Source organism: Azomonas macrocytogenes, assembly GCF_014191985.1.
Lineage (GTDB): Bacteria > Pseudomonadota > Gammaproteobacteria > Pseudomonadales > Pseudomonadaceae > Azomonas > Azomonas macrocytogenes.
The window spans coordinates 1-57,671 of the sequence record NZ_JACHXI010000003.1; the positions used below are offsets into that span (position 1 = coordinate 1).

Below are 57,671 nucleotides of genomic sequence, written 5' to 3' on the forward strand. Positions count from 1 at the left end.
GGCACCAGTGCGAACAGTCCGATGGCATAGCCGAACTGAGTTGCAGTGGGTACAAAGCCCGTTAGCTCCCCAGGTAGATCTTGCTCCAAAATACCCAGCATGGGTTGGTTGTAATAGATGTTCGCTACCGCAAGTCCCGCGGAAGCGGCCATCGCGAAGGTGAGCCCCGTGCTGATCTTCGACGAGACGCTTACTTCTTCCTGAAGCACAGAAATGTTGCTCATAATTTGCCCCTGCGCGAACACCCATTCCACCAGCGTCAGACATTGATGCTGTGAGGGAGCCGTGATTGCGGAGCTAATATGGAGCCATAACGAATTTTGCTGTAGACGTACAAATTGATACGGCAATCTAACGGAAAACGGGATAATGAAGCTTGAAGACATTGAGGTTTTCGTGGAAGCCGTGCGCGTCGGCAGCTTGGCCGGCGCCGCGCGTAGGCTGTCCCTCAGTTCAATGGCAGCATCCCGAAGCCTCAACCACCTCGAAACGGAGCTCGGCGTAAGGCTGGTCCATCGGACCACGCGAGCTCTCTCACCGACGAGTGACGGGGAGGTTTTCCTTCCTCATGCGCAAGCCTTGCTGGAAGGTAAGGCGAATGCTCTGGCAGACTTACGGCCAGACGGGAGCGGCCTTTCGGGTCATCTGCGTATCACCGCTTCCGCGGCCTTTGGCCGAAAAATCGTAGCGCCGATGCTGTCCTCCTTCATGCTCCAGCACCCAGCACTACATGTCGACTTGCTGACGACTGACGAACAGGTCGACATTGTTGGGCTCGGGATCGATGTGGCGATCCGTATTGCCCCACTTCGGGATAATCGATTAATCGCGCGACGTCTCTCTGACAACCCTCGTGCGCTTTGCGCAACACCGGCCTATCTCGCCGCACATGGACATCCCAAGACGCTTGGGGACCTCTCATCTCATAACTGTCTGCTCACGATGGGAACATCGCATTGGTCGTTCGTGCACGACGGAAAGAGTCTGAGGCAGAAAATCACCGGCCGCTTCTCCGCAAGCTCAATCGAAGCCCTCTATCAGGCTTGTCTTGGCGGCCTCGGCATCGTCAACCTTTCGCGGTGGTACGTTGATCCAGCCCTCAACGAAGGACGCATCGAACAGATCCTCCTGGAGGACGCTGAACCCGAACCACTGGGAATCTGGGCGGTTTACCCTACCTCCCGCATGGTACCCCCCAAGGTTCGTGTGTTTGTGGAAGCCTTGGAAGGCTACCTCAACAAGCAACCATTATGGCGTGTCATTAACTGAGGCAAACGGGTTCTACTCCGTTAGCACGGACACTTTCGAATAAGCTCATGCTGACCTGAAGGAGGGTTCATGTCCAAGTGCAAGAAATACAGTCCCGAGTACAAACGGGAAGCCATTGAACGGGTTCGTCGCTCAGGTACCACTTGCCAGCTCACCTTGAACATTGTCCAGATCGAACTCGATGCCTGAAGGCCGCAGTGCTATGTAGCGCACCAGGAAAACCACCGGCCCACCGGGGGGGCTTTTCAGCGTTCATGACGAGCTCGTACGGTGACCGGATACGCCAGTGGACTAGCGCTGCCGAAGCGTGCCGTCAGTTTTTGCACCTCGTGCAGCAATGGCTCATGAGCCGTACGGCACCCCATAAAGTCGGCGAAACCGAACAGGCCGGCGGAGCAATGACGATCATCGTCCCAGCCAGGGTAATCGAGCACGGGATACAGGCAAATCCCTTCGATTGGCACGTTTTGGGCCATAGCCTGCATGACCTGCTCGCTCACGTACGCCAGCCAGGGCACGCGCAAAGAACCTTCTGCACCGGTTTCGGATAACAAAATCGGCCGTCGATAACGCTGATAAATCTCACTGAGCATGCCCGCGAACGGCCGGTAGTAGGGATCCCCTAGCAGAATCCGTTCGCCGCCGTGGAACCACTGGTTATGGGGGTAATAATTGACCCCAATAATGTCCAGGAACTCGGGGCGTCCTCCTAGGCCGGGCCATTGCATTCCGGCCAGCAAGTCCCAGGCTTCGTACTGCGCAAGTCTATAGCGCTCGGCATTTTCGATTTGGTCGGCGCGCTTGTTGGGGGCGATGACATGAATGGCTGGATCGGCCTGGACGAACCGGGCCCGATTATCCACGGCACGGATCTCCTCGATAGCAGCGATGCTGGCGCGCACCAACTGATGCTTGAGCTCCATAGTCCTGCCGGTAGTCGTCGGGTTGAAATAGGCAACGTCACCACCCGCCCAGGCCCAAAAAGAGATTTCGTTAATAGGGGAATAGAACGGCACCGCCGGGCTTTCCGCGCGAACCAGCCGCGCCACGGCACCAGCGTAACGCGCAAAGCGCTCAACGAAGGCCGGACGCCAAATATCGATGTCATCCGGCAGGCCGTAGTGGCATAGATCCCAAATCACCTGCACCGACTGGGCATTGGCCGCCCGGAGCATGGGCAGGAAGCTGCTCCAGTCATAACGGCCCGGGCGCTGCTCAATCAGGTGCCAGCGTAACCCGTCGCGCACGCAACCCAGTCCGACACTGGCCATGTTTACGTAATCCTGCGCGACCCAACGGTCATGTCCTGTAGCGGCGATGAGGTCCAGGCGTCGTTGATCGTTGCGACGATGGGTCGAGCACTCGAAGCCGCCCATCATGAAGCTATCGAAGATGCTTGGAATATGCATTCACTCAGGCCCCGTCCGGTACAGCCGTATTGGATTGCTCTTCGCCCTGTGTTTGCTCAGCCTGCTCCAGGTGTTTATACAAGGCTAGCGCCTGCCCCACTACCTGATCCATGTTGTAGTACTTGTAAGTCCCCAACCGCCCCAGGAAGGTCACCTCTGGGATTTCATCGGCCAACGCCTTGTAACGGTGATACAGCTCAGCATTCTCCGCTCGGGGAATGGGGTAATAGGGATCGCCATCGGCACAGGGGTATTCGTAGGTCAGGCTGGTGCGCGGGTGTCGCTGGCCGGTCAGGTGCTTGTATTCGGTGATGCGTGTATAGGGCACTGCCTCGTTGGGGTAATTAACCACTGCGACTTCTTGGAATTGCTCTTTATCGACGGTGGTATGCTCGAAGCGCAGTGAACGGTAAGGTAAGCGGCCAAGGCGATGGCCGAAATATTCGTCGATCGGCCCGCAATAGACCAGGTGGGCATAGCGCAACTGCGGGTCCAGCTTGGCGAAATCAGTCTGCAACAAAATGTCGATGCCGGGTTGATCCAGCATCTTCTCGAACATTGCTGTGTATCCGTGCAAAGGCATCATCTGAAAGGTATCGGTGAAATAGCGATCGTCGCTGTTGGTACGGGTCGGCACTCTGGATGTCACCGACTTGTCCAGCTGCGAGGGGTCCAGCCCCCATTGTTTGCGGGTGTAGCCGCGGAAAAAAGTTTCATACAGCTCGCGGCCAATCTGATTGACCACCACGTCTTCGGAAGTACGGATGGATTCCACCGGTTCGGCTTTGCTCTTCAGGAAAGCCTCGGCCTGGGTCGGATCCATGTCCCGCCCGTACAACTTGTTGAGGGTAGTAAGGTTGATCGGGATCGGCAATTGCTGCTCGCCCACTTGGGCCAACACCCGATGCTCGTAGGGACGCCACTCAGTGAACCGCGATAAATAGTCGACGATGCGCTGGGCATTGGTGTGAAAGATGTGCGGACCGTAGCGGTGCACGAGCACGCCCGCCTCGTCCAGGTGATCGAAAGCATTACCGCCCACATGTTCGCGGCGGTCGATCAGCAGCACGCGCTTGCCCAGGCCGGTGGCCAGCCGCTCGGCCAGCACGCTGCCAGCGAAGCCAGCGCCAACAATCAGATAATCGTAGCCCTCAGCCCTGTCCTGGGAGCGTTCAATAGCCGTATTCAGTGTTACCTGAGGCATTCGATCAGATCCTTCATGGTCTTCCAGGTACCGTCCCAGGACATGCCTTGCAAAACAGTATCAGCGCGTTGGTGCAACACATCGAGGTCTTGGCGGTCGGCAAGCGCGGCCCGGATGGCTTCGGCAAATTCGAGGGTATCCTTGGCAATACGCACTACTCCCGTCTGTCCATACATGCGCACCACATCGGCAATGGGTGTAGAGACTACTGGGCAGCCACCAGCCAGGTATTCAGGGGTCTTGGTGGGACTGATAAAGCGAGTCGACTCGTTCATGGCAAAGGGTATTAGCGCGACGTCCCAGCCGGCCAGGTACTGTGGTAGTTGAGCGTAGCTCTTGCCACCCAGATAATGAATATTATCCAACTGTGGCAGAGTGGCCGGGTCGATCTTGACCACCGGGCCGATCAGCACGATATGCCACTGTGGATTGGCTTGGGCCAGTTCGGATAAAAGCTGGACGTCCAAACGTTCATCGATCACGCCGAAAAAGCCCAACCGCGGATGAGAGATGTCGCGCTGATCCTTTGGCTCGGCATCGGTCCGACGAGCAGCGGCAAAGTGGTCGATGTCAACACTGCTGGGTATGGCGTAGGCATTGCGGTGCTGCTTGCTTTTCGCCTCCCAGAGGCTGTAGCCGCCGGTAAAGACTACGTCGGCGCGCTTGAGTAGCTTTTTTTCCTTTTCCAGCAGATCGGACGGCGCGTCTTTAAAGGCTGACAGTTCATCCATACAGTCGAAGACCGTCACGGTGGCGCGCAAGTGCTCGGTGAAGTCTAAGCTCATGGGAGTGAAATACCAGGTCATCAGCTCCGCTGGTGGATGAGCCGCCAGGTAACCATCAAGCAAGACGCGCTGCTGCTGGCTGACCGCTTCGGGGGACAAGCCGGGGCTGACGTAGGGTACAAGCACAGTCACGCCGCTGGGCTGAGCGGTTTCCTCGAGCCAGGGCGCTCCCCTGTCCGACACCAGCGGCTCCTCGAAAAACAGCACTATATAGTCCCGGGCAAAGCGCGACATGATGTGCTGAGGCCGTTGGTAAACAAATCCCCATCGTAGATGAGATAGGCATAAGAGAGTGGGACGTTGGGCAAGCGATTCTGTGTAGTGGTGGATTTCGAAGGTGCCAATGGCAGCCTTATCGTTTTGCTGCTTCTCAACACGGGTCATACACGGTCCTTATTATAAAAATTTCCACGCGGCTACCCTTCGGGTTACATCATCCCATTCTGTCTAAACTTGAAGTCCTCCCACTCAGTCAAGTTCTATAACCTCGTTGAATGTATGAGCCAAGCACAACGTCGCTCGTTCCAGTTAGTTGCCTTTAAAGGCGACGGAATGCGCATATCGCAGATGAACCTGCCGGAACTTGGCCAGCGCCGGCGCTTTCCTTACTTCATGAGCCGTTATTTTTGCGACCCGACGCTACGCCTGGAAGAGCCTCGGATTACGGCTTCAGCTCGACCGAAGCCTTACGATCCGTAGGACTTCTGACACAGGCATTCTCTTTTCAGGACAACGGACATGATTCTAGTCACGGGGGGGGCAGGTTACATTGGCACTCATGCGGTCTTGGCGCTCATGCAAAGTGGGCATGACGTGCTGGTGCTGGACAATTTGTGCAACAGCACACGGTCGGCACTGGATCGGGTGGCCAGCCTGGCAGGGCGGCGACCGCGTTTCGTTTTGGGCGATATACGCAACCGTGCCTTGCTGGATAGCGTCTTCGCGCAATTTCCCATCGAAGCCGTAATGCACTTTGCCGGTCTCAAGGCGGTCGGTGAAAGTGTTCGGGAGCCGTTGCGATACTACGACACCAACGTCGGCGGCAGCGTCAACTTATGTCAGGCGATGGCTCAGGCCGGCGTCTTCCGCTTAGTCTTCAGTTCCTCCGCCACAGTCTACGGGCAGTCGAAGAAGATGCCCATCAACGAACACTGTGCCTTGGGCCAGCCCACCAATCCGTACGGACAGTCGAAACTAATGGCCGAACACGTCATGCATAGCGTGGCCGAGTCGGACCCGCGCTGGGCCATCGGTCTGCTGCGGTATTTCAACCCGATCGGGGCCCATGCTTCGGGCCTGCTGGGAGAGGCGCCGAAGAGCGTTCCTAACAATCTGTTGCCGTATCTGCTGCAGGTCGCCACCGGCCAGCGCCCGTCCCTGCCGGTCTACGGCACCGACTATCCGACCCCGGACGGCACGGCAGTTCGGGATTATATCCATGTAGTGGATCTGGCGGGGGCGCATCTCAAGGCACTGGACTACCTAATGAATCACACCGGCATCTCGGTGTGGAACGTAGGCACAGGGCTGGGCTATTCGGTGCTTGAGTTGGTGCATGCCTTCGAACATGTAAGCAAGGTCAAAATTTCCCTGAGCTTCGAACCCCGCCGTCCAGGCGATATCGCTCAATGCTGGTCTGACCCGACACGGGCGCGCCAGCAGTTGGATTGGGTGGCTACCCGCGACCTGAACTGCATGCTTGAAGATGCCTGGCGTTGGCAATGCAGAAATCCTGAAGGCTATGTGTTGGATACCCTGGAGCTAAAGATCAAGCTTGCGGACAAAGGCCACTTCTACAAAAGCAGCGCCTTCAAAAGGGCAGTTGGTTCTGCTCTGTTCCGATGACAGGCAATCACCTCTTACGTGAGGATCCATGGCTCAAGTTTTTATAAACGAACCACAACCACGTACGTCATCCGAGCAGAAATACAGTGATCGAAAGTTTCCATCAACGGCGCTGAGTGGGCGCTATAACCTCAAATTTTAAGATGTTACGCAAATAGCGCAGCCTTAGTTGCTTTCCATTTATCTGCTTTACTTGAACTATTTAAATAAAAAATTTCTCTATTTTTATATTCCATACGGAGAAAAGAAATGACTAATAAAAAAGATAATTTGCTGGATTGGCTGCGAGATGCACATGCCATGGAACAACAGGCAGAAAAAATGCTGCAAGGTCAGGCATCTCGTCTTGAACATTATCCTGATCTAAAATTGCGCATTGAACAACATATCCAAGAAACTAAAGGCCAGATACAGCTACTGGAAAATTGCCTCGATAGGCTCGGTAGCAAGCCCTCTATATTCAAAGACATGGCAGGTAAACTCACTGCATTTGGCCAAGCAGTAAGCGGTATGACGGTAAGCGATGAAGTAGTTAAAGGTGCAATGAGCGGCTATGTGTTCGAAAACATGGAAATAGCTGCATACACCGTTCTGATTGCCGCTGCAAAAACGATAGGTGATCAAGAAACGCAACGGACTTGCGAACAAATCCTACCGCAAGAAGAAGCCATGGCTGACTGGATTAAAGCTCATCTACCAGAACTGACAGAGGCCTTTCTCAATCGCTCTGCTTCTTCTGATCTCGAAGCTAAACGATGAACATACCTTTAAAATATTAACCGGGGCAGAAGGAGACAACCCATTACAATCTTCATGGTAATGGATTGCTAAAGTGGCGCGATGTTTGTTGAAGGGTGAAAGGGTCGCGCCGCCTTGATTTAAAGGTTTTTAATCAATAAGGAAGTTCATGCCTGATTGACTATCAGCTATCACTGATAAGTATTTATCTGGAGACAGATAATGAGGCATATGCAACCCAGCTATTTGAAGGAAAATGCTTAATTAAAAGGACACTCTGAGTAATATCAGATAGGAGACAATAATAATGTTTGTCCACAATAAGCAGCTTCAATATACCGTCCGTGTGGCTACTCCTAATCCAGGGTTGGCCAATCTCATGCTGGAACAGTTCGGCGGAGCACAAGGCGAACTAGCCGCAGCCATGCGTTACTTCACTCAAGGTCTGGCCGAAGACGACGCCGGCCGCAAAGACCTGCTGATGGATATCGCGACCGAAGAGCTCAGCCACCTAGAAATCATCGGTTCGATCATCGGTATGCTGAACAAAGGTGCCAAAGGCCAAATGGCAGAAGGCGTGGAAGAAGAGGCGGATTTATATCGATCGCTGACCGACAATGGTAACGATTCGCATATTACGTCTCTCTTATACGGCGGTGGTACTCCATTGATCAATTCAGGTGGAGTGCCCTGGACATCGGCTTATATCGATACTATCGGCGAACCGACTGCCGATCTGCGCTCCAATATCGCGGCCGAGGCTCGCGCTAAAATTGTCTATGAGCGTTTGATCAATGTGACCGATGATCCTGGAATCAAGGACGCGCTAATCTTTCTGATGACCCGTGAGATTGCGCACCAGAAATCTTTCGAGAAAGCCTTACACTCCATACAGCCGAATTTCCCGCAAGGTAAGCTGCCCGGTAAGGCTGAATACGCCAATATCTATTACGACCTGTCGCAAGGTGAAGAAAATATACGCGGTCCATGGAATGAGGGCGCGGAATGGCAATTCGTCGACCATCCCCAACCCGCCGTAGATGGCGGTGACGGTCGCGCAACGGTTCAACTGGCTGACCGGGATTTTCAAGTCGTACAGCAAATGGCTAGCCGCACCCTGTCGAATCCTTTGAGCAATCCTGTTACGGGTGCTGATCTTGGTTCAGATATAGCGAATCAACAACATCATTAATGATGACGGTAATTTAATTCAATTACCGATGCAGGATGCAGATAGTCGATTTATCTGCCTCGTGAAGTAAATACGAGGCAGTAAATTAAAAACTATAGCTACTCAATCGAGTAGCTACTTATATTGGCTATTGATTTAAAGTTTTTATCATGCAGAGGACTTCTATGCGAGCTCTGACTTATCACGGCATACGCGATGTTCGTGTAGATACCGTACCGGACCCCATCATTATTGATGCAGATGATATCGTGCTTCGAGTGACCGCCACCGCTATTTGTGGTTCGGATCTTCATCTCTACCGGGGTAAAATACCTACCGTTGAACAGGGTGATATTTTCGGTCATGAGTTCATGGGGATTGTCGAAGAGACCGGTCCAGATGTGACTGCCGTAAAGAAAGGTGACAGAGTGGTGATTCCCTTTGTCATTGCGTGCGGTAGCTGCTTTTTTTGCCAACAACATCTATATGCTGCCTGTGAGACAACCAATACTGGTCGCGGCGCCATTTTGAACAAAAAGACCATTCCACCTGGCGCAGCCCTGTTTGGCTTCAGCCATTTATATGGTGGAGTGCCGGGTGGCCAAGCTGAATATATCCGCGTACCTAAAGCCAATACCGGACCCTTTAAAGTGCCGGGTACCTTATCCGACGAGAAAGTTCTATTTCTATCCGATATCTTGCCTACGGCTTGGCAAGCCGTAACCAATGCAGAGCTTAAGCAAGGCTCGAGCGTTGCTATCTATGGTGCTGGCCCTGTAGGACTGCTATCGGCAGCCTGTGCGAGAATGCTTGGCGTAACGCAGATTTTCATGGTTGATCACCACCCTTATCGACTGGCCTATGCGCAACAGACCTATGGCGTCATTCCTATCAACTTCGATGAAGACGACGATCCGGCAGACACCATTATCAAACAGACTTCGGGAAGCCGAGGGGTGGATGGAGTCATCGATGCGGTAGGATTTGAAGCTAAAGGCAGTACAACGGAAACCATACTCACCAACCTCAAACTGGAAGGAAGCAGCGGTAAAGCCTTACGGCAATGTATAGCCGCTGTACGTCGGGGAGGCGTAGTCAGTGTACCTGGTGTTTATTCAGGCTTCATTCATGGGTTCTTATTTGGTGATGCCTTCGATAAAGGCCTGACTTTTAAAATGGGACAAACTCATGTTCAGCGCTTTCTTCCCGAACTTCTGCAATATATCGAGCAAGGCGCTTTATCGCCCGATGCTATCATTACGCATCGTCTATCACTCGAACAAGCTGCAGAAGGGTATAAGATTTTTGATAAAAAAGAGGAAAATTGCCGTAAAGTAATTCTTATACCCGGATTAATTTAAGAATTATTTATATTAGATATTACTAATTATCTTGGGTTCCACCTCGTAACATGGACACTTTTGAGTAAGCTCATGCCGAGCCGAAGGAGTGTCATGTCCGAGTGCAAGACCGCCAGGATCGCCAGAATGCGTCGTAGAGTCGCTCGACAAGATTTGAAGTCTTCAACTCTTTCAAAACCGCCCATGAAAATGGGATAGAACCCAACGACGGTTGCAGCTAGATGGATGGTGCCAAGGAAGTTGCAGGCAGTCTTGTCATAGCGAATGGGGCGGCAGTGTGATCTGGAACAGCGATGACGACCTGGAGCTGGCCGCCGACTGACGCCGAACAGCACCGCCGAAGCATTGGGCTCCGTCGCCGAATGCTGGCTTATTTAGAAATACTTGTGCACTTGAACGACTCTGGCCCATTGCAACACTGCACTTTATTTGTAGTTGGCGTTTGTGCAGTGGCTGGGAGTTTTAGTATCGCGGGATAAAAGCATTCCCCAGTTTGATGAGCGTTAACATAATCAGGCGGCGAGCGTAAGTTAACTTTTAACGTTGTATCAGATCTTTATCTGAGATCCCTTCCATTGCGTGAGTCATGTTCAATATATTTTTCAGGCTTTCCAAACCCTCGCTAACCGGAGAGGCCAGCATCTGATTTGGTAGTTGTTGTAATACAGCAAGAGGCATGAGGCTCAGTGTCTGGTTGCTCCAACTACAGGCTGCTGGCGAGCCACCTATTCGCTCGGCCAGGTACAGACGGGTCCGCGTGACTATCTGGTCAAAATCGCCAAGCCAAGCCGTAATCCGGATTTGCAAACCAGTCTGTTCCCAGGTCTCTCGTGTTGCGACAGCCTGTAGTGATAGTCCTGTTTCCTGGCGGCCAACAGGGAAACCAAGCCGAGCTGAGCTATAGAGTTCAGCTTGATGGATCGCCCAGATGCGCAAATCAGGTTCAAGAATAAGCACACCTGCCGCTGGCTTTCGATTCTCCAGATGTTTCATTGGAGGTTCGACAAAGCCTCTGTTCATGATGGAAAAACGTTCCCATTCCAGAGTGGTTTGCGGATGGTCTTTCCAGGGTATCAGTGGCGGAGTGTCGAGCTTTTCAGAAGGCTCTTGGCCCAGTGTAAAGGTGATCGAAAGGCCAGAGACAACAGAGATCGATTTCTCAGGTTCGTTCGAACCGCCTTTCCGAATGAAATTACTCATGAATGACCAGCTTTAAAGAATTAATTCATTAGTTCGATTCTAGACAGGCCTGGCTTTGATAAAGCTGTCTTTAAGATAAATCCGATTAATGATTTTCGATTTGTGACGGATATCACAGTGTTATCGGTGTTGCGGTCGTCCCACGATGATTCTGAAATTGCGCCAGTAGGCTATATAGCGCAGTACCGAATGCCATCGGAGGTGGGTTGGCCTCGGTAAAAAGTAGACAGACGTTAGCCGCCGCCCGGCATAGATCCGGCAGCGATCCATGGAACACGAAGGCATCGTCTAAAGTCGTGACAAATCCTTAAAGAAAGCAGTTGCGGCCGGCCAACTCTGCCAATTGGCATGCCAGCGAGCCAGCGCCCAGGCTGCAAGCAGCATTCGTCACTCTCTAAGGGATATAAGGCCTTCAATTCGGGGCAAGGCGATACATACCGGCAAAGCCTGAGTGCTGGAAGTAGAGTAGGCGCTCGCGTCAGCCATTACACACTAGACGAGTGATAACGTCGCGAGCGCGATGCAGGGTCTGTTGCGATGTACCGAGAACTGTTTGCATCTCGCGGTTGAAGGCATTGATCCATTTCGTTCTTTTGAACGGAGTAATTCATAGCCATCTCCTTGCGACTCGATATGCCTGATTCGATTGCCGCATCAGGCATGGAATGTCCCGGTGCCAGAGTCCCCATTCTGGCTTTTTATCGATGTGGTGTCAGGATTAGATCTTCCAGTCAGTCGAATACCTCGGCTTCGGCCAAGGGTGGACCCAACTGATCCTTGCCGGACAAGCAGGGTGTTTCAGCGAACGGCCAATCGATACCGATAGCCGGGTCATTCCAGGCGATACAGCGTTCGCAGTCGGGTGCGTAGAAATCCGTGGTCTTGTAAAGGAATTCCGCCGTCTCGCTCAGGGTGACGAAGCCATGGGCGAAGCCTGGGGGAATCCATAGCTGGCGCTTGTTGTCAGCAGAAAGGATTTCCCCGACCCAGCGCCCGAATGTCGGTGACGAACGGCGAATGTCGACAGCCACATCGAACACCTCGCCTTGCACTACACGCACCAGCTTGCCCTGGGGGTGAGGCGGCAACTGGTAATGTAGCCCGCGCAGCACGCCACGCACGGAGCGCGAGTGGTTATCCTGGACGAAGTCGGGTTGCAGCCCAGTAGCCTGCGAGAAGGCCTGGGCGTTGAAGCTTTCATAAAAGAACCCACGCTCATCGCCGAATACCTTCGGTGTAAAGAGCACCACCTCAGGAATAGTCAGTTTGTCGGCTTGCATCAGTACACCTTCTCTTTCAATAAGCTCAACAGATACTTTCCATAGCCGTTCTTGACCAGCGGCTGGGCCAATCGCTCGAGTTGGGTAGCGTCGATCCAGCCGGACCTGAAGCAGATCTCCTCCGGACAGGCGACTTTCAAACCCTGGCGTTTCTCCAGCGTGGCAATGTATTGCCCGGCTTCGAGCAAGCTATCGTGCGTTCCCGTATCCAGCCAGGCATAGCCGCGGCCCATGATCTCCACATGTAAGGCCTGCTGCTGCAGATACAGACGGTTCAGGTCAGTGATCTCCAGCTCGCCACGCGGAGAGGGCTTGATCTCGCGAACCAAGTCCACCACCTGCGCGTCGTAGAAATACAGGCCCGTCACCGCATAGCTGGATTTCGGCACAGCCGGCTTTTCCTCCAGCGACAGTACCTTTCCGCTATCGTCGAACTCCGCTACGCCATAGCGCTCGGGATCATGCACGTGATAAGCGAACACCGTAGCGCCGGATTCACGCTGCGTCGCACTTTCCAACAATGTTTGGAAGGCGTGCCCATAGAAAATATTGTCACCCAGCACCAAGGCTGACGGGTGGTTTCCGATGAAGTCCGCTCCGATCACGAAGGCTTGCGCCAATCCATCCGGGTTGGGCTGGACAGCATATGACAGGTTAATACCCCACTGGCTACCATCACCGAGCAGTTGGGCAAAGCGTGGCGTGTCCTGTGGGGTGGAGATGATCAGAATGTCGCGAATTCCCGCCAGCAACAGAGTGCTCAGTGGGTAGTAGATCATCGGTTTGTCGTACACCGGTAACAACTGCTTGGAAACCGAGAGCGTAGCCGGGTGCAGGCGAGTACCGGACCCGCCAGCGAGGATGATGCCTTTGCGTTCCATCGAGTGAATATCCTTATTTAGCGAGAATTTCATGCAGCATGCGCTGAATCCCGGATTGCCAGGGTGGCATGCGCACATTGAAAGCCTGCTCCAGCTTGCTGGTGACCAGGCGCGAATTACGAGGGCGGGGCGCCGGGGTTGGATAGGCCTCCGAAGGAATCGCTCCGAGCTTGTCAGCAGAAACGCGCAGTTGCATACCGGCCCGCTCGGCCTCACTCAGCACGAAGCGGGCAATGCTGTGCCAGGAGGTTTCGCCGGCTGCCACCAAGTGGTAAATGCCGGACAGGGCCGCCCCAGCAGCATCCGCTTGAAGTACTTGGTGAAGCGCCAAGGCGGTCACATCCGCAAGCAGATCGGCACCCGTAGGGGCACCGACCTGATCGGCGACGATATCCAGCGTCTCGCGCTCCTGGGCAAGTCGCAGCACGGTTCGGACAAAGTTGTGACCCCGCGAGGCATAGACCCAACTGGTACGGAAAATCAGTGCCCGCACCCCACTGGCCAGGATCGCCTTTTCACCTGCCAGCTTGCCGCGCCCATAAGCCGACAGCGGCCCGGTCGGCGCTTCCTCTGTCCAGGGCTGCGTTCCCGAGCCGTCGAATACATAATCGGTCGAATAATGCACCAGCCAAGCATCCAGGGCTGCCGCTTCACGGGCCAGCACAGCCGGTAATTCGGCATTGAGGCGCTGTGCTTGCTCTACCTCGGTTTCCGCCTTGTCCACTGCAGTATAGGCCGCCGCGTTGACGATCACTTGAGGCGCCAGTTCACGAATCCTGGCGACCAGCCTGTCGGTGGTAGCCAGATCACCCGTCTCCTCGCGGCCCAAGGCCAGCAGCTCACCCAGCGGCGCCAAGGCTCGCTGCAACTCCCAGCCGACCTGCCCATTCTTCCCTACCAGCAGAATCCTCATTCCCGTGGCTCCTCATACTGCCGCTGTATCCAGTCGCGGTAGCTGCCGTTCTGTACGTTGGCCACCCAATCCTGGTTGGCCAGGTACCACCGCACCGTCTTGCGGATGCCTGTCTCGAAGGTTTCGGCCGGCTTCCAGCCAAGTTCGCGCTCGATCTTGCGCGCATCGATGGCATAGCGGCGATCATGTCCGGGACGGTCGGCGACGTGGGTAATCAATTCGGCGTATCGCTGCAATGGCTTGCCAGTGACGGAATGCTGTACATGGCGCGCAGGGGCCGGCGCCAGCTCATCGAGCAAGGCGCATACGGTATGCACGATGTCGATATTGGCCTTCTCGTTCCAGCCGCCGACGTTATACGTCTCACCGGTTCGACCAGCCTCCAGCACCCGGCGGATGGCAGAACAATGATCCTTCACATATAACCAATCGCGAATCTGCTGGCCATCGCCATACACCGGCAATGGCTTGCCGGCCAGGGCATTGACGATCATCAGCGGGATCAGTTTTTCCGGGAAATGGTAGGGGCCGTAATTGTTCGAACAATTAGTGGTCAGCGTGGGCAAGCCATAGGTGTGATGGTAGGCGCGTACCAAGTGATCGCTGGCGGCCTTGCTGGCCGAATAAGGGCTGTTCGGCGCATAAGGCGTGGTTTCAGTGAAAGCCGGATCGGCTGGCCCCAGGGTGCCGTATACCTCATCGGTGGAGACATGCAGGAAGCGGAAGGCTTGTTGCTCCTCGGCCGCTAAGTCGTTCCAGTAGGCTCGTGCCGCCTCCAGCAGGCGGAAGGTGCCATTGACGTTGGTATGCACAAAGGCTTCCGGGCCATGGATCGAGCGATCCACATGGGACTCCGCAGCAAAGTGCACGACTGCGCGTGGTCGGTGCTCGGCAAATAGGCGCTCGAGCAGCGTTGCATCCGTGATATCGCCATGTACGAAAACATGCCGTGAAGAATCGGCCAGCGAACGGAGATTTTCCATATTGCCGGCGTAGGTCAAGGCATCCAGGTTGAGAACAGGCTCGGTAGTGCTGGCATGCCACTGCAGGACGAAATTGGAACCGATAAAGCCGGCTCCGCCGGTAACGAGGATCATAATGTGCTCTGTCGTTGGTTAATGGGTTGTTTTTAAAATCAAAAGATCAGGGTGTGTCATCGATTATTCCCACGTTGCAACAGGGAAATAATCGATGACACGCCCTATAGCGCTCACAATGGCTCCACATATCCATTGCCCAGTACCACTTCCTTGAGCAAGTCCAATTGGGCTTCCGCGCGTAACAACTGTTCATGCATTTGCTGCTGCTTTTCCTGCAAATTCTGAATTTGCTCTGCCTGGGCTGCGATAAGGCAGTTTTTGTCATTGAGAGAAGAAGGTTTCTCTATCTGAGCGAGCAGATATGGGAGTTGGCTGGCAAGGGAGCAGGGAGTGATATCCAGCACTAGCGCGCAGCCCGGTTGAATGGAGGCCAGAATGTCGTCAGGCAGGGCGATATCGAATCGTGGATCGTTATTCAAAGTGAAGAGAGTATGGGGCTCGGCATTCTGCTCGCGGAAAAAAGCCACGCCGACTATATCGGTAAAAGAATCTTGATCTCCTGACCATTGCCAAAGCACATCTTCCTCGGCGTTGAGCAGATACATGCCGTGCAGGGTGATAGCCAGTGGCCTGTTCGCGATGTCCAGGCGCAGACGGGTGACTGGCTTCAGGTCATCCGGAAAGTAGAGACGAAGCCTCTGAGTTTTGCCCTCAGATGAATACCAGGCTTTGGTACTGCGTGCTTCGGAGTATCTTAGGGGTGTATCTTCTTGCTCTTGTTTCTCGCTCCAAAATACCTGAGTATTTATATTGATGTCGGACTTTACATATAAGTCGGTATAATTTTCACGATAAAGTTCAGCATGTTTATTCGCAATATATAATTCTCTAGACTTGGCTTCATTGTTTTTTATGTGAGTGTCAATAAGGGAGCCTCTTCTGATTCTGTAATGAAATAGTTTCTGATTGATAAACTTAAATTTCCAACCTTTTTCATACAGGCTTAACCAGAAATCCCAGTCCTCATGGGTGAAAATATCTTTTGATTCATCCATTCCTCCAACACTTTGCCAAGCCGTTTTACGTATAAAAGAGCACATATCTATATAGTTTGAGGCTAAAAGCTTTTGAATGTTGAATCCATTTGTTATAAACCCAGGGCGGCTCCCATCACCAAAGAAAAAAGCATCCGCATACACAATGCCTAATTCAGCATCATTCATCAATAAGTCTAGAGCTATGTCTATGTATTGTGGTGTGATTTTATTGTCGCTATCCAAAAATAAAAAATAGCTTCCACTGGCTGCTTTGCAGCCTGTATTTCTAGCAGACGCAGGACCTTTGTTTTCTTGGTGAAGAACTTTGTATAGCCCGGTATCTTCAATTGATTTCAAAATCTGCAAAGAATGATGGTCAGTGGAGCCATCATTTATGATGATGATCTCGTACTCATATTTGCCTGAATAGGCAAGAATACTATCAATCCCTTCATGTATATATAGTTCAGCGTTGTAGTATGGTATTATTATTGAGATGTCAACCATTTTCTATATGTCCAAGAGTGTTCTGAAAGCCCCAAGGGTTTCGCTGTTCCCTATAATTTACAAGATATAGGTTCCATGTTATTTCGCTTGAATACTTGGGGCACTCTACTCTCTCCTTACATTGAATGTGTAAGGGTCTGTGGCTGCAGAATAATAGTAAGATTCTGTCAGATTAATTCTAATCTTACAGTTCAATCCTGCCCGAACAGGTCCCGGGTATAGACCTTGTTGCGCACATCCATGATTTCCTCTACCAGCCGGTTAGCCACTACCACGTCGGCCAAGTGCTTGAACTCGTCGAGATCGCGGACGACACGAGATTGGAAGAAGGTTTCTTCCTGCAGGACGGGCTCGAAGACGATGACCTCAATGCCCTTGGCCTTGATCCGCTTCATAATTCCCTGAACCGAGGAGGCACGGAAATTATCCGAGCCGGCCTTCATTATTAGCCGGTAGATACCTACTACCTTGGGTTGACGCTTGAGAATTGACTCAGCAATGAAGTCTTTGCGTGTGGTGTTGGCGTCGACGATGGCACTGATCAGCGTTTGCGGTACATCGTAATAGTTGGCCAGCAACTGCTTGGTATCCTTAGGCAGGCAATAGCCACCATAGCCGAAAGACGGATTGTTATAGTGGCTGCCGATGCGTGGGTCCAGCCCAACGCCCTCGATGATTTGTCGCGTATCCAACTTATGTATCTCGGCGTAGGTATCCAACTCGTTGAAGTAGGCCACCCGCATCGCCAAGTAAGTGTTGGCGAACAATTTGATTGCTTCAGCTTCGGTAGGGTCGGTGAACAACACCGGCACGTCCTTTTTCACGGCGCCTTGTAGCAGCAGATCGGCAAAACCCCGCGCCCGCTCCGAGCGTTCGCCTATCACGATACGCGAGGGGTGCAGGTTGTCGTACAGTGCCCGGCCCTCGCGAAGAAACTCCGGAGAAAAAAGAATGTTGTTGCACTCGGACTCCTGTCGCATCCGTTCAGTGAAGCCCACCGGAACGGTCGACTTGATCACCATCAGTGCCGTCGGGTTGATCGACAGCACGTCATGGATCACCGCCTCGACCGACCGGGTATTGAAGTAGTTGGTTTCCGCATCGTAATCCGTGGGCGTGGCGATAATTACACAATCTGCATTCCGGTAGGCATCCTCCTTATCGAGCGTGGCACGTAGGTTCAGCGGTTTATCGCGCAGAAACTCTTCCAGTTCCGGATCAACGATGAGGGATTGACGTCTATTAAGAGACTCGACTTTTTCTAGAACGATGTCCAGCGCCACGACTTCATTGTGTTGGGCGAGCAGTACGGCGTTTGAAAGGCCGACATATCCTGTGCCGGCGATGGCTATTTTCATTCTTAACTCCATAGATATAATGATTTGCTATAAAAGGTTTTATATAATTTGACTTATAGATGAGTGATTGTTAGACAGCAGGACCGATTTTTTAATAGCTTTGCTGAGGCTACATATATATAGCCACCACGATGCGCATAGCGCTCACTAGATATTATAATTTCACTCACACCGCTGCATGAATAGCGAATTTGGTGACCTTTGAAGGTTAATTCTAATGCATTTTTACTTAAGGATAGTTTGGATTCGTCTTGTCCATCTCCCTGAAAAATAGGCCAACGGAGTTCAGTATTTTCGATGGGGCCATTAATTTCGTATTGGATATGTACTTGACGATTACTAAGTTCGTAATCTTCTGTAATTGAGATGGAGTTTTCTTCTTTTGACTGATATTCGACATGTAATCTGGTTATTTTCGAGTCTACTACGCTTGAGTATGCCTTGGTTTCAATTTGGGATGAGTCTGGGTTAAAGAAACTTTCTTCTTGTTTTAGGCGTTTCCAAACAAGACCGAATGCAAGGCTGCTGCTATCTGTATTATCTAGATGATAATGTCTAGATTGAACGGAGCCTTCAGAGATTGGTAGTGATGGATGCAGTCCAAGAAACTGAATTCTGACAAGACCTCGTGGAGTTTGATGAGGATAACCCTCTTTAGTAATTTGAATAGAGGTTCCAGAGGAATTGGCAATGATGCTGTTAAAAGGCTTTGGTAGATTCAAGTAATAACCGCCGTATTCAGTTGGGGTTATTCGCTCCTCTATTGATTCAGTTTCTAGTCCATGCTCGTATGCATAGCCAATAATGGTAAGAAGTAGAAGATTGTATTGAGAGTGAGACGAGTAGGCTTCATAACCATGCCGAAGCAATGGGTCTACTTTATTCTTTACAATCCAGTATTCACCAGTCGGGCGCTTCCATTCTTTCAGTGAGGAAAAAGTCCTTCTGGCGGCTCGTTTAAAAACTCCTGCAATTAGCGGTAATCCCCGTCGTGACCAGCGTATTGCAGCTATTTCAAATATTAATATCTGTAAGGCGTCTCCCCATAGGTGTAATCCGCTTCTCCCTCCAATCGGTAGTGCTCCAGTAGGGCCTTGCATAAATAGACTAGTTATAGCACCTCTATCCAAACTTTCTTCTATGGCTAGCTGGTTAGGGCCACTAAATCCAGCTTGTAACATGTCATATAGCCAAGCTCGTGGGAAAATATCGTAGACAAAAGGTCCTTCTGAGTATAGACCAAACTCGTTATCAAAAAGGCGGCCTTGTGCAAGCAAGGAGCTCCATATAAATTCTGACGAGTCTCTTAAGCCTTGCCGAACAAATAAATATTCACCTGCAAGAGCTTTACAATTCCAGTTTGAACCAGGTCCGGCTGATCCGCCTACTACGTGTCGGTATATATCAAAGGGATCCATCGCAAGTAGTCGAGATTGCCAACGTTTTTGAGTCTCCTGATCAACTTTATCTTTCAGAATTGCATACGCATGTGCAAGCGGCGATGGATAAAAATCTTCATGGGCAGTTGCGGCTTCTCGTTTAGCAAGTGACTGACTAGCCCACTCAAAAGCTTGGATAGCAGCGTTGAGAAGTTTAGAGTCATTTCTCTTGCTAGCGATTAGCCCAGCTGCAAATGCAAAGCAAGGAGTTGCATATTGGAATTCTTTTTTAAGATAAGGGTCGATTATTGCGCCATACTCGTTTTGATAGTTTATAAAAAATCGTATACCTTCCTCAATCGCTTGGAGATAGTCTGTACATCCTATATTGGTTGGAGAAATATATGGTTTTGGTGTGGGGTTACTAATAAAATTAGAAAGTAGTGAATGCGGGCCGTTCTCTGACTCTGGTAATATTTTCCATTTGTCTTTAAAGTAACAGTCCTTATTCATTTTTATCGGTTCTAATTCATCGGTTTGCTCTATCTCAATCCTATTAATTATCCAGTTGTTGCACGGAGAGCTAAATTTGAAATCTATATGGTTCTCAGTGCTCTGTACACAAAAAGATATTGTATTGTATACATCCAGTCGTGTTTTGATGGGGGGAATTGAACTGTTGAGTCCAGTTACTTCGATGATAGTTATATGGTCAGCGTATAAGTTATCTCCTATTGTTGCTATGATTTTATACAGTCCAGGTTGGATACGAAGCCGAAATGTTGCTGGTTCAAGACCAAGAGCAAAATGACGTAGCTCTGGTGAGGGCTCTTGGCGGTCACGATCAAAAATTTGATCATAATTCTTAATCCAGCCATATGATTTTATTTCATCAAGTATTGTTTTCTTTGAAATAGGAAAAATGTTTGAGTTGAGTGTTTTTTCGCTGCCAAAGCGAAAATCATACAGCTTTTTTCTAGAAGTCATATTGCCTGCTTGCTTTACTTTGGAAGTTATGATTTTATGTAATATGAATTTAATTTTTGAAATTAAATAGTATCTCTGCAATATTCCAGTTAATAGCATCTGAAAATTTCAATAGTATAGTTTTTGGTTGCTCCTCGAATATGCATTCAGTAGTCATTGTAGTCTATTATGCTAAAATGCTTTTAGTGATTGAAATCCTCTTTGATTATTATGCTTCCTGAAGTATCAGGGATGTTTTATAAGCCCTGAAATCCTTGGCTAGCTGTAACTAGCCTAGTTTTCTTGAAAGTTATAAAGTGTCTAATGCTTTCAATATGTTAGACTTTTTAAGTTAAGTAGCGCCTCTTGACCTAGGTGAATACTATTCCCGAGCGAGGTATGATTTTGTGTGGCATAAATTTTAATATCCTTTATTGTTGATGTGAAGGACATTATCTTTGTTGTAGGGATTTCTAGCTCGAACCCACAATTAATTTCTAAATTGGCATGATGCTTGATTACATCAGGTCTGTTAATGGTCTTGATGTCTTTGATAATGATGAGAGCTTCATTATTTATTACGATCCTGAAATGCTTTAGGGTATTACCGAGATTGTCAGCCCCCCATCCAGATAGTCTTAGGGTTTGGTTCTGAAGTGAAATATGGTCTATATTCCCTTTAACGTATTCGTGTGAGGAGGTTAATGGCTGTAGTCCGAAGGCTTTAGCAAGTGCTTCTAATCGCGAATAATCTTCAGAAAAAATATCTTGTGCTGCTACGAGATAAGACTCATATGGCCAAGCTAATCCAAGTTTTTTGAATCTTTTTTCTAGGCAATTTATTTTCTGATGAGATATTTTTGTGAACTCTGATAGATAGTCTTTTTCGGTTGCTAGGAAGTATTTGATCATGTGAAGTCCGGGGCCATCGTAGTTTTTAAGTGAGTCAGGCTCAAATGATTTTACTCTGAGTTTTAATTTTTCTTTGGCGTGCTCGCGTAAAATTTCGAATGGTTTATTGTGAAAGTGGAATTGGATTAAGGATGTATGATGCTCTCCACCGCTTAGTCGACTTTTACCCCAGTGAAACCCAACATCCATACTGTCAAATGTTTTTGATCTAAAAAAGCACTTTCTAGTAGATTGTATTTGAAACGAGTTTTTATTTATTGGTGAGTTAAAGCATTGCCATTTAAATAATAAGACATCTTCTGATTTTATATGATATGCAAGTTCTTTATCGATATCTTCACGCTGACAAGAGTATTCTCCATTCGCATTTAATACGCCGACAAATTCATCGCAGTCGAGTGGTATGAAGAAATCATATTTTTCTTTACTATCTAGCTCGATTATTTTTCTGCCAATAATTTTTCCTTTATTTTCGAAGTCGGTGGGTGTGTTAAAGTCAAAAAAGAAATTTACTCCTTTTTTGGTGAATTCATTAGATATTATTTTTATTTTTTCATCTGTAGAGCCGTTGTCGAATATGTAGAGATTTTCAAATCCAAATATGTCTCCATGATGAATTATCCATTTTTCTAATAGATCTATTTCGTTCTTTTGCATCATTAGGCAGGCAATGCGCATTTATAGTCCACCTGTAAGTGTTTGGTGAGATATTTTTTGGGTTCTAATATCTGCTATTTTTTGATAGGTTGTGGGGTTTTTTAAGTTGAATAAATTGAAGGCTTATGGTGGATTTAATTACAGATTTATTTGGATATTTATATCATCCTTTTTGAGCATAAGCATATTCACTTATATTGGTTCCTTTTGAGTCATTATTATCTGTATCGATTATTTTTAGATTTAAAGAGATCATTAAAATAGGAAATATCCTTTCCATCGCATGTGCAAAAGTTCCATCGGTTTGTCCGGCTTCCAGCTCGAAATCATCCTCTGCCACCAGCTTGTAAAGCGGTAGGAGGGAAATGGTACGGCAAAAGAACATCGTGCCAGCAATAAATGGAAGGTCGAATACCTGCTCCTGACTTATACCAAGCCTGGCGGCAAGTTTTAGAACATTCTTCTCGTTCGATCCCCAGTAGGAGTCCATGGGAAGGATATGGCCTGCCGGGCCGATCATGCCAATTTCTGGCACTTCTTTGAATAGGTGTTGGGCACCTGTCATGCTACTTATCAGTTTTTCATAAAGATCGTCGCGCCATTTGTCGCCATCATCTCGATGCTTGGATTTTTTTGTATGTAGTTTGAGAATGGTACGGTGATGGCCATTGAAGATGTGGGGAAGTATCTTGAAGAAAGGAAGAACATCCCGTCCTCTGTTTGTCGTGGGAAGAAGCAGATGCTCGAAGCCCGATCTGGCAAGAATATTTTCAACTTCCGACGCTTTATCTTCAGGACATGTGACAAACAGCTTTAGCTGGGTATTGCCTGTCTTTTTCAGTCGTTCGATGATTTCTTCCAGAATATCTGGATAAAAGGAGTGAACCACTACTGCAAGCGTATCGTTATCGACGGACGGCTTGTGCTGTTCCAGGCATAGGCTTGCTTTGAGCAAGGCGTTTCGTGTGGCTTCCAGATAGGCGAAGCCGTAGCGAGCATCCGGCTCAAGGTGCGCACCTTCGGCCCATTCATTCCAGGCATTGACAAACACCAGGCGGTCTGTGCCCTTCCAACGTTTTGAGGTATCGGCAATCGCATTGAATAGCCAGTTCTGATATTGGCGTGGAGAGCTTCCGTACAGGATCGAGCCTTTCTTTTTCTTTCGCGCGGTATTGTCCCAAGAGGGGCACACTCCTCGGAAAACCGGATACTCAGGCGTTATATAGTCTTCGCTGCGTTTGACCAAGGTGCCCCAGTCATAGATGCTGCCGGCAAAGTCTTCGTTTATGCCTTCGATTTGGGCGGTAATGTTTGGTATTCCAGTATTATTTGGTGGGAACTCGACAACTGAGTCATAACCATATTCATATGGAGGGGTTTTTTCAAAGGAGTGTGTCAACGCCAAATGGATTTCGCCTATGCCATTTTCACGGCACCATTGCCTCCAGAATTTCCCGGTTCCCATTGGGTCAGGGAAAAGACCGGGACGATAGATAATCACGAGCGGTTTTCCACCAATCCTGATGTACCGGCTATCTTTCAGGTACGGAGCCAAGCTCTTGATAAAGGCCAAATCATCTTCGGGACAATGGTTCTGCCCCATCAAAATGTCATTCTCCAAGCCATCCCAGCGTCTGCTCCAGTTTTCATTAGCCCAGCAAAGGCAGAAGGGAAGATTGAGAGACTTGTCGTTGAGATAGTTTTCCACGGGCTTTTCAAGCAGGCGTTTGCCACCGAACCAATAATAGTAGAAGCAAAAACCTCCCACTCCATAGTTTTTGGCAAGCTCGACTTGTTTCCGCTGGACCTCCGTATCAAGCAGGTTGTAATAGCCAAACACATCCGGCTCGTGTGGCTGATAATGACCTTCGAATTGTGGTTGTGCGGGTTTTACGTTTGTCCATTCAGTGAAGCCTGTACCCCACCATTTATCGTTTTCTGGTATCGCATGAAATTGCGGAAGGTAAAAGCAGATAACCTTCGCGGGAGTTTTGACTTCAATGGAGTCAATTTTGCGATAGGGGACGTATTGTTGATCGATTATTTTTTGCTCGGTGGATATTTGGGCGAGATCCAAGGGAAGTGGAAGCCTGCCTTCATTCACTCCTTGTACGGCATAATGAATAAATGGGTTTGCACCGAAGTTCATGACATCAGGATTCGAGCGCTTATAGTAGCGTGTGTTGAATTTATTGCTTGGATTGAAATTTTGTTCGATGCCGAAGTTGAGGTAGTGGTCAAGTGCCTCGTTGGTAGTTATGTTTAAGGAGTATTCATTAATATACCAATTCGCATCAAATAGATTCAGCGTGTTAATTTTTCCCAGTGTATAGTCATCCAGCTGGGCTGAGTAACTTTGAGATGAGCCACTATTGGATAGCGCAACGGTGTTTTCTATAGGCAGTGGCTGTCTACCCTCGTTGACGCCTTGCGTAGCATAATGGATAAATGGATTTACGCCGGAGCTCACGATGTCTGGATTCGAGCGCTTGTAGAAGCTTGTATTAAACCTGTCACTCGGGTTTAGGTCTTGCTCGATACCGTGGATAAAATAATGCTGAAGTGCTTCTTGCGTAGATATATTCAGAGAATATTCCTTGATATACCAGTTTGCATTGAACAGGTTCAGCTTATTTATTTTTTCCAGTATATGTTTATTGAGTTCGAATTTAACTTGAGGTGGTTCTACAGCGCTAGTAATGAGCTCTACGGTAGCACTATCACTCAAAGTTTTCTGGTTTTCCGGTCTATATTGAACGAGCGTGTCACTTTCTAAGTGATATAGGCTGGGATTTTTTTGTTCCTGCAGTAATTGAGCAAGCTGAGGTATAAAAATGCTGGCCAATTTGGCCATGGCCTGTGATAGAGATCTGGAGGTAGTATTTTCGATGCTATGTTTAAGCTTCAGAATATTTTTTTCTTCCAAAGCGTGACTGATAAGTTCTCCGCCAAATCGTTGCTGTACTGCCGTACTGGATGCTGTTATACCATCAAATTCTTTGGCAAAGTTGAGAGAGATTTTTAGCCACTCTTCGCTTTTCAATGATGACAGACTAGGGTAAGCCTGGTTCTCGTGGGTGTATGTATCAAGCACACCGGTCAATTCTAAATCTTCAAGTAGAAGAGCCTCATCATCGATATCGATCAATACCTTCGCATTCCAGATTATTTTGTATAGTGTGCCAATTAGCAGTGTTCTGACGCAAGGATTGAAAAGGTGCAGACTATCGAATGGAGAGCTGGAAATGAAGTCTATGACTTTATTGAGAGAATTATTATCATCAAGTATAGCCAAGAACCGATTGGGCTTCGATGCACTACCTGCCCGTGCGGCCTCTTCTTCGGGATGGCCTAATTGGCTGGAGATACCAATCAATTCTATATCGGCGAAGTCATTATAGATATTGGTAAATGCATGAATTCGGCCCGACCTGCCATCTACGAGTGATGTACTGCATATGGCAATACGCAGCCTGGATACCTTGTCCCGCTGGTGGCGGTACTTTCGTTGTGCCATGCGGATATTACAGGTAAGTATTTTGGCAAGTTCAGGTGTGTTGCGCGCAGCGTACATATAATGCGCAATAGCTGTTACATAGTCTTTGTTGCGTGCTGCGATATTACCTTGGGTTAGTGAAGAGAGTGTTTGAAGTGTGGTCATGAGGTTCCGAAACTCAGATAAAGTTATTCTTTGCGTTATACATGGATATTTATCAGTGGAAGTGGATCTACGGCAGTTGTTAGATTTCTCGTTAGAAAGTAGTCGTTTCTTCCTGTGTATTTTTGGAAGGTAACTTAAGGTCGAGATGTAGCAGTTCGGTGGGCGAGTGGCCGAGTTGGGAATATTGTTCGAGCGTCCGGGCTCGGGTGACGAGGCGAAGATCGCTTCCGGGGGTGACCAAGGATACGGCATTGCCGAAGTGGGCCATGGCTCGTTCCTTGTCGCTCATGCTTGCTGCTGCACGCCCCAGGCTGTTATGTACGCCGGCGATTAACACTTGTCCGAGTAGATGCTTGCTGCAGCCCCAATTTTGGGCCAACTGGATGAGTTCTTTAGCCACGGCGACGTTACCTTGCTGGAAGTGTCCCGAAGCTGCCAGCAGAGCGAGCTTTGCTCGGTCTGGATGGTGCTGCAGCGTGCTATGTTCGAGCTTGACGAGGCTCTCCCAATCACCGAACTGCCATTGACTACGGGCACGTTCGAGCAAATTCTCGTCATAAGGGACGACCCTGATGTTCTTTTCGGCAAGTGCCGTGACCTTTTTGTCGGTTGAAGATGGTTCTTCGGAGAACACAAGTGCATCGACTTCATCTTGCTCGGGCTCATGGGGCCTGGAGCCGAAGAGATGGCGAATCCATTTTGTTAATCCATTCAGCATGGTCAAAGTCCCGGTTCGCGAAGCAGGAGGTCCTTGATGAGCTCGATCTGAGCCTCGCCTTTCACCAGTTCGTCCTGCATCAGCCGAAGTCTCGCGAGGTTCTCGCTGTGTTCGGCTTCGAATTGGTAGAGTTGGCTATTGCGCTCAGAAAGAAGCAGGGTCTGGCTGTCCTGGGTAAGGAGAAGCGCATTGGTTTTTTCTGTTTGCTCCTCAAGCTGGACGCTGAGGGCTTCGATGCGGACCTTGTGCTCGTTGGCGAGCTTGGCCTGTTCGTCACGGGCCGCGACGAGAGCGGCTTTCTCCTTGGCCAGGGCGTCGCGAGCGGCGGTGAGGTCGTTTTTTTCCTTGCTCAAGGCGTCACGGCTGGCGAGCAGGTCGGCCTTTTCCTTGGCGAGCGCATCGGCTTGGGCCCTGCGCTCGCTGGCGAGCTTGGCCTGTTCGTCACGGGCCGCGACGAGAGCGGCTTTCTCCTTGGCCAGGGTATCGCGAGCGGCAGTGAGGTCGTTTTTTTCCTTGCTCAAGGCGTCGCGGCTGGCGAGCAGGTCGGCCTTTTCCTTGGCAAGAGTCTCGGCCTGGGCCTTGCGCTCGTTGGCGAGCTTGGCTTGTTCATCGCGGGCCGAGATGAGAGCAGTTTTCTCTTTAGCCAGGGCGTCGCGAGCGGCAGTGAGATCGGTTTTTTCCCTGCTCAAGCCGTCGCGGCTGGCGATCAGGTCGGCCTTTTCCTTGGCAAGAGTCTCGGCCTGGACTTTGCGCTCGTTGGCGAGCTTGGCCTGCTCGTCACGGGCGGCGACGAGAGCGGTTTTCTCCTTGGCCAGGGTATCGCGAGCGGCGGTGAGAGCGGTTTTTTCCTTGTTCAAGGCGTCACTGCTGGCGATCAGGTCGGCCTTTTCCTTGGCAAGAGTCTCGGCCTGGACTTTGCGCTCGTTGGCGAGCTTGGTCTGCTCGTCACGGGCCGCGACGAGAGCGGTTTTCTCTTTGGCCAGGGTATCGCGAGCGGCGGTGAGATCGGTTTTTTCCTTGTTCAAGGCGTCACGGCTGGCGAGCAGGTCGGCCTTTTCCTTGGCCAGAGCATCGGCCTGGGCCTTGCGCTCGCTGGCGAGCTTGGCCTGTTCGTCGCAGGCCGCGACGAGAGCGGCTTTCTCTTTGGCCAGGGTATCGCGAGCGGCGGAGAGGTCGATTTTTTCCTTGCTCAAGGCGTCACGGCTGGCGAGCAGGTCGGCCTTTTCCTTGGATAGTACGTCGAGCTGGACCTTGCGCTCGCTGGCGAGCTTAGTCTGTTCGTCGCGGGCCGCGACGAGAGCGGTTTTCTCTTTGGCCAGGGTGTCGCGTTCGGCTTGGAGTTCAGTTTTTTCCTGATAGAGCGTGTTGCGCTCAGTGAGCACCCCGTTTTTTTTCTCTATCAACACATCGTAGGACGCTCTGAGTTCAACTTGGCGTTTCTGAAGAACATCACGTTTTTTGGCAAGGCCAATATTGATTTGCGTTAGCGTGGTCCGTTCGGCTTCGAGAGCGCTTTTATCTTGGCGCAATACTGTGTGCTCATCAAACAAAGTTAGCTTTTCCGCATCCAGTGCAGTACATGCGCTAGCAAGTCGAACATTTTCTTGTTCGAGCAGTTTCTCGGTATCCTGCAGGAAGATGGCTTGGCCGATGTGGGGATGGTTTTCTTCGAACCAACCGATGCAATGGTAATTGTGGTCGGCAAGGTAATGTTTGATCTCTGCCAGGGTCGTACCGGGCTCGTCATCTTCGAGAGGGACGAGCAATACCCGCACCCATAGAACTTTCCATTGCTTCAGCAGGGAGCCGGCACCCTGCAGGATGCGTAATGCCGGCAGGCAATTGATGACGAGCCAAGTGTTCTTGACTGAGACGAGCGAGGTTAGCTTCGGTTCGGAAAAAAGCGTTTGCAGTGTTTGAGTTGCACAGACCTGTTGGCCTGTAGTGCGTAGATTCGCCCAGAATTTGGTGAGCTTCTGAGGATGGATAAGACCATCTTCGCTGGGATTGCTGGCGTAAAAGAACGAGGCCTCTCCCGAGCTTTCGGCAAGCACGGCGTTGCGCATTTGCCAACCGGAGGCGGGGCTGGCGCTTTGCTTGATTTCTGTCAGTACTTCCTGGCTGGCATCAATCAACAGGACATTTTCAGGTTGAATGTTCTGCCAGTCGAGTCGGTGCGGGTTGCTTTGGTTGGCACCGACGAGAATGACCGACTGAGGTGGAAAAATTGTTTGCAGAAGATTAACAGTTTGTTGTTGGGGAGGCATTTGCCTGTTTTCGTTCATCATTCCGTGACTCCTGCAAGAGTAGAATTTTTGCGGGTGACCATGCTGGCCAGGATGTTTTTGAGTGTGTCAGCCAGGGTCTGCCAGTCTTGCCATGGTCTGCTAGCGTTGGGGATGGCCTGTCTGAGCTCTTCGAGCTGGAGGGGAAGGACCTTGATCAAGGCGCTAATCAGCTGTTGATCGTTCTGACTCAATGCCCCCCATACACGGATATCCATAGCGTTTGGTTGGGCGAAGCGTAATTCCAGGCGAGGGCCGTGGCTATCGTCGCTTTCCGCAAACCAGTTTTGTAAGACATCCCGAGCGCTACCGTCGGGAAACTCGAGGCGGGGGTTCTGGCCGAAGGGGTATGGCTCGATGTCGACAGTAGCAAGGCGGTAGTCGAAGGCGGGCCAGTGATGATGGCCGAGGCTCAGATTGCTGAGGCTAATCACCAGGCGTTCATAGCCTTGGGTGCGAAGCGTTTCCTGGAGCTGGATACTATCGTGGCGAAGCATTATGGGCCAGCCGGCTAGGGTCTTGGCAAAGGCGAGCAGCCCGTTGCGCAGGGCAGGGGCATTCAGTTGCTTAGGTACCCGGCCATCTGTCGGTTGCGCGAGAAGTCCGGCCAGTTGCTTCGCAAGGTGTTGGAGAGTATTCCAGTCGGAAGTGCTTAGCCCGCTCAGTATGGCATTGTTGCCTTGGGTAGCTAGACCTCGAGTCGGGATACACGGTAGCTCTTCCGCTGTGGCGAAGCCGTTCGGCCAGCGCAGTAGTGGAGCAGGTGAGGCTGTACCTTCTGTCCGCTGGATGACAATACTTGCAAGACCATTGGCGAGACAGGTCTTGAAGCGAATTTCGGAAATCAGCCGTCCGCCAATATAGAGTTCGGTCAAGCGCCACTGGGCGACTTGCTGGTTGCCGTCGCTTTCCAGTACGTTGATTTCGAGGGTGTCGAAGTCCCAATAATCAGGCTGCTGCTTGAGCATTTTTTGCAAACGTGCTCGTTGTTCATCCAACTGTGATTGGGCGGCTTGATATCGCAAGAGGTAACCCTCTAGCTCTTCCTGGGTCTGATGGAGCTGGATGAGCAGTCGCTGATTTTCGTTTTCCGACTCATCAAGCTTGCTATGCTGTTGCTTGCACTCTTTGTCCAAGGTATGCCGTTTGGCAAGGAGATCGCTATTTTCTCTAGTGAGTGTGTCAATCTGGACCTTGCGTTCGTTGGCGAGCTTGGTCTGCTCGTCATGGGCCCCGACGAGAACGGTTTTCTCCTTGGCCAGGGCGTCGCGAGCAGCGGTGAGGTCGATTTTTTCCTTGCTCAAGGCTTCACGGCTGGCAAGCAGGTCGGCTTTTTCCTTGGCGAGAGCATCGGCCAGGACCTTGCGCTCGCTGGCAAGCTTGGCCTGTTCGTCGCGGGCCGCGACGAGAATGGTTTTCTCCTTGGCCAGGGCATCGCGAGCGGCGGTGAGGTCGGTTTTTTCCTTGTTCAAGGCGTCGCGGCTGGCGAGCAGGTCGGCCTTTTCCTTGGCGAGAGCCTGGGCCTGGGCCTTGCGCTCGCTGGCGAGCTTGGTCTGTTCTCCGTATTTGGCAGTGAGAGCGATATGTTCTGTACTCAGTTTTTCGAGCTGCAGGTTCTTGGCCTGGCCTTCCAGGATTTGTTTTTCGAAGTCCTCCTGGGTTTGATGCAGCTGGGCGAGCAGAAGCTGGTTTTCTTTCTCACTGATTTCCAGTCTACTGCGGGCTTCTAAAAGTTCTTGTTGATACTGTTCGGCTTGTTCTTGGGTCTGAGCCAGCTGCCTATGGTTCGCATCCATTATCTGACGCAGCGAGGCGTTGTCCGCTTGTTCATCCAGGAACCGGCTGCGCGCTTCGAAGTAATCAGTGAATGCGATGTTTAAATCGAAAGTTGGTGTTGGAGGCTCATCAACGCCAATCAAAAACAGACTGGCTTGAACTTCGTTGTGTAGGCTGAGCGCCTGAGGGCAACTTTTCAGAAACTTGTCGACCAGATAGATGGCCACTGGCGCATCGTCGGCATGTTGGTGATGCTCAATGGCGTAAATTTCCAGTGGTAACTGCCAGCGCTTAGCGAGTGCTTCGAGATAGGCGCTGGTATGTGTAAATACATTACTGCTGTCGAGCAGAACACTGGATGCCGGATGGCGTAAATGAAAGCGCAGGATCAGTTGGGTACGGGTGTACCAGTCATCCAAAGTAGTCTGCAAGGCTTCGAGGTTATCAGCTCCCTGCCTGATCGCGCCTAGCAATGCTTCATGAGGAGAGGTATGCAGGAGTATGAAAAAGATGTTGGGGTCGAAGTCGAGCCAGAACTCCAGGACATGAACGCTATTGGCATCGGCCCAGTACCAGAGCGGTTCGTTATGATTAGCTAGGAATATGTCTTCGGCTAATTGCTCCCACACTTGATCAAGCGTAATCAAGGAAGTGTGGTTCGCTCCTCCGACTGGCTCAATGGCAAGCACTTTTTGGTGCCATGCGGTGAGTGACATTGCAGGGTCACTAGTGGCAGGAAGCGCGGCTGTGGCACCTGCTTTGCCAAGGTCTTGGGCGAACCTGTCGAGGTTTTGTTGAACGCTGCCGGTAATGCACAGGCTTTTCATAGGCGGTCTGTCACTAAATAACAATTGAGGGGGTTGGCAGCGGTGATGAGCGCCGAATGCCGGCATTAGTGAATAATCATGTTTCAAGCAGCTATCCGAGCTACTGTCCAAAGATCAAACGACTTCCCTGACATTACCCGTACCTCCTCGAATCCTGCCTTGGTCAGTTGATTGCCCAGGCGCTCGGCAGTGAACCCCGTGCGATGCGCCATGTAATGGTTGCCCCGAGAGATCGATACTTGGTGGCCGAACAGCATGTCCAGTGGTGTGATTGGACCGGCGGGTGAGGTGTAGAGCACGGTTTCCAGTTGGCCATCTACGATCAGTTGGGCAATGCGTTCCAGGTCAGGCAGCGTGATCAAGGCGAAGCCACCGGGTTTGAGTACGCGGTGGATTTCTGCCAGGGCTTTGGGTACTTCGAAGCTTTCCAGATGCTCCAGATTATGCGACGACCAGACGGCATCGATTGTGGCATCGTTCACAGTTTTCATATCAATAAAGCTGGCCACGACGTCAGGTTTGACTCGCTTGTCGATATCCAGACGAATCTCACGCCATGAGGATGATTTGAAGCATTCCGGCAGGCGTTCCGGGCCGACAGTGCCACAGCCGATATTCAGCAGGGTTTTTTCGCCCGGTTGGTGCAGGCTGGGAATAAAGCTGGCCAGATCGTCGTAGGTAATTTTCATCGGGTTGCCTTTATCGAATGGCTTTGCTGCGCGGTGTGGTATCGCTTGGTGGCAGGGCGAGTCCGCCATAGGGGCCGGCCAGGTAATCGGTGCTGAGGCAGGGGTGGTAGTAAGGGTCGATCTGGCCTGCCTGGGTCCAGCGCTGGATAAAGTGCCTGTATTCACGCCCGGCACGTGCAGCTTTGGTCGGTGTGTCTTCCTTGCCTCGGCTGGCCGATTCGGCATGGATCAGGTTGGCGAAGGGGGTCCATACCAGGCGCTTGCCCGTTTCGCCCAAGCGCAGGCATAGGTCTACGTCATTGAAGGTAACGGGGAAGTGCTCCGGGTCCATGCCGCCCAGATGCAGGTAGTCGGTCTTGCGCATCAGCAGGCAGGCGGTGGTGACGACGCTCTGCTCGCGAGCGATCTGGTTGAAGCCGAGATAGCCTGCGTCCTGGCGCATCAGGTTGTTGCCGGTATGTGCGGCCAGGCCATTGATGCCAACCACGACGCCGCCATGCTGGACCATGCCGTTGGGCCATATGAGTTTGGCGCCCACTGCGCCGATGCCGGGGCGCAGCAGGTGGCTGAGCATTTCCTTCAGCCAGCCGGGTTCGAGAATTTCGACATCATTGTTGACCAGGCCGATGATGCTGCCGCTGGCGTGTTCGACGGCCCAGTTGTTGATGGCCGCATAGTTGAACGGATACGGATAGGGCAGGACGCGCACGCCACGCGCGGAAACCTGCTCGAAGTAGGCCAGGGTTTCCGGTACGCATGAATCGTTGTCGACGATGATGATTTCGAGTGCCGGATAGTCAGTGCCTTCGAGCAGCCCCTCGATGCAAGGACGCAGCAGTTGCAACTGGTCGCGGGTCGGTACGATCAGGCTGATCAGTGGCAGCTTTTCAGGGAGTGGCCATTGCACGCGGGTCAGGCCCGGATAGTCACTGACGGCTGCGATAGTGGCGCCAGGCATGCGTTGCCGGGCCAGCCAGTCGAGCGCGGCATGGCGCTCGCCATCCGGTAAGGTTAAGTGTGGGCTGGCGGGTGCATCGGCGCGGCGGTGGTAGAGCACTTGCGGAATGTGCATGACCGGCCCGCTATCAGTGGCAACGATACTGGCCAGCAACAGGTGCCAACCGGGCTGGATCGCAGGGCGGGTTTTCCGCAGATGGGTAATCGCTTGCAGCACGGTGGTGCTGGTGAAGGCCGCGCCAGGGGTGACGAGATCGGCCCCATAGAACAATGTTTCGTCCCAGCCGGGCTTGAGCCAGGGATTGCTGCGCGTGCCGTCCGCTGCGTCCTGGTCACAGTCGGCATAGGCCCAGGCAGCAGCGGATCCGGCCAGATGGGTAAGCAGGGTATCCAGCGCATGTTCGGGCAGGCGGTCGCCACGTTGCAGCGGAACGATGATGCTTGCCGCGGGAGCTAGTTCTGCAAGCGCGGTCAACAGGTCGCTTGCTGTGGGTGCAATCACCCGAATCTGCGTTTGGGGCAGGCGCTGCCGGTTGATGCTGGCGCGACTGACCGATTCCGCCTGTTCGCTGCCATGGCCGATCAAGACGACAAGCACTTGGCCGACTGTTTTTGGCAGCGCCTTGGGTTGCTGGAACAAGGCGTGCCAGGCTGGGTAATGGTTAAAGCCGGCGCTGCGCGGGAAATGGATATCCTGGGTTCGGGCAAGCTGCTGGAGTAGCGCTGGAGCCGCAGCACTTGCCGCTTCTTTCGGCCAATAACTGCGTAATAGTGCTTCGAAACCTTCCAGATGCAGGCAGAGGCGGATCGGGCTACCGGTGAGCGGAATGCCCTGGTCGGTTTCGATATGGATGTCGTGGGGTTGGCCGTCGGCCAGCGCCCACGGTAAATCCAGGTCGAAACCGTGGTCGGAAGTGGTGCGGTAAACCAGGGCTGGGTGAGGCTGATCGGCTTTGGTGCTCGACAGCCAGCGCTCACTTTCACGCGCCTGTACTTGGATATGGCGACTGGGTGCTGCCGGGTCCCAGGCCCAGCCTTTTATCTTGAGTCCACCGGTGTGCCAGGCTTGTGTGGCTGCAGGCATCGGTTTGGCACTGTGTTTTTCCTGTGGTAGTGCGAGGGGGCCGCCTAGCCAGGGACCCTGGTTGGCAATACGGGCAGAAATATGTCGGGCGTTGGTCAGCCAGTTTTCGCGTAGGTGCGCGACAAAACCATGGAAGCCATCGCCTGCGACATCCAGCGGCTGTTCCTGATCGGCCCGGACCAGGGCGACAAAAATGTGGTCAATGTAGATTTCCACCGCCAGCCGGAGGTCGGGTTGGCTTGAATCCATGGCCCAGCCTTGCAATACATCACCGTATAGGCCGGTAATTTCGCCAAGATATTGAATGGGCGCAGGGTTCATAATTGTATCCATGGCTCAGGCGATAAGGGCTTCAGGAATGAAGAAGTTCAGTGCGTCCAGGCCAAAGGCACCCTGCCGGGTAAAGCCGGATGTTTGAGGTGCAAATAGCGGCAATTGATAACGCTGAGCCAACTGCAGAGCCTGCCGGGGATGTACCCCGGTGGCGGGTGACGTATCGTCCAGGCTGAGTGCGAGAGTGGTATCGCTCAGGGCCAGGATTTCCATTTCGCTCAATCCGTCGATTTGTGGCAGGCGGACTACGTTGCGACAGGTCAGCAGTTGTTTTTCCCAGGGGCTGCTTTCGCTCAGTAGCAGGGTGATGGGCTGCCGTTGCCGGATCAGGTGGCGGGCGAGTTGCAACCAGCGTTCACCGATCCTGGCATGGTCGAGGCGATCGGCTATCAGCCAGCAGCGACCCAGCAGTTCGGGTGCATTGCTGACCAAGGGTTGCAAAATAGTCTGCGTGGAAGTCGCCTGGATCGATGGTTGTTCGTCGAGCTGTCTGGCCAGTGCCTGCCGGGCTGGTGCCAGTGGATCGCGGGCGACAAAGGTATCGAAACGCCGTTCGGCATCCGGGTAGCGGCGGCGCAGGATAGCGTTGTTCTGGTAGACGCGCAGAGCCTTTTCCGGGCCAAAGGAGTGGCCACCGGCATGGGCCACGAACACATTGGTCGCGCCCATATGCCGCCAACCCTTGCTGCGGGCACGCAGGCACCAGTCCGTTTCTTCGCCATAGCCACGCTTGAGTTCTACTTCGTCCAGGTAACCGACGGTGTTCAAGGTATGGCGCTTGATATAAAGGCAGAAGCCGCAACCGACTTCGAGCTCCACTGGCTCCTGGTTAGCTTGGCGCGCCACGCGGTCCAGCTCGGTATGGCGTTGTGGGCTGGGCATGGGGTGGCAAACGCGGCTTTCAGGAAAACTCATCAATTCGCCATTGTTGCTGAACGGTGCGACCGAGGCGATATCGTCCGCTCCGTAGGCAACCGTACGCAGGCGATCCAGCCAATCACCCTGCACCAGCGTATCGGCATTGAGCCAGAGTACGTCGCGCTCAGGGTGCAGAGCCATGCCGCGATTCATGTTGCGGATAAAGCCAAGGTTGGCTGGCCGCCGGATGTAATCGAGCTTGCCTTGGCTGGCTAATTCCTTGACGGTGTTGACCAGTTCCTGTTCCGGGCTGCAGTCGTCGAGCACGATAATCCGGTGTGGGGTGCGATTTTCACGACTGGAGCGCAGCAGGCTCGTGAGGCAGGCGAGCGTGGCTTCGACACCTTTATATATCGGTAGAAGAATATCGACAGGCTGGCTTGCCGGATCTTGTTCGCTCGGTGTCGGGGTGATGAAAGGGGGCAGGGCGGCGAGCGGACTGCCAACCAGTTGTTCCCCGGTCTCGGCGAAACATACGTGTACGCTGTCCAGTGGTTGCGGCAGGCGGATCAGGATTCCGCCATGCGTTGCCGGAAAGCCTACCCGGGTGAGCAATGGACTGGGAGCGCTGGCTGGAAATTCGCCACGATTGGGGCCGCTGCTGAATTGAAGGTTGAGTGTTCGCGCAGGGTCCTGCAGGTCGATGGCCCAGCCGGTAACCGTGTTTTGGACAGGATCGTGATGGACGACCCCGACAGGCTGGCAGGTAGCAGGATCGCTCGCGAGCAGTTGCAATACCTGCTTGAGTTCCTTGGAGTCCTGGATATCGGCCAGTTGTGCACGGATACGCGCATTCAATCTCTGGGGTGAGCAGCTAATGCGGCAGTTGTTCCAGTACTGCTGGCGTAGATTTGGCTCAGTTGGAAATGCCCGGAGCGCTGCATGCAGATAGCTTTCCGTAATAGCGCCCGGTGCCAGTTTTTGCAGACACAGGCCAAGCAGGGCTTTGATATCTGTTCGTTGTGGCAGGTTCTCGCAGGCTTTGGCCAGCGCCAGGAAGGCTTCTGCAGCTTTTCCTTCTTTGAGGAAGGAAATCCCTTGCCAGATCAGAGCTTCGTTTCGGTAGGCTGGCGTTTGCAAGGCAAGCGATAGCGCCGCCAGCGATAATGCCTTATCTGCAGACCTGATGCTTTCTGGTAGGGAGGTGGACAGCATGGAGCTTACCGCTTGGCTGACGCCTGGAAACATGAATTCAAGTATTTCCTGGCTGCTCTGTTCATGTATCAAAGCAGCCAGGAAATACTCCGGCCTTGCGGCCGGAGTATTTTTATTGCACTAACGTGACAGTAACGTCAGAGGTTATCAGGCAGTACCTTCACCATTGTCAGTGGTGTCCTGACCGGTAACGATGATGACGTTATCGATGGTGATGGCTGCTTCATCCGAAACGGCGAAGCCAGCGGCAACATCGGCACGGCTTGCGCCTTGGTCAAGCTGGTCGAGCCAATATGCCACGCCGTTGTAGTCGCCCTGGCGACCAAACGCATCCTGGTAGAGTGAGTTCAGGAACTCTACATTGTCCGTTTCACCTTGAGCCTGATATTCAGCCGAGCTCAGGAAGCTGTTGGCTATATCATGCAGAGAAACGCCGGCATCGTACTGTTCGAGCCAGAATTCAGCACCCGCTGTATCGGCCGAGCGGTCGAGCAGAACTTCGTAGAGACGAATGACTTCAGCATGCGCTTCATCACCCACGATGGCGACTGTGTCACTGCCATCGCCGAAGGTTAGGATTTCAGCACCTTTGATGAGGGTGGTCGAATCGACGGACGTGGTAGTGGTCGTGGTGGTGGTATCACCGTCGGTTACCGTGTCGCTCGTCGTTACGCTCCGGGTTGCCGTCAGGACGCCATCCTTGACTTCGAAGTCGTAGTCGGATGCGCTACCCGAGAACTGTACGGTATCGAAGCCTGCACCGGCGTCGATAGTGTCGTTGCCTACGCCTGCCACGATGGTGTCGTTGCCACCGCCAGTGGTGATGGAGTCGTTGCCGGCGCCACCTTCAACAACAACGTTTGCATCGCCAAATACATTGATGGAGTCGTTGCCGTCTCCGCCAACGATGACACGGTCATCAACGGCAATCAGGTCGATGTTCAGATCGGCCTTGCTATCGAATATCCAGGTATGGGCAGTGTAAACAGCCGCGTCAGGCAGGTTGAGGTCGACCGCGTTGCTCGAAGCCACAGCAGCTTTGAAAAGTGCGGGGCTTTCATCGGCGGGAGAGGCAATTTGCGCGATTACAACGTCTGGATTGGCCTGACTGGTTCCTGCACTTTGGCCATCCCAGGAGCTTATTGTCACGGACTCGCTATCGCCCAAAAGTGCGTCGATAGCACTCTTGGTTTCGTCGCTGATGGCAGTGTTGGCTGCCAGATCTTTAGTGAATTCTGTTGCGGATGTGGGTTGATCGTACTGCATGATCGTTTTTTCTCCTGCTCGAATGGCTTATAAGCAATCCGAGGAAAATATTGAAAGTTAGCGATTGCTGAATATTTTCGTGGTTTTTAAGTCGTCCCAGGGAGATGCAGGAGGAGAAGCCTGGGCAGCCCTGGGGGTTATGACTATGCGTATTGCGACTAGCTGTTCGGTACCACTTTTACCGGACAGCTCCTTGTCGGGAGCGATAGCGAGCGGAGAATGGCCCGCGAAAACTACCTCTCCCGATAATTCATAGTTACCGGCCTGTGGTCCGCTAAGCGTAAAGGCCACGGCTGTAACGGGTTTGGCCTGGCGGCGGGTACCGACATACTGGCCGGCGAGCCCAACCTGCGGTTCGCCGCCTTTGCTGCTGCGGCACAGATAGGCAAGGTCGAGCCCCTGGGGTTGGTTGTCCCAGGCAATGGAAAATCCTTCCAGGCGCAGCAGGCTGTTGGGGTTGCCCAGCCAGGTATTTTCTACGGTGACGTCACCACGCGTTTCGATATGGCCCAGCAGCTTCAAACTGCAAGGCCGTGGCGCTTCGAAGGCCTCTAGCTGGACTGCCTTGCCGGCATGTTGGCGAGGCTCTGTTTTGGCAGCAGTACCGATCTGCTCTATTTGCAATTGCACACTGTTGGGGGTGCCCCCCTCGGGATGATATTCGGTAATCAGTACGCTGGCTTGGCTGCCTTTGACGCGGACGATGACGCAATCACCTTGCTTGGTCAGCGTATTGCGGCTGATCCCCTCTCCCGGAAAAAAATCGACAGAGCCCTTGCCTATGGGCGAGTGATGAAGGCTGATACAGCCTCTGAGCGGGTCGCTTCTCAGAGAGGCATAACGGAAAATATACATGCCTACATTAAGCATGGCGATTCTGGAAGAAATCTTTAAATTGGCTATGGAGGGGGACATGGCTATTTTCAAAACTCTGTTGGGGACTGTATATCAGGCTTTAAGTCGGCATGGCTTGATAACGGCATGTCCCTGAAATGCTTTTAGGAGCGATATGTGACATATGGCTCAAAAGAAAATATTTAAGTTGGTGGGCAATCTAGCGTTCAGCGATTAATAGAGTCCAGAATGAGTTTTAATTTAATTGACAGGGTCGACAAATTTTTAACATTTCGATTGAAATATGAAGATTTTATTTGTTCACCAGAACTTTCCGGGCCAGTTCAAGTCTCTGCCGCGTTTTTTTCAGTCGCTAGGGCACGAGGTCCTGGCGCTGAAGCATGGGCAGGCCGTACCCATGGAAAATATTCGTGTCGTTGGCTACGAAGCGGCGCGTGGCAATACGCCAGGCGTTCACCCCTGGGCGCAGGAATTCGAAACCAAGGTGATACGCGGTGAGGCCTGCGCGCAAATGGCGAAGCGTCTTCAGGATGCCGGCTTCGAGCCGGATGTGATTTTTGCCCATCCTGGCTGGGGGGAAGTGCTGTTTTTGAAGGCTGTCTTCCCGAAAGCCAGGCTTGTCTGCCTGATGGAGTATTTTTATCGGCCGCAAGGGCAGGATATGGGCTTCGATCCGGAATTTTCCGCTCCGGATTTTACAGAGCAGGCGCGCCTGATCAGCAAGAATGCCAACTTGCTGCTGGCGATGGAAGCGATGGATCATGGGGTATCGCCCATGCCTTGGCAAGCTTCCACCCTGCCTGTCTGGGCGCAGGCCAAGACAAGGCTTATCCATGATGGAATCGATACCTCTGTATGTCGCCCCGATTCAACGGCGCAGCTCAGTTTGCCGGATCGAGGTATAACGATTCGTCCTGGCGATGAAGTGCTGACTTTTGTCGCGCGAAATCTCGAACCTGTTCGCGGTTATCATATTTTCATGCGGGCGCTGCCGGAGATCATGGCAACCAGGCCGAACCTGAAAGTATTTATCGTTGGGGGGCAGGATGTAAGTTATGGACACAGGCCACCGTCTGGTTCATACCGCGAGCGCTATTTGAATGAAGTGGTCAGCCGCCTTGATCCGAGTCGCGTTTTCTTTCTGGGCAAAGTCTCGTATCCCGTTTTTTTGCGCTTGATGCAGATTACGCGTTGCCATGTATACCTGACTTATCCTTTTGTCCTGTCGTGGTCGCTGCTGGAGGCCATGAGTGTGGAGGCGGTGGTGGTGGGTTCCAGGACTGCCCCGGTTCTGGATGTGATCGAACACGGTAAAAATGGTTTATTGGTGGATTTTTTCGATGTGGCCGGGCTGGCGAAGCAGGTTTGCGACGTGCTGGCCTACCCCGAGCGTTATAGCGGAATACGCCAGGCTGCCCGGCAAACCGTGCTGGAGCGCTTTGATCTGCAGGATGTGTCTTTGCCTGCGTATGCCGAGTTGCTGAAGGAGTGTTATTCAACCCGCTAGGTCGGCTGTCTCAGAACTGAGCGAATCATGGCTGCGTACGTGACCATGGCTACTGTGCTGCGAGGCATTATGGCTTTTTCTGCGGGCCCTTTTTCTCTACTACTTCCTTATAAAGCTGGGCCATCTCGGCGCACATGCGGCGGGCGGTAAACATCTGTTCGAATCGCCTGGCCGCATTGGTTCCAAATTTATGCGCTTCGTCTTCCTGTTCCCATAGGCGACGCATGGCTTCGCGCAAGGCCACTGGATCGCCAGGTGGTATTACTAGTCCGGTTTCCTCGTGCTGATTGACGAAGGTGGTGCCTGTGCCGATTTCGCAGCTGATCATGGGTTTGCCATACATGCAGGCTTCCAGCAGTGAAATACCAAAGGCCTCCGAGCGAAGATGAGAGGGAAAGACCATGGCATGGCTGAGTTGGAGCAGGCAGGCCTTGTCCTCATCATCAAGGCGTCCGAGAAACTGGACGTGATTCAATTCGAGGCGTCGAGCCTGGGTTTTCAGTGCTTCTTCCTCGGGGCCAGAGCCGATAATAACCAGTGGGTAATCCATATTCTTCAATGCTTCCAGGGCATTGTGGAGCCCTTTGTAATAGCGAAGCACGCCGACGAACAGAAAGAATTTTTCTCCAAGGCGCTGCCGCCAATAAGCTGTTTTGTCTGCCGAAACCTGTGGGTAGTCCTTGCGATCCAGGCCGAAGGGAATGACCACGGTCTTGTCTTGGTAGGCTTGAAGTACCTCGCTGGTGCGTTGGTAATTCGGCGATGCCACGACGATCCGATCCATGCTGTCCAGGAAACGGCGCATCAGTGGCCGGTATAACGTAAGCAGCAGGCGTTGGCGGACGATATCCGAGTGATACGTCAGTACTGTGGGGCGCCCATGCCGAGCACAAAAGTGCACAAGATCCATCATCGGCCACGGATAATGGAAATGTACGATATCGGCTTCGGCAGCCATTTTCTTGAACAGGCTGAAGACCTGAAGAGAAAAACCAGTGGATGCCAGATATAGATCCTGTCTTGCCCGTTGCACAGGGTGATCAGCCACTTTCAATTGTGCCGGGTGCGGGTTGGAGCTGAGGGTGAGCACCTGGCTATCGATATCGAACTGCCGCCCGCCTTGGCAGAGTTGGAAGATAACTTGTTCGATTCCGCCGGTGGTGTCGGGCAGGTAGGTCTTGAAAAAGTGCAGAACACGCATTGTTTCTAATGCTCGTCATGAAGGTGAAAGTTATTGAGACTGGAAAATAAACTGTCTGGATATATGAGATGTTGCTTTGATATTGCTCATGCATCCTGCATTTAATGGCGTAGCGAATAAGCTGGGAGCTTTATTTTTTGAATAATTAAATTGTCGCTGGAGTTGTCTATCTGGTTCAGTTTGTGACGCTGATAACACTATTGTTTTTTGGGGAACGGTAAGGTACGCAGTCTTGTTGGGTTCTTCGGTTTTCAAGCATATGCGTACGACACATGAAAATAGTCTGCAGGTCGCGCTGAAAGCTTGCAAAGGCAGTTTTATCTCGGTCGGGTTCTTCAGCTTTTTCGTCAACACCCTGATGCTGGTTCCTTCCTTCTATATGCTCCAGGTCTACGGCAGGGCCATCACCAGCCGCAGTGAAAGTACGCTGGTCATGCTGACGCTGATCATGACGCTTCTTATGCTGACCATGGGGACCCTGGAGTGGACCCGCTCACGCATCATGGTGCGGATCAGTACCCGGCTGGATGTACTGTTGAGCCGTAGCGTCTATCGGGCAAGCTTCAAGCGGGCACTGGACAGCGGGGGCATGGATGCATCCGCTCAGCCACTGAGCGACCTTACCGGGCTGCGCCAGTTCCTGACTGGTAATGGGCTCTTTGCCTTTTTCGATACGCCCTGGTTGCCGGTTTATATCGGCATGATGTTTCTTTTCCATCCGTGGTACGGCTGGATTGCGATTGCCAGTGCTCTCGTGTTGCTCTGCCTGGCTGCAGTCAATGAAAAACTGACCGGCAAGACTTTGCTGGAAGCCAACAAGGAAAATATCGCGGCCAGCCTTTACACCACCAAGAGCCTGCGTAACGCCGAAGTCATCGAGTCCATGGGGATGCTCCGTTCGCTGATGGATCGCTGGGGCATGCGCCAGAAGAAAGTGCTGCAACTGCAAGCGTCTGCGAGCGACCGGGGAGGGCTGATTACCTCGCTGTCCAAGATCTTTCGCATGCTGGTTCAGTCGTTGATCCTGGGGGTGGGCGCCTATTTGTCCATCGAGCAGGAAATTACTCCAGGTCTGATGATGGCAGGCTCCATTCTGCTGGGACGAGCCCTGGCGCCAATCGATTTGATGATCGGTAGTTGGAAAGGCTTCATCAATGCCCGTTCGCAGTATGCACGCCTCAACGAGATACTCGACGAGCAGAGGGACGAACAGCCGCGTATGTCGTTGCCCGCGCCTGAAGGCCATGTGTTTGTAGAAAATCTGATTGTCAGCGCGCCTGGCTCTCGTATCCCCATCATCAAGAACATCAATTTTGCTGTTCCAGCGGGTTCCGTGGTCGGCATCATCGGCCCCAGTGCATCGGGTAAGTCCACTTTGGCGCGGGCCTTGTTAGGGGTTTGGGCACCACAACATGGCGTGATTCGGCTCGATGGTGCCGACATCAATAACTGGGACAAGCAGGAGCTGGGTCCGCATGTCGGTTATCTGCCCCAGGATATCGAGTTATTCGAAGGGTCGATCAGTGAAAACATCGCGCGTTTTGGTCCGTTAGAGGCGGAAAAAATCATCGCGGCCGCGAAGATTGCCGGGGTTCACGACATGATCCTGCAATTGCCCGAGGGCTACGATACCGTGATTGGTAGTAGCGGTATCAACCTTTCCGGAGGCCAGCGCCAGCGTATCGGTCTGGCTCGCGCCATTTATGGCAGTCCGCGGCTGATTGTGCTGGATGAGCCCAATTCCAATCTGGACGATGTCGGCGAGCGCGCCTTGGCGCGAGCCATCCAGCAGCTCAAGGCGACCAAAGCCACGATTTTCATCATTACCCACCGTACCAGTGTCCTCGCCCAGGTTGATCGCCTGTTGATGTTGCGTAACGGCAGCATTGCCTTATATGGCCCGCGTGAAAAGGTATTGGCCGAACTCGCCAAGCAGCAACAGCAGATTGGCCAGGCAGTGGCCTCCCCGACCCCCGCCCAAGCCTGAGATGCCCCTGATGACGACTCCAACCGTTTCGATTGACGATAGTTTCGCCGACCTTCCGGTTTCCGACCGCCGTGTGCGCACTATCGGGCTGGTAATTGTTTTTCTCACCTTTGGGGTTTTCGGTACCTGGGCGGCGGTGGCACCGTTGGATAGTGCGGCATTGGCTACGGGTGTGGTGACCGTGCAGACTTATCGTAAAACGGTGCAGCATTTGGAAGGTGGTATCGTCAAGGATCTCCTTGTCCGCGATGGCGATGTGGTCAAGGTCGGTGATCCTCTGATCATCCTCGACGATACCCAGCTTCGCGCCGAATATGAAATGACTCGTAGCCAGCTCGTTGCCGCTCAAGCGATTGAAGCGCGTTTGACGGCCGAACGTGACGATTTACCCGCCATCAATTTTTCCAAAATGCTTGAAGTCGATAGTCTGCGGGCGATCGAGGCTCGTGAAGGCGAAACCCAGGTATTCAAGGCTCGCCGTAATGCGCGTCTGGGCGAAATCTCCGTGCAGCAAAAGCGTATCAGCCAGTTGAGCGAGCAGATCAATGGCTTGGGGCAGATTATCCGCACTAAAGGTGGTCTGGATAAATCCTATTCCAGCGAGATTGGCGAACTTAACGAACTGCTTTCAGAGGGGTTTGTGGACAAGCAGCGTTTGTTGGATCAGGAGCGCAAACTTGACATGCTCAAGTCCGAAATGGCCGATCACCGCTCCGAAATCACCAAGACCAAGTTGCAGATCAGCGAGACGGAGTTACAGATTCTCCAACTTAAAAAGGACTTCAATTCCGAAGTTGTCACTCAACTGGCCGAAGTACAGACGAAAGTATTCGACCTGCAGGAAAAAATGGCTGCCTTGAAGGATCGGATAAACCGATCGGTGATCAGTGCGCCTGAAAATGGAATGATTTTGGGGATGACGGTACACACTATCGGCGGCGTGGTCAGTCCGGCGACGCCTTTACTGGATATTGTCCCGTCCATTTCCGATTTGGTTGTCGAGGCTCAGGTTTCACCCATCGATATTGATCGGGTAAACGCTGGCAAGTCGGCGGATATCCGTTTCAGCTCATTCAGTAATGCTACAACGCCCGTGATAGATGGAGTGGTGCTGCATGTCTCGGCAGATCGCCTGATCAACGAGCAGACAGGCAACCCATATTACCTGGCCAGGGTAGGGTTGACTGAAGAAGGCTCCAAGCGACTCGGTTCGCTCAAGCTGTTGCCGGGCATGCCCGCCGAGGTTCTGATCAATACCGGCGAGCGCACCATGCTGCAGTATTTGATGCAGCCGGCCACCAATGCTTTCGCCAGATCCTTGATCGAGGATTGATGGTGCGTACTACTATTATCAGCTTTGGTCTCTTCTGTAGTTTGCTGGCCACACCAGTACACGCTGCTCGCTCGGAACCCCACACTAGAAGCGTTTCGGCTTCTTCTTATACATCGGATCTGGTACAGCTCTATCGCGAATCACGTCTGGAAGATCCACGTGTGCTGGCTGCATACGCCCGGGCTCAGGCAGGCAAGGATTATGAGCGCGAAGCGCTCGGTGCACTGCTGCCACAAGTGAATGCCAATAGCAGCCGCAACCGCATTACGCGTGACACCAAGATAAGCCGCGATTCCTACGATACCGAGCTTTATTCGCTGTCCTTGACCCAGCATCTCTATAACAAGCCGGTCTGGGAAAAATACCAGAAATCCAAGAGCCTGGCCCTTCAGGCCGAGTCCGAGGGTGAAGATGCCCAGGCCGAAGCTGCCGTGGATCTCGCCGAGCGTTATTTCGTTGCACTCGCAGCGGATGATGAACTGGAGCTGGTCATGGCCGAGCGCCGCACCACCCAGAAGAATCTTGACCGGATCAATGCGCTCTATACCAGGAAGATGGCAATGGTCACGGATGTGCTCGAACTGAAGGCGCGCGTGGATATGCTGGCTGCCTCGGAAATCGAGGCACGCAATCAGGTGCGTATCGCACGCGAGGCTTTATCCGAGATCGTTGGCCGATCGGTGACCGAAAAACTCAGCCGTGTCCGAGAAGATGTCGCCTTGATGGCTCCAAGCGAGGCACTGGATAGCTGGCTCGATAAAGCGCTTGTGGCGAACCCGGCCCTGGCAGCGCGCAAGGATGCGCTCGATGCTGCCGAGGCCGCGGTACGCGAAGGCTGGGGTGGTCATTATCCTTCGCTCAGTCTCAACCTCTCTGCCCAGCGCACCGACCAGGGATTCCAGAATACCCAGTCGGCGAAAGCTGACAGCTATGTTGCCAATCTCGGTGTCCAGGTGCCTATTTATAGCGGTGGCTCCACTTCTGCACGAGTAAGGGCGCTGAACAATGAACGCTTTGCTGCAGAGCAGGATCTTGAAATGCTGCGGCGCCAAGTGATCAGGGAAACCACCAGCTCTTATTTGACCGCCCAGTCCGGAGCGGAAAAGATCCGCGCTTCCTTCAAGGCTTTGGAGTCTGCCAAACAATCCAGTGTCGCGTCACAGAAAGGCTTCCAGTACGGCGTGGTCAATGCGGTAGACGTATTGACCAGCGTCCAGAAAGAATTTGAGGCACGACGCGATCTGCTCAAGGCTCAGTATGATTTTGTGAACAATCTGCTGGTGCTCAATCGTTGGGCAGGAAGCTTGAGTGAAGAAAGTATTGAAAGCGTTAATATCTGGCTGGTTCGTTGATGCTTGAAGCTGCCTTGCTTTAAATATCCAGGTTTTATGTTCGACTTGTATCAAGAGAAAGTGGGATAAATCATCTCCGATAGGCAAGCGGGCTAAGCACTGCCGAACGACGAGCTGCCCGCTATCACTTCGTGGATAAAGCCGTTATCGATGACTGACCCCGATTTCCGGCTCTATAGTCTGGGCTTTATTGGATAACGCGCTACATGCAATGGTATCCATCACATCGATACAGTTCGTAATTTCCTGTTTTGTAGCGCTTGTAAACAATACGTGCTTGAGTTGCTCTGCACTTTCCTTCCAGGTCAGCCAGGGCATCGTGCCGGAAGTTGGGTGCTGCCCTTTCTCGTATAGCCGCAACCAATCCTCGATTGCCGTTGCCAGTTCCTCGGCAGTTCGTCCTTCGAAGTAATAGGCATGCTCGCCAGCTACTTCACGGAATACCGGAATATCTCGAGCAATGATGGGCAGCTTGTGCTGGGCGGCTTCGATCAGGGGTAATCCGAAGCCTTCGCCTTCGGATGCAGCGATCAGGCAAGTAGAAGCCGCATAGGTTTTTTCCAGGTATTCGTCACTGATGCCGTCAAGCCAGAAGAGACGTTGGTTACATTCGGGATGGCTGCACAGCTTTTGGGTCAATTTTTCTACCATCCAGCCTTGCTTGCCTACGATAACCAGATTCGCATTTGTATCCCGTGCCCATAAATATTCGAAGGCTGCCAGGGCTTGGCTGTGTCCTTTTCGGGGCTCGATAGTACCCACTAGCAGGAACGTTGGTCTGCTACGCAGGCTCGTAAGTACTTTGGAAGCTCCTGTGGGTAAGCCTGCCGTAGGGGCAGAGCGACTGAGATCACCTCCTAGATGAAACCAGTTCACGCTGAATTTTCGCTCACGGACTACTTCATGCGTTTGTAACCAGGCTTTCAGTTCATTTGCTACGGCTTTTGAGATACAAATCGCACCATCCGATTCCGTAATTATCTGTAACCAGTTTTCCAATGCTTGAGTGAGTCCTTCAGGAAAACAGTGTGGAAGCTGAAGTAGGAGTAGATCGTATACAATGAACCGTACGCTCACTCCCTGGCGGCGCATGGCCTGATATACCTCTCGTTGTACGGAAGCGACTTCAGGTTGAAGATCCAAGCCGAGAAACACATCACCTGCATAGTAAGTAATTGGCTCGTCATGCAGGATATTATCGGGGCATTGCAGAAAACCAAGGGTGAATTGGCGGGCGTAGCGATAACCGGGCTGATCTATGGTGGCATATACCGGTTCGATCCTGTAATCCTGTGGTGGATTCAGTAGCCATTCCTGCAGGATGCTACGCACGACACGCTGGATGCCGCTTTTAGCATCGTGCTGTACTAACTCGGAAATATCGACCAACAGTTGCCGTTGTTGGAGCGGCGGGATGATAGAGCGGTCGATAGCTTCAGCTAAGGCCAGGCATTGCTGCGAATTGCTTGATACGTCTGTATGCTGTGCTAGGGCGCTGGTCAGCCTGTGAACGCTGCTTGCTGACTTACAGTGAAAGTATTCAATCGTTTCGAAATATTGATTGGCACAGGTGCTGGGGGCATGCTGAGTGCGGATGATTGCCCTGGCCTGTTCGCCGAGTCGTTGCCGTGCTTTCACATCCTGCCACAAAGACTGCAGCGCATAAATTAGTTGTGCATCTGTGAACTCGTCAGGCAGTTTCCAGACACCATCATCTGGGAGATCGGCCATGCTGCCGTTGGCATTCACGATCGTGGCCAAGCCATGATTCATGCAGTCGAGGACGGCGGCGGATGTTTCTCCACGTGAAAGCGTGCGTAGTTGCACGCCAACATCGGCGGCAACCAAGTAGCGCCGGAAAAGTATGCTGTCTGCCCAGCCAGTGATTCGGATCCGAGAGCTGCCCGGACTTGCGGATATTGCCTTGACAAGGCTTTCGCCATATTCGCTAGCAGTGTTGTCGCCAACGAATACCAGTATGCATTGCTCGTCCCGAGCCATTGGCGAACGCAGCCAGACATCCAGTAGGCGGTGATTGAGCTTGCTGGGGCCGAGTAAACCGAAGCTGCACACGAGAAAATCGTCTGGTCGCAGTCCCAAGGCTTCACGTGCCAGCTGCCGTTCCTGTTTCGAAGAAAAATCCGGTACCCGAAGAAGAGGAATCAATGCCCAGTCCTGGCCCGCTTTATCGCCATACCACTTCCGAGCCAGCCGTCGCGAGTTCTCCGAGTGGACGATAATGCCTTGGGCTTGCTCCAGCACTTTCTGGTTACACGGATAATACCAGACAGTCTCCATATCATCCTTGGCGAGGAAGCGGTGATATGGTGCCAAATAACCATGTGCTGTATACAGCGCTCGAGTCCAGAAGTTAGGTTCGTATCCACACCATTCCATGTGACGCACAAGACTGGAAAGGAAAAAGTCGTGCAGTATGACGACGCCAGGAATTTCCTCGAGGAGTGTCAACATATGCTGGTGGAAAGCGGAATTACCAACGTGGTAGAGGACGCGATCAAACGCCTTGGGATGGAGACGGAACCACTCCACTGTACGGATTGGGCAGTTTGCCCTGATCCAAGGCGTTGAGACAGACTCCTGCGCCACTATGACCTCAATATCATAATGGCGGGCCAGTTCAGGTAGTAGTTCGGCGCTGTAGTCGCTGATGCCGCTGTGTTCCGGCGGAAGCGGCGATACATAGGCCAGCCGTGGGCGGCAAACTGGCCTGCTTGCCATGTCGTCTTGTTCTTCTTGGCGGGCGATGCAGGCTTCGAGTGCATCGATCGCCAACTTGGCGCTTTTATCCCAGGAAAAGTTTTTAGCCTGCTCGATGCCTCGTTGTTCTAGAGTTTGGCGAAAATCTTCGTCTGTCAAAACCTGCTCTAGCTTCCGAGCGATGGAATCGTCGTCCAGCGGATCGAACAATGCCTCGTCACATCCTATGACTTCCGGCAGGCTGGAGGCATTAGCGGCAATCACTGCCCGGCCACACGCCATAGCTTCTAGGGCAGGTAAACCAAAGCCTTCATGCCAGGATGGGAAAACAAATATCTTGCACAGATTGTAGAGCGTAACTAGGTCTTCTTCGGAAACGAAACCTGTCAGAACCAGTTCCTTTCGTTGCAGCCCATGTTGTTTAGCAAGTGCTTCCAGGCGGATACGATCTTCCGGTCGAATAGAGCAGACGATGGCCAGTTGATGATTGTTTCTTAGATGGGCCGGCAGCCTGGCATAGGCTCGAACCAGACCTTCAATATTTTTACGATGGTCAATACCGCCCGTATACATCACGAAAGGTTGTTCGAAACCATATCGTTGAAGCACGCTGGCCTGCCGTTCAGAGGTGATAGGTTGCTTGTGAAAGTGCGCATCGGCAGCAGTCGAAATATTGACAACCTGCGCTTCACTAAAGCCAAGGTATCGTATGCCTTCCTGACGGGAAGACTCAGAGATGGCAAGCAATAGGTCGGCTCGGCGCAAATGGCCTATTTTATTCTCATACCACTCGGCCACCGACGGGTTATCCAGATAGGGGCTGCGATGGATCAGTGGAATCAGGTCATACAGGATAACGGCTGTTGGTATCGTTTGGTTCAGGCTGCCAATGCTGCTAACTGCATCATCTCCAAGACCTTCGAAAAGGCTGGTGACCAGCACCACGGAAGGGTTGAGGCTGGCAAGAAAAGCCTCGCGCAGGTATTCGGCTGCCTGACGAGCTCCGATATTGTTGTGATCCAAATAACCTACTGGTCCCGGAGCGTGCCAGACACGAATATTTTCGTGCGGCAGGAGTCCCTGAAAAGATGCGCGGATAGGCTCGATGGTATCCGGGAAAAATCCGCTGAGTGCTAGTAAGACCTCGTGTTCACCTTGACTTCTGATGATTGCCTCTACTAGAGAAGAGGTATAGCGGCCAATGCCCCGGTGGCGAGAGCCAGTTGATTGCGCACCCTGCAAATCAATAACAATACGCATCAAGGTGCATCCTTGTCCTGTATGGTTTTTTTCAACTGCGTGTGAATCCGGCGAGCTCTGGACGTCAGCAGCGAGAGGTCTTCAATGGGGTCGTTTTCCATTCCTTGCGGACTCGAAGCTTGTATTGGAACTGGTCCCAATAGACCGCGATTTAGAGCAAATAGCTTGAGATGCTGAAAAAGAATGGGATGTTGTCGCAACCTGTTGAGCAACTGCCGTTTCAACTCTGGCCTTGCCATGATCCGGCGTATGATTCGGGTGAGAAGAGGGCGTAGCAAGCGCCTCGTTATCTGTGACGACCAGCCCTTCACTCGTCGTAGGCTGGTTATCACCAGACGTAGCGGTTTGGTGATGCGCCAGGAGGTACTGTCGAGGAGGTTTTTTGCCTGCGTTTCATAAGCATTGGCTTGTAGCTGCCAATGGTGGGCACGTTGCTGTGCTTCATTGAGCTGCTGTCGGCTTTGCTGCAACTGTAGCTCAAACTGGTGAGTTTGTGCCCGTAGGGGGATTAGCTCTTCCGTTGCCTGCTGAGTTTGTTGGCGTAGCGTTTCGTTGGCGCTCTCCGCAGCGGCCTGCTTTATTTCAGCCTGGATAGTTCGGGCAATGCTTCCTCTTAAGGCTGCTTCGATTTCTCTGTCACGGCTTTCCGCTTTTTCGATACGTGATCCAGTATTTTCGAGTTGTAACCGAAACTGGTTGAGGATTACATCCGTATTGTCAGCCATTTCCTGCAACTGCTTCGTTTGCGCTTGTACCTGTTCCAGTTGCCTGTACAGCACCGTTTCAGTTTCGCTCGTGGTTTCTTTCAATCCTTGAAGTTCTCGTTGCAGGTCATTGTCGTAACGATTGGCTAGCGTATCGAGCGATAGGCCGCATTCCTTGTCGAAAGGTTGGTCGAAAAGCGCCATCTGTTTTGCAGGTGCTTCTTTCTGAGCCACTATTGCGTAGTCAGGGCTGACTCTGGCCAGTACATCCATCAGCGTAATGCGCTTGGCTTTCGCCAGTTCCGGAGGCTCCTGCAAGCGTAGTAGCTTGATTCGCGCAAAGCCGGTGTGTTCAGTAAGAAAGCTCAACAGCAGGTGGGGGATGGGACGCTCATGGGTGGGATCCAAGTAGAAGTTGTTGGTGCCGACCAAAAGATTTTCTGCATTGGGCGATTCCAGAATTAACAGGCCCGCAGGCTTTAGCACTCTCAGTGCCTCGGCTACCAGTTGTTGGAGATTTTCGAAGGGCATGTGTTCGGCAATATGAAAGCCGGAAACCAGTGCTTGGCTCTCGTCTGCCAAAAGCCTGAGGGTATCCACAGCCTCGCCTTGCTCTGCTGGCAAGTGCAAGGCGTTGCAGGCCTCCAGCATTCCCTGGTCAAGGTCAATGCCCCGTGCCTCGAAGCCACTTTCTTGCAGGATTTCCAACCATTCTCCACGGCCACAGCCAAGATCCAGTGTTGGACAGCTGGTATATAGCGTTTTCAATGGCTCGATAAAAGGCAGATAGACTGTCTGACGCTCTTTTATCAATTCTCGTGAACCACGAAGACATTCCTCAAAAGCGCGATAGAAGTGTTTTGTCATCGGTGAGACTCCATGACCAGCAATATCCGGAGCAGGGCGGTGAGTGCCTCTTTGAAGACTTCGAGTATGTTGAACACCGATATCAAGCCGTGCCACCTATGGTTACTGATATTGGAGACCGATCGGTCAAAACAATCCTTGATCATATAAACAACTCGTTAGTTTTTATCTATACGGTCTTGCTGTCGCACAATCCGCGTGGAGATTCCTGGCGGAAAAGAAGCTCTTTTTCGGTATTGGAGCATTCAGGCTTTCTCTGCATCGAGTTGAAAATCGAGTAGGGCACGCTTGAGCTGTTCCGCACTTTCCCTCCACGTTAGCCAAGACATATTTTCGGAAGATGGGTGCCGTCCTTCTCTGTACAAACACAACCAGTCGGCGATTGCTCTTGCCAAGTCTTCCGCCGCCAGCCCCTTGAAATAATAGGCATGTTCGCCGGCGACCTCTTGGAATACTGGAATATCACGAGCAATGATGGGCAATTTGTAGCGAGCAGCTTCAGTCAAGGGCAGGCCAAAGCCTTCGTCTTCGGAAGCGGCGATCAGGCAATTCGAGGCGGTATAGAGCTTTTCCAGAAATTCGTCACTGACACCGCCGAGCCATAAAAGACGCTGGCCGTGCTCTGGATGGACCGCCAATTTCGTACAAAAATCGGACATCATCCAGCCTTCCTTCCCTACAATGACCCAGGTCAGATCGGAGCCAGTCTCCCACAGCATTTCAAACGCTGACAGGATTTGTGGATATTGCTTACGCGGTTCTATGGTTCCTACCGATAGGAAGCATGGCCGATGACTTATCAAGTCTATTTTCTCTGCCCAGTCATCCGGTAATCCGCGACTAGGAGAAGATTTGATTAAATCCGCGCCAAGATGGAAAAAGGAAATCTTGAATTTTTCTCCTTTTAAAATGGCAGGAAGCATTTCGAACCAGTGTCGATAGTTGACTGCAACAGCTTGCGATATGCATAAGACACCGTTGTTTTCCGATGTAACGCCGAGCCAGTCGAGATACCCGGCTATGTCTTTTTCTGCAAAAAAAATCGGCAATCTGACCGGTAACAAATCGTAAACAACGAAATATACGGCCGCCCCTTTTTCTCTTATGCGGCGGTATAAACCTTGTCGAGAGGCAGGCACCACATAGCCACCTGCAAGATCCAGACAGAGCAGGATGTCTCTTGCTGAAAAGTCTATTTCACAAGATGGTTGGTTACTATCAGCAACCAGTTCTCCATGCTGCAAGGAGATATAGGCTTTTTCATAGCGCCATCTTGCATTCTCATGTTCGAGATAGACCGGAATGATCTCAAAAGAATCCTCTTGATCCTCCAGCAGAGCTGCGAGTATCGCCCTGACAACACGCTGAATTCCGGTCTGGAAGTCATTTTTGTAAACGACGGATATATCGACAAAAATCTTGGCTCGTCTGTTTTCGGACAGTACCCAGGGATCAACCCTACTTTCTGTTTCGTCGCTCCTGGCTGCGTGAAAAATGGCGGAAAAAATTTTTCTCGCACTTTCGCTCCAGGTAATCCATTGCATATTTCTAGATAGTGGATGAGCGCTTCGGCGATACAGCTCCAGCCACTCCCTGATCTTGTGGCCGAATTCTGTCGAATCTGCTTCTTGAAAATAGTAGGCACACTCTCCGGCAATTTCTCTAAAAACCTGAATATTTCGGGCAATGATGGGCAGATTATGCTGTGCCGCTTCGATGAGCGGCAGCCCGAATCCTTCGTCTTCGGAGGCGGCAATCAGACAGGTAGCGGTAGCATATATCTGCTCCAGGTACTCATCACTGATGCCTTCAAGCCAGAAAAGCCGTTTCTCCCGCTCTGGGTGTGAGTGCAGGCATTCGATAGTTTGGGGAATGGTTCTGCGCATTTCATCGGGAAGCCCTATCCAGCCTTCCTTGCCGACGATGATCAGGTTGATATCCACCCCTGCACGCCAAAGCTGTGTGAAGGCATCCAGCACAAACAGGTAACCTTTGCGTGGCTCGATGGTACCGACCATGAGAAATGTTGGTCGTACCCTGCATGCGTCCAGCACGCCCAATGCATCTTCAGGAAGCCCTTTGGTTGGCGCGGAATTATTTATATCGGCACCAAGGTGGACAGCTATCACGTGAAACGGGTGCCCGTTTCTTTTGACATGTTGTGAGCACCAGGCATGCAGCTTATTGGCAACCGACTGTGTGATGCATACGGCTCCGTCCATGGCTGCAACAGCAGACAGCCAGCGTGCATGCCCTGTATCTGCTCCTGGAGGAAAGGTATGCGGATGTGATAGCGGGAGCAGGTCATACACCATGAAATAGACTTGAACACCTTTCGCGCGCAAGCCGTCGAAAAAACCTTCTCGCGAAGCATCGATAAGCAGCCCCCCGGATATGTCCAACCCCAATACAATATCGCCGCATGCAGGGTGAGTTATTTCATCTTCAAGAACATTCGAGGCAATACCAAGCATCTCGGCTGTATAACGCCTTGCGTAAAAATAGCGCCAGGCACAACCTTTCTTGTCCAGATAAACCGGTTCGACTCGGTATCCAGTTGGTGGGTTTTCTATCAGTGCAATAGTTAGTGCCCGAGCGACACGCTCTATGCCGGTTTTCAAATCGTTACGGTGCGTGGCCGAAAGATCCAGATAAAGAACGTTGATCGGGTTCTTTCTTGATATCGAGGTACCCAACTTCTCTTTCAACTCCCGAGATTCTGCTGCATGCAGGCTGGTATCACGGCCAGTTTGTTGAGTGCTAAATCGCATTCATTTCACGGCCTCTTCAAAAAGATCGTTTGCCAGAGCGAGCTGTGCTGGCTATCGATAGCACTCTACGGTCGGAGGAATCCAGGCCAGGCCAACGAATGGTGTCTTTGAGGCATTGATCACATTGAAGACCAATGCCAGATCGCACCATTCATAATTGCAGGAGATGTGGATGTCAGTGGTATGCAAGGCCACTGCGATTGAATAGGAGCCGACGCCTAGGTTGGCTGGAAAACTGAAGCGGTATTCAAGCGTTTCTCCGGCGCGCAAGCTTTCGAGTTTGCAACCCAGGTGATGGGTATTGGTGCCGAAAACCGGCTGACCAAGCCGGTCCTTGATCATATAGCCCATTACCAACTCAGGGATATCGCTATTGATACGGGTGATGATGCGCAGCGAAACAGGTTCTCCCACCGATACAAATTCGATCGGCTCGGCCTTGGCATTATATAGGCCGACCGATTCAATGCTGGCTTCTCCCGTGCCGGAGCGAGTTTGTACGCTGCCGTCTTCCAGTTGCCGGGCTTGGACCTTGGTATTTTCCTTCTCAGCAATGATGGCATTGTAGAAATCCATCACTTCTTCAGGGGCGCCATCCTTGATGATACTGCCGTGTTCCAGAAGAAGTGCACGATTGCAGAGCGACTGGATCGAGCCGCGATCATGGGAAACGATCAGCAGTGTCGTACCCTGTTCCTGAAACTCGCGGATGCGGTTGAAACTCTTGTGCTGAAAATAGCTATCGCCTACGGATAGCGCTTCATCGACGATCAGGATTTCTGGACGGAAAGCGGTCGCCACCGAAAAGGCTACCCGCATTTGCATGCCACTGGAGTAGGTGCGTACAGGCTCGTCGAAGTATTCGCCGATTTCGGCGAAGGCTTCGATTTCCGGCATGGCCTGTTCGATCTGTTCGGCCTTGAAGCCCATCAATCCCGCGGCGTAATGAACGTTCTGCCGACCGGTGAGCTCTGGGTTGAAGCCCATGCCCAGTTCGAGGATGGCGGCGATGCGTCCGTTGATCTGTACGCTGCCTTCGGTGGGCTGCAAAGTGCCGGTGATCATTTTCAGCAGAGTGGATTTGCCAGCACCGTTCTGACCGACGATACCGATGGCTTCGCCCGGTTCGATGGAGAAGCTGATGTGCTTGAGAGTCCAGTGCTCTTCCTGAGGTTTGACCGGTAAATAGAACCAGCGCGCGATGCGCTGCCATTCCGAGCTGTAGCTACAGTAGGCCTTGCCCAGATTATTGACCACCAACAGGCTCATAGGGCGTCCACCATTTCCGGTGCGGCACGGCGGAACATGAAAAGGCCGAGCAGCATCAGGCCGATCGCCACGAGGACGGTAATGGTGACTTGTTGCAAATCCGGCACCTTGCCGTAGACCAGGATGTCGTGGTAGGCACTGACTATGGAATACATGGGATTGGCGTTCACTGCGCTCTTGAGTTCTTCAGGAATGATGGTGACCGGATAGACGACAGGGGTGAACCAGAACCATATCTGCAGCAGGATAGGTACGACCTGGCCAATATCACGTACGAAAACATTGAGCACGCCAAGGATTAGACCGATGCCCATGGCCAGTGCTACTACGGCCAAGGTCAGTGGCAGCAGCCAGACCATTTGCAAATTCGGTGTTTGGCCGAGCAGGGCAAATACCACCAGCATGGCGATAAACAGCAGTAGGTTGTTGAGCAGGGCGGAGCCCATCACGATTACAGGTAGAGTAATCCGTGGAAAGAGCATCTTCTTCATCAGGTTGCCTTGTTCGATGAACAACGTCAGGCAGCGACTGATGATCTCGGAAAAGAGGTTCCAGGCCAGCATGCCGGCCATCAGATAAAGCGCGTAGGCGTATTTATTGTCGATTCCCGGCAATTTGGCCGCCAGTACATTGGAGAGAATCAGGGCATAGATCGCCACTTGGCTCAGTGGGTGGATGATCATCCACAGACCGCCGAGGCGACTGCGAGCGAAGCGGGCAGCAAACTCGTTGCCAATGGATGAAATGACGAAGCCTCTGTAGTCCCAGAGGCATCTCAACATACCGAACATTTTTACTCCTGGCTGAGGCGGTGTGATTCGGGCAATCCGCCAAAGCCTTCTTCACTGCCTTTGTGGGGCATGAGCTTTTTGCGAAAGCACGAATTTGTTCCGCAGGTATCCACTGCTGCGATGAGCTTGTGGTGCAACTTGCCGGCTACTGACAACATGATACGCAATACGTGGCACGGATTTTTGCTTCTTGCGTCTTTAGCTAACTATCGCTCGATAGACGTCGAGCGTTTCCCGGGCGCAACGTTTCCAGGAAAAATTCCGCGAATGACGCAGTCCGGCAACTGCCAGAGTATTCCGGTGGGCATCGTTTTCCAGTAGGGCTTGCAGGTGTTCGGTTAATTGTTCGCGGTTACCTGGCTCGACCAGTGAAATGCTGTCCCCGGCAAACTCAGCCATACTGGTTTCGTTGGTGCTGATTACCGGTACGCCGGATTGCATGGCTTCGAGTACCGGCAGGCCGAAGCCTTCATACAGCGCCGGATAGACGAATACGCTGGCACCGGCGTACAGGGCAGGCAGATCTTCACTGGGGACGAAGTTCAGACGACGCAGACCGTGGCTGACTTGTAGGCGCTCGATGCGTTTCAGTAGCTCCCGGTTTTTCCAGCCGGGTGCGCCAGCCAGCACCAGTGGCCAGGTGCGGCGCAGTGCATCGGGCAGTGCGCACCAGGCATCCAGCAACACATCCACACCCTTACGGGGTTCCAGGCTGGCAACGAACAACAGGTAGCGGTCGTGTTCGAGGCCGTAGCGTTGCAGGATCGGCTGGCTCTGTTCAGGGGCGTGCGGCCGGAAGCAGTCGGCAGCACCATGGTAGATGGCGCGTACCCGGTTTGCGGCGACGCCGTGATCGGCTATCAATTCCTGGCGAATCGTTTCGGAGGGTGTGATCAGCAGATCGGCACGCGCCAAGGTGCGCGGCAGTTGCCGTTTCATCCAGGCAACCCGTTCTGCCGGGTGGTGCTGGGGATAATGAATGAAGGACAGGTCATGGATGGTGGCGACGCTCGGCCCAGCGTGGTTCTTGAGGATAAAGTTCGGCTCATGATAAACGTGGGTTCGGTAGCGGTACGCCCGGCTATGCAGTTTGAGGTCATATAGCCAGGTTCGCGTGCGGTAAGCCAAGGGTAGCCCGCGAATGAAGGTACGCAGACGCGCCTGGGGCAGGCCTGTCGGGCGAGCTGAGGTTTTCCGATCTTGTGCAGCGTAGCGGGCCAGGGTTTCCCGGGCCGGGCTGAAGGCGCCCAGGGAGAAACAATCGATAGCTTCGATTTCGTTCTCTTCACACAGGCAGCGCAGCAGGTTGAGTGTGTAGTTGCCGATGCCTGTCAAGGGAGGAAGCAGGGATTCGGTATTGAGCAGGATTTTCATAAATGGCCGGGTTGTGAGCGGGGCAGGCTTCGAAGTACGTCTTTGTTATAGGTGTATCGGTTTATCATCAAGCGCAATGGTTCGCATGGTATGACGGCTTG

General features: G+C 52.2%; 38 protein-coding genes and 1 pseudogene. 10 read left to right on the forward strand and 29 right to left on the reverse strand.

Annotation, left to right across the window (positions count from 1 at the left end):
- Positions 1-224, reverse strand: a pseudogene (locus FHR87_RS04020) (MFS transporter); the annotation flags it as partial.
- Between the two features lie 145 nt (positions 225-369).
- On the opposite strand from FHR87_RS04020, the gene FHR87_RS04025 reads away from it, so the two are divergent.
- Entirely contained in the window at positions 370-1,269 is a 900-nt protein-coding gene (locus FHR87_RS04025; protein WP_183165439.1) for a LysR family transcriptional regulator, read from the forward strand.
- A 245-nt stretch (positions 1,270-1,514) separates the two neighbouring features.
- Here FHR87_RS04025 and FHR87_RS04030 read toward each other — a convergent pair whose 3' ends face one another.
- The 3 genes from FHR87_RS04030 to FHR87_RS04040 are packed head-to-tail and all read right to left on the reverse strand — an operon-like array spanning position 1,515 to position 5,051.
- The gene (locus tag FHR87_RS04030; RefSeq protein ID WP_183165440.1) at positions 1,515-2,678 is read right to left on the reverse strand and encodes a glycoside hydrolase family 1 protein; all 1,164 of its coding nucleotides are present in this window, start codon (positions 2,676-2,678) and stop codon (positions 1,515-1,517) included.
- 4 nt (positions 2,679-2,682) lie between these two features.
- On the reverse strand, positions 2,683-3,882 hold the full coding sequence (glf, locus tag FHR87_RS04035) for a UDP-galactopyranose mutase (protein WP_183165441.1): 1,200 nt from the start codon (positions 3,880-3,882) through the stop codon (positions 2,683-2,685).
- On the reverse strand, positions 3,870-5,051 hold the full coding sequence (locus FHR87_RS04040; protein ID WP_183165442.1) for a glycosyltransferase family 1 protein: 1,182 nt from the start codon (positions 5,049-5,051) through the stop codon (positions 3,870-3,872). The genes glf and FHR87_RS04040 overlap by 13 nt, the downstream gene beginning before the upstream one ends.
- Positions 5,052-5,219: 168 nt before the next feature.
- Here FHR87_RS04040 and FHR87_RS04045 point away from each other — a divergent pair, with 168 nt between their 5' ends.
- The 5 genes from FHR87_RS04045 (at position 5,220) to FHR87_RS04065 (ending at position 9,782) form a co-directional block, all read left to right on the forward strand.
- Complete coding sequence (locus tag FHR87_RS04045) at positions 5,220-5,366, forward strand: hypothetical protein (RefSeq protein ID WP_183165443.1); 147 nt, start codon at positions 5,220-5,222, stop codon at positions 5,364-5,366.
- Positions 5,367-5,405: 39 nt separating this feature from the next.
- Entirely contained in the window at positions 5,406-6,512 is a 1,107-nt protein-coding gene (gene galE / locus FHR87_RS04050; protein WP_183165444.1) for a UDP-glucose 4-epimerase GalE, read from the forward strand.
- 249 nt (positions 6,513-6,761) lie between these two features.
- Positions 6,762-7,271: a ferritin-like domain-containing protein gene (locus tag FHR87_RS04055; protein ID WP_183165445.1), complete on the forward strand. Its 510-nt coding sequence runs from the start codon at positions 6,762-6,764 to the stop codon at positions 7,269-7,271.
- A 286-nt stretch (positions 7,272-7,557) separates the two neighbouring features.
- Positions 7,558-8,442 (forward strand): manganese catalase family protein, encoded by an 885-nt coding sequence (locus FHR87_RS04060; protein WP_183165446.1) that lies wholly within the window; start codon positions 7,558-7,560, stop codon positions 8,440-8,442.
- Between the two features lie 164 nt (positions 8,443-8,606).
- Positions 8,607-9,782 (forward strand): zinc-dependent alcohol dehydrogenase, encoded by a 1,176-nt coding sequence (locus FHR87_RS04065; RefSeq protein WP_183165447.1) that lies wholly within the window; start codon positions 8,607-8,609, stop codon positions 9,780-9,782.
- 537 nt (positions 9,783-10,319) lie between these two features.
- Here FHR87_RS04065 and FHR87_RS04070 read toward each other — a convergent pair.
- The 18 genes from FHR87_RS04070 to FHR87_RS04155 all read right to left on the reverse strand — a co-directional run bounded on the left by FHR87_RS04070 (position 10,320) and on the right by FHR87_RS04155 (position 38,451).
- The gene (locus tag FHR87_RS04070; protein ID WP_183165448.1) at positions 10,320-10,982 is read right to left on the reverse strand and encodes an NUDIX hydrolase; all 663 of its coding nucleotides are present in this window, start codon (positions 10,980-10,982) and stop codon (positions 10,320-10,322) included.
- 731 nt (positions 10,983-11,713) lie between these two features.
- The gene (gene rfbC, locus FHR87_RS04075) at positions 11,714-12,262 is read right to left on the reverse strand and encodes a dTDP-4-dehydrorhamnose 3,5-epimerase (RefSeq protein ID WP_183165449.1); all 549 of its coding nucleotides are present in this window, start codon (positions 12,260-12,262) and stop codon (positions 11,714-11,716) included.
- Complete coding sequence (gene rfbA / locus FHR87_RS04080; protein WP_183165450.1) at positions 12,262-13,143, reverse strand: glucose-1-phosphate thymidylyltransferase RfbA; 882 nt, start codon at positions 13,141-13,143, stop codon at positions 12,262-12,264. The genes rfbC and rfbA overlap by 1 nt, the downstream gene beginning before the upstream one ends.
- A 13-nt stretch (positions 13,144-13,156) precedes the next feature.
- Positions 13,157-14,056, reverse strand: coding sequence for a dTDP-4-dehydrorhamnose reductase (gene rfbD / locus FHR87_RS04085; protein WP_183165451.1), 900 nt, complete (start codon positions 14,054-14,056; stop codon positions 13,157-13,159).
- The gene (gene rfbB, locus FHR87_RS04090; RefSeq protein WP_183165452.1) at positions 14,053-15,153 is read right to left on the reverse strand and encodes a dTDP-glucose 4,6-dehydratase; all 1,101 of its coding nucleotides are present in this window, start codon (positions 15,151-15,153) and stop codon (positions 14,053-14,055) included. Before rfbB ends, rfbD begins: the two co-directional genes overlap by 4 nt.
- Before the next feature lie 113 nt (positions 15,154-15,266).
- Positions 15,267-16,640, reverse strand: coding sequence for a glycosyltransferase family 2 protein (locus tag FHR87_RS04095; protein WP_183165453.1), 1,374 nt, complete (start codon positions 16,638-16,640; stop codon positions 15,267-15,269).
- A gap of 191 nt (positions 16,641-16,831) precedes the next feature.
- Entirely contained in the window at positions 16,832-17,998 is a 1,167-nt protein-coding gene (locus FHR87_RS04100) for a nucleotide sugar dehydrogenase (protein ID WP_183165454.1), read from the reverse strand.
- Between the two features lie 53 nt (positions 17,999-18,051).
- Entirely contained in the window at positions 18,052-20,463 is a 2,412-nt protein-coding gene (locus FHR87_RS04105) for a hypothetical protein (protein WP_183165455.1), read from the reverse strand.
- A gap of 210 nt (positions 20,464-20,673) precedes the next feature.
- Positions 20,674-21,933, reverse strand: a complete 1,260-nt coding sequence (locus FHR87_RS04110) for a glycosyltransferase family 2 protein (protein WP_183165456.1) — start codon at positions 21,931-21,933, stop codon at positions 20,674-20,676.
- 142 nt (positions 21,934-22,075) lie between these two features.
- A complete protein-coding gene (locus FHR87_RS04115; protein WP_183165457.1) occupies positions 22,076-25,573 on the reverse strand; it encodes a glycoside hydrolase family 99-like domain-containing protein in 3,498 nt (1,165 codons plus the stop codon).
- Positions 25,574-25,664: 91 nt separating this feature from the next.
- Complete coding sequence (locus tag FHR87_RS04120; protein WP_183165458.1) at positions 25,665-26,291, reverse strand: hypothetical protein; 627 nt, start codon at positions 26,289-26,291, stop codon at positions 25,665-25,667.
- 2 nt (positions 26,292-26,293) lie between these two features.
- Positions 26,294-28,579, reverse strand: coding sequence for a coiled-coil domain-containing protein (locus FHR87_RS04125; protein WP_183165459.1), 2,286 nt, complete (start codon positions 28,577-28,579; stop codon positions 26,294-26,296).
- Positions 28,576-30,999, reverse strand: coding sequence for a coiled-coil domain-containing protein (locus tag FHR87_RS04130; RefSeq protein ID WP_183165460.1), 2,424 nt, complete (start codon positions 30,997-30,999; stop codon positions 28,576-28,578). The genes FHR87_RS04125 and FHR87_RS04130 overlap by 4 nt, the downstream gene beginning before the upstream one ends.
- A 263-nt stretch (positions 31,000-31,262) precedes the next feature.
- Positions 31,263-31,868 (reverse strand): class I SAM-dependent methyltransferase, encoded by a 606-nt coding sequence (locus FHR87_RS04135; protein ID WP_183165461.1) that lies wholly within the window; start codon positions 31,866-31,868, stop codon positions 31,263-31,265.
- Positions 31,869-31,878: 10 nt separating this feature from the next.
- Positions 31,879-34,230, reverse strand: a complete 2,352-nt coding sequence (locus tag FHR87_RS04140; protein WP_246335779.1) for a glycosyltransferase family 2 protein — start codon at positions 34,228-34,230, stop codon at positions 31,879-31,881.
- Positions 34,231-34,245: 15 nt separating this feature from the next.
- A complete protein-coding gene (locus FHR87_RS04145) occupies positions 34,246-36,315 on the reverse strand; it encodes a glycosyltransferase family 2 protein (protein WP_183165463.1) in 2,070 nt (689 codons plus the stop codon).
- A gap of 147 nt (positions 36,316-36,462) precedes the next feature.
- The gene (locus tag FHR87_RS04150) at positions 36,463-37,581 is read right to left on the reverse strand and encodes a DUF4214 domain-containing protein (RefSeq protein ID WP_183165464.1); all 1,119 of its coding nucleotides are present in this window, start codon (positions 37,579-37,581) and stop codon (positions 36,463-36,465) included.
- A 57-nt stretch (positions 37,582-37,638) separates the two neighbouring features.
- Complete coding sequence (locus FHR87_RS04155) at positions 37,639-38,451, reverse strand: hypothetical protein (RefSeq protein ID WP_183165465.1); 813 nt, start codon at positions 38,449-38,451, stop codon at positions 37,639-37,641.
- A gap of 382 nt (positions 38,452-38,833) precedes the next feature.
- On the opposite strand from FHR87_RS04155, the gene FHR87_RS04160 reads away from it, so the two are divergent.
- Positions 38,834-39,943, forward strand: coding sequence for a glycosyltransferase (locus tag FHR87_RS04160; RefSeq protein ID WP_246335786.1), 1,110 nt, complete (start codon positions 38,834-38,836; stop codon positions 39,941-39,943).
- Positions 39,944-40,010: 67 nt separating this feature from the next.
- Here the strand turns inward: FHR87_RS04160 and FHR87_RS04165 are convergent, their stop codons facing one another.
- On the reverse strand, positions 40,011-41,144 hold the full coding sequence (locus tag FHR87_RS04165; RefSeq protein ID WP_183165467.1) for a glycosyltransferase family 4 protein: 1,134 nt from the start codon (positions 41,142-41,144) through the stop codon (positions 40,011-40,013).
- Between the two features lie 259 nt (positions 41,145-41,403).
- On the opposite strand from FHR87_RS04165, the gene FHR87_RS04170 reads away from it, so the two are divergent.
- Genes FHR87_RS04170 through FHR87_RS04180 form a run of 3 tightly spaced genes read left to right on the forward strand, consistent with a single transcriptional unit; the run spans position 41,404 to position 45,816 of the window.
- Entirely contained in the window at positions 41,404-43,131 is a 1,728-nt protein-coding gene (locus tag FHR87_RS04170; protein WP_183165468.1) for a type I secretion system permease/ATPase, read from the forward strand.
- A gap of 10 nt (positions 43,132-43,141) precedes the next feature.
- Positions 43,142-44,464, forward strand: coding sequence for an HlyD family type I secretion periplasmic adaptor subunit (locus FHR87_RS04175; protein ID WP_183165469.1), 1,323 nt, complete (start codon positions 43,142-43,144; stop codon positions 44,462-44,464).
- Positions 44,464-45,816, forward strand: coding sequence for a TolC family outer membrane protein (locus FHR87_RS04180; protein ID WP_183165470.1), 1,353 nt, complete (start codon positions 44,464-44,466; stop codon positions 45,814-45,816). Before FHR87_RS04175 ends, FHR87_RS04180 begins: the two co-directional genes overlap by 1 nt.
- 144 nt (positions 45,817-45,960) lie before the next feature.
- On the opposite strand, the gene FHR87_RS04185 is transcribed toward FHR87_RS04180, so the two are convergent.
- The 6 genes from FHR87_RS04185 to FHR87_RS04210 form a co-directional block, all read right to left on the reverse strand.
- Entirely contained in the window at positions 45,961-49,794 is a 3,834-nt protein-coding gene (locus tag FHR87_RS04185) for a glycosyltransferase (RefSeq protein WP_183165471.1), read from the reverse strand.
- Entirely contained in the window at positions 49,794-51,365 is a 1,572-nt protein-coding gene (locus FHR87_RS04190) for a class I SAM-dependent methyltransferase (protein WP_183165472.1), read from the reverse strand. The genes FHR87_RS04185 and FHR87_RS04190 overlap by 1 nt, the downstream gene beginning before the upstream one ends.
- Positions 51,366-51,610: 245 nt before the next feature.
- On the reverse strand, positions 51,611-54,136 hold the full coding sequence (locus FHR87_RS04195) for a glycosyltransferase family 4 protein (RefSeq protein WP_183165473.1): 2,526 nt from the start codon (positions 54,134-54,136) through the stop codon (positions 51,611-51,613).
- Positions 54,137-54,187: 51 nt separating this feature from the next.
- The gene (locus tag FHR87_RS04200) at positions 54,188-55,405 is read right to left on the reverse strand and encodes an ABC transporter ATP-binding protein (protein ID WP_183165474.1); all 1,218 of its coding nucleotides are present in this window, start codon (positions 55,403-55,405) and stop codon (positions 54,188-54,190) included.
- Entirely contained in the window at positions 55,402-56,196 is a 795-nt protein-coding gene (locus FHR87_RS04205; RefSeq protein WP_183165475.1) for an ABC transporter permease, read from the reverse strand. The genes FHR87_RS04200 and FHR87_RS04205 overlap by 4 nt, the downstream gene beginning before the upstream one ends.
- 198 nt (positions 56,197-56,394) lie before the next feature.
- Positions 56,395-57,570, reverse strand: a complete 1,176-nt coding sequence (locus FHR87_RS04210; protein WP_183165476.1) for a glycosyltransferase family 4 protein — start codon at positions 57,568-57,570, stop codon at positions 56,395-56,397.
- Between the last annotated feature and the right edge of the window lie 101 nt (positions 57,571-57,671).

Coding starts and splice junctions, on each gene's coding strand:
- FHR87_RS04025 (WP_183165439.1), top strand. CDS start 370: ATGAAGCTTGAAGACATTGAGGTTTTCGTGGAAGCCGTGCGCGTCGGC.
- FHR87_RS04030 (WP_183165440.1), bottom strand. CDS start 2,678: ATGCATATTCCAAGCATCTTCGATAGCTTCATGATGGGCGGCTTCGAG.
- glf (WP_183165441.1), bottom strand. CDS start 3,882: ATGCCTCAGGTAACACTGAATACGGCTATTGAACGCTCCCAGGACAGG.
- FHR87_RS04040 (WP_183165442.1), bottom strand. CDS start 5,051: ATGACCCGTGTTGAGAAGCAGCAAAACGATAAGGCTGCCATTGGCACC.
- FHR87_RS04045 (WP_183165443.1), top strand. CDS start 5,220: ATGCGCATATCGCAGATGAACCTGCCGGAACTTGGCCAGCGCCGGCGC.
- galE (WP_183165444.1), top strand. CDS start 5,406: ATGATTCTAGTCACGGGGGGGGCAGGTTACATTGGCACTCATGCGGTC.
- FHR87_RS04055 (WP_183165445.1), top strand. CDS start 6,762: ATGACTAATAAAAAAGATAATTTGCTGGATTGGCTGCGAGATGCACAT.
- FHR87_RS04060 (WP_183165446.1), top strand. CDS start 7,558: ATGTTTGTCCACAATAAGCAGCTTCAATATACCGTCCGTGTGGCTACT.
- FHR87_RS04065 (WP_183165447.1), top strand. CDS start 8,607: ATGCGAGCTCTGACTTATCACGGCATACGCGATGTTCGTGTAGATACC.
- FHR87_RS04070 (WP_183165448.1), bottom strand. CDS start 10,982: ATGAGTAATTTCATTCGGAAAGGCGGTTCGAACGAACCTGAGAAATCG.
- rfbC (WP_183165449.1), bottom strand. CDS start 12,262: ATGCAAGCCGACAAACTGACTATTCCTGAGGTGGTGCTCTTTACACCG.
- rfbA (WP_183165450.1), bottom strand. CDS start 13,143: ATGGAACGCAAAGGCATCATCCTCGCTGGCGGGTCCGGTACTCGCCTG.
- rfbD (WP_183165451.1), bottom strand. CDS start 14,056: ATGAGGATTCTGCTGGTAGGGAAGAATGGGCAGGTCGGCTGGGAGTTG.
- rfbB (WP_183165452.1), bottom strand. CDS start 15,153: ATGATCCTCGTTACCGGCGGAGCCGGCTTTATCGGTTCCAATTTCGTC.
- FHR87_RS04095 (WP_183165453.1), bottom strand. CDS start 16,640: ATGGTTGACATCTCAATAATAATACCATACTACAACGCTGAACTATAT.
- FHR87_RS04100 (WP_183165454.1), bottom strand. CDS start 17,998: ATGAAAATAGCCATCGCCGGCACAGGATATGTCGGCCTTTCAAACGCC.
- FHR87_RS04105 (WP_183165455.1), bottom strand. CDS start 20,463: ATGCTATTAACTGGAATATTGCAGAGATACTATTTAATTTCAAAAATT.
- FHR87_RS04110 (WP_183165456.1), bottom strand. CDS start 21,933: ATGCGCATTGCCTGCCTAATGATGCAAAAGAACGAAATAGATCTATTA.
- FHR87_RS04115 (WP_183165457.1), bottom strand. CDS start 25,573: ATGACCACACTTCAAACACTCTCTTCACTAACCCAAGGTAATATCGCA.
- FHR87_RS04120 (WP_183165458.1), bottom strand. CDS start 26,291: ATGCTGAATGGATTAACAAAATGGATTCGCCATCTCTTCGGCTCCAGG.
- FHR87_RS04125 (WP_183165459.1), bottom strand. CDS start 28,579: ATGATGAACGAAAACAGGCAAATGCCTCCCCAACAACAAACTGTTAAT.
- FHR87_RS04135 (WP_183165461.1), bottom strand. CDS start 31,868: ATGAAAATTACCTACGACGATCTGGCCAGCTTTATTCCCAGCCTGCAC.
- FHR87_RS04140 (WP_246335779.1), bottom strand. CDS start 34,230: ATGAACCCTGCGCCCATTCAATATCTTGGCGAAATTACCGGCCTATAC.
- FHR87_RS04145 (WP_183165463.1), bottom strand. CDS start 36,315: ATGCTGTCCACCTCCCTACCAGAAAGCATCAGGTCTGCAGATAAGGCA.
- FHR87_RS04150 (WP_183165464.1), bottom strand. CDS start 37,581: ATGCAGTACGATCAACCCACATCCGCAACAGAATTCACTAAAGATCTG.
- FHR87_RS04155 (WP_183165465.1), bottom strand. CDS start 38,451: ATGCTTAATGTAGGCATGTATATTTTCCGTTATGCCTCTCTGAGAAGC.
- FHR87_RS04160 (WP_246335786.1), top strand. CDS start 38,834: ATGGAAAATATTCGTGTCGTTGGCTACGAAGCGGCGCGTGGCAATACG.
- FHR87_RS04165 (WP_183165467.1), bottom strand. CDS start 41,144: ATGCGTGTTCTGCACTTTTTCAAGACCTACCTGCCCGACACCACCGGC.
- FHR87_RS04170 (WP_183165468.1), top strand. CDS start 41,404: ATGCGTACGACACATGAAAATAGTCTGCAGGTCGCGCTGAAAGCTTGC.
- FHR87_RS04175 (WP_183165469.1), top strand. CDS start 43,142: ATGACGACTCCAACCGTTTCGATTGACGATAGTTTCGCCGACCTTCCG.
- FHR87_RS04180 (WP_183165470.1), top strand. CDS start 44,464: ATGGTGCGTACTACTATTATCAGCTTTGGTCTCTTCTGTAGTTTGCTG.
- FHR87_RS04185 (WP_183165471.1), bottom strand. CDS start 49,794: ATGCGTATTGTTATTGATTTGCAGGGTGCGCAATCAACTGGCTCTCGC.
- FHR87_RS04190 (WP_183165472.1), bottom strand. CDS start 51,365: ATGACAAAACACTTCTATCGCGCTTTTGAGGAATGTCTTCGTGGTTCA.
- FHR87_RS04195 (WP_183165473.1), bottom strand. CDS start 54,136: ATGCGATTTAGCACTCAACAAACTGGCCGTGATACCAGCCTGCATGCA.
- FHR87_RS04200 (WP_183165474.1), bottom strand. CDS start 55,405: ATGAGCCTGTTGGTGGTCAATAATCTGGGCAAGGCCTACTGTAGCTAC.
- FHR87_RS04205 (WP_183165475.1), bottom strand. CDS start 56,196: ATGTTCGGTATGTTGAGATGCCTCTGGGACTACAGAGGCTTCGTCATT.
- FHR87_RS04210 (WP_183165476.1), bottom strand. CDS start 57,570: ATGAAAATCCTGCTCAATACCGAATCCCTGCTTCCTCCCTTGACAGGC.